General features: G+C 68.2%; 52 protein-coding genes and 2 tRNA genes (1 of these 54 only partly in view). 19 read left to right on the forward strand and 35 right to left on the reverse strand.

What is annotated here, in order from left to right; translation table 11 throughout:
- Window positions 1-654, reverse strand: partial view of a pyridoxamine 5'-phosphate oxidase family protein gene (locus tag DIZ26_RS23190; protein ID WP_232828536.1) — the 5' portion only. Its footprint begins 30 nt before the window's first position; the window shows 654 of its 684 coding nt (coding positions 1-654); it begins with the start codon at window positions 652-654; its stop codon lies beyond the left edge, outside the window.
- Between the two features lie 67 nt (window positions 655-721).
- Here DIZ26_RS23190 and pdxR point away from each other — a divergent pair, with 67 nt between their 5' ends.
- Together pdxR and DIZ26_RS23200 are read left to right on the forward strand one after the other, a co-directional pair.
- Entirely contained in the window at window positions 722-2,086 is a 1,365-nt protein-coding gene (gene pdxR, locus DIZ26_RS23195; RefSeq protein ID WP_112244936.1) for a MocR-like pyridoxine biosynthesis transcription factor PdxR, read from the forward strand.
- Window positions 2,087-2,174: 88 nt separating this feature from the next.
- Window positions 2,175-3,176, forward strand: a complete 1,002-nt coding sequence (locus DIZ26_RS23200) for a hypothetical protein (protein ID WP_157979790.1) — start codon at window positions 2,175-2,177, stop codon at window positions 3,174-3,176.
- Window positions 3,177-3,185: 9 nt separating this feature from the next.
- Here the strand turns inward: DIZ26_RS23200 and DIZ26_RS23205 are convergent, their stop codons facing one another.
- The 3 genes from DIZ26_RS23205 to arfA are packed head-to-tail and all read right to left on the reverse strand — an operon-like array spanning window position 3,186 to window position 7,644.
- Window positions 3,186-3,887: a glycoside hydrolase family 43 protein gene (locus DIZ26_RS23205; RefSeq protein ID WP_112244940.1), complete on the reverse strand. Its 702-nt coding sequence runs from the start codon at window positions 3,885-3,887 to the stop codon at window positions 3,186-3,188.
- 2 nt (window positions 3,888-3,889) lie between these two features.
- Window positions 3,890-6,118, reverse strand: a complete 2,229-nt coding sequence (locus DIZ26_RS23210; RefSeq protein WP_112244942.1) for a family 43 glycosylhydrolase — start codon at window positions 6,116-6,118, stop codon at window positions 3,890-3,892.
- Between the two features lie 26 nt (window positions 6,119-6,144).
- Window positions 6,145-7,644, reverse strand: coding sequence for an arabinosylfuranosidase ArfA (gene arfA / locus DIZ26_RS23215; protein WP_198676244.1), 1,500 nt, complete (start codon window positions 7,642-7,644; stop codon window positions 6,145-6,147).
- A 116-nt stretch (window positions 7,645-7,760) separates the two neighbouring features.
- Here arfA and DIZ26_RS23220 point away from each other — a divergent pair, with 116 nt between their 5' ends.
- Entirely contained in the window at window positions 7,761-8,762 is a 1,002-nt protein-coding gene (locus tag DIZ26_RS23220; RefSeq protein ID WP_112244945.1) for a LacI family DNA-binding transcriptional regulator, read from the forward strand.
- Here DIZ26_RS23220 and DIZ26_RS23225 read toward each other — a convergent pair.
- Both DIZ26_RS23225 and DIZ26_RS23230 read right to left on the reverse strand, forming a co-directional pair.
- Complete coding sequence (locus tag DIZ26_RS23225; protein WP_157979791.1) at window positions 8,759-10,435, reverse strand: M14 family zinc carboxypeptidase; 1,677 nt, start codon at window positions 10,433-10,435, stop codon at window positions 8,759-8,761. The two genes, DIZ26_RS23220 and DIZ26_RS23225, sit on opposite strands and share 4 nt — an antisense overlap.
- A gap of 108 nt (window positions 10,436-10,543) precedes the next feature.
- Window positions 10,544-11,701 (reverse strand): FAD-dependent oxidoreductase, encoded by a 1,158-nt coding sequence (locus DIZ26_RS23230; protein WP_112244949.1) that lies wholly within the window; start codon window positions 11,699-11,701, stop codon window positions 10,544-10,546.
- 105 nt (window positions 11,702-11,806) lie between these two features.
- Between DIZ26_RS23230 and DIZ26_RS23235 the strand changes: the two genes are divergently transcribed.
- The 3 genes from DIZ26_RS23235 to DIZ26_RS23245 all read left to right on the forward strand — a co-directional run bounded on the left by DIZ26_RS23235 (window position 11,807) and on the right by DIZ26_RS23245 (window position 14,085).
- On the forward strand, window positions 11,807-12,406 hold the full coding sequence (locus DIZ26_RS23235; RefSeq protein ID WP_112244951.1) for a TetR/AcrR family transcriptional regulator: 600 nt from the start codon (window positions 11,807-11,809) through the stop codon (window positions 12,404-12,406).
- A gap of 79 nt (window positions 12,407-12,485) precedes the next feature.
- Window positions 12,486-12,836 (forward strand): YciI family protein, encoded by a 351-nt coding sequence (locus tag DIZ26_RS23240; RefSeq protein WP_112244953.1) that lies wholly within the window; start codon window positions 12,486-12,488, stop codon window positions 12,834-12,836.
- Window position 12,837: 1 nt separating this feature from the next.
- Window positions 12,838-14,085, forward strand: coding sequence for an RNA polymerase sigma factor (locus DIZ26_RS23245; protein ID WP_112244955.1), 1,248 nt, complete (start codon window positions 12,838-12,840; stop codon window positions 14,083-14,085).
- Window positions 14,086-14,163: 78 nt separating this feature from the next.
- Here DIZ26_RS23245 and DIZ26_RS23250 read toward each other — a convergent pair whose 3' ends face one another.
- Together DIZ26_RS23250 and DIZ26_RS23255 are read right to left on the reverse strand one after the other, a co-directional pair.
- Window positions 14,164-14,904: a rhomboid family intramembrane serine protease gene (locus DIZ26_RS23250; RefSeq protein ID WP_112244957.1), complete on the reverse strand. Its 741-nt coding sequence runs from the start codon at window positions 14,902-14,904 to the stop codon at window positions 14,164-14,166.
- 60 nt (window positions 14,905-14,964) lie between these two features.
- Window positions 14,965-15,507: a peptidylprolyl isomerase gene (locus tag DIZ26_RS23255; protein ID WP_112244959.1), complete on the reverse strand. Its 543-nt coding sequence runs from the start codon at window positions 15,505-15,507 to the stop codon at window positions 14,965-14,967.
- A gap of 252 nt (window positions 15,508-15,759) precedes the next feature.
- Between DIZ26_RS23255 and DIZ26_RS23260 the strand changes: the two genes are divergently transcribed.
- Window positions 15,760-16,563, forward strand: a complete 804-nt coding sequence (locus tag DIZ26_RS23260; protein WP_112244961.1) for a DUF5324 family protein — start codon at window positions 15,760-15,762, stop codon at window positions 16,561-16,563.
- Between the two features lie 202 nt (window positions 16,564-16,765).
- On the opposite strand, the gene DIZ26_RS23265 is transcribed toward DIZ26_RS23260, so the two are convergent.
- Both DIZ26_RS23265 and DIZ26_RS23270 read right to left on the reverse strand, forming a co-directional pair.
- Window positions 16,766-17,101 (reverse strand): hypothetical protein, encoded by a 336-nt coding sequence (locus DIZ26_RS23265; RefSeq protein ID WP_112244963.1) that lies wholly within the window; start codon window positions 17,099-17,101, stop codon window positions 16,766-16,768.
- A gap of 111 nt (window positions 17,102-17,212) precedes the next feature.
- Window positions 17,213-17,692, reverse strand: coding sequence for a methylated-DNA--[protein]-cysteine S-methyltransferase (locus DIZ26_RS23270; RefSeq protein ID WP_112244965.1), 480 nt, complete (start codon window positions 17,690-17,692; stop codon window positions 17,213-17,215).
- 228 nt (window positions 17,693-17,920) lie between these two features.
- Here DIZ26_RS23270 and DIZ26_RS23275 point away from each other — a divergent pair, with 228 nt between their 5' ends.
- The 3 genes from DIZ26_RS23275 (at window position 17,921) to DIZ26_RS23285 (ending at window position 21,688) form a co-directional block, all read left to right on the forward strand.
- A complete protein-coding gene (locus DIZ26_RS23275) occupies window positions 17,921-18,718 on the forward strand; it encodes a DUF4328 domain-containing protein (protein ID WP_232828537.1) in 798 nt (265 codons plus the stop codon).
- Between the two features lie 232 nt (window positions 18,719-18,950).
- Window positions 18,951-20,888 (forward strand): DUF4328 domain-containing protein, encoded by a 1,938-nt coding sequence (locus DIZ26_RS23280; protein WP_112244967.1) that lies wholly within the window; start codon window positions 18,951-18,953, stop codon window positions 20,886-20,888.
- On the forward strand, window positions 20,885-21,688 hold the full coding sequence (locus DIZ26_RS23285) for a sugar phosphate isomerase/epimerase family protein (RefSeq protein ID WP_112244969.1): 804 nt from the start codon (window positions 20,885-20,887) through the stop codon (window positions 21,686-21,688). The genes DIZ26_RS23280 and DIZ26_RS23285 overlap by 4 nt, the downstream gene beginning before the upstream one ends.
- A 266-nt stretch (window positions 21,689-21,954) precedes the next feature.
- On the opposite strand, the gene DIZ26_RS23290 is transcribed toward DIZ26_RS23285, so the two are convergent.
- The 3 genes from DIZ26_RS23290 to DIZ26_RS23300 form a co-directional block, all read right to left on the reverse strand.
- On the reverse strand, window positions 21,955-22,992 hold the full coding sequence (locus DIZ26_RS23290) for an S-adenosylmethionine:tRNA ribosyltransferase-isomerase (RefSeq protein ID WP_112244971.1): 1,038 nt from the start codon (window positions 22,990-22,992) through the stop codon (window positions 21,955-21,957).
- Window positions 22,989-23,708: an SDR family NAD(P)-dependent oxidoreductase gene (locus tag DIZ26_RS23295; RefSeq protein ID WP_112245448.1), complete on the reverse strand. Its 720-nt coding sequence runs from the start codon at window positions 23,706-23,708 to the stop codon at window positions 22,989-22,991. Before DIZ26_RS23295 ends, DIZ26_RS23290 begins: the two co-directional genes overlap by 4 nt.
- Window positions 23,709-23,820: 112 nt before the next feature.
- Window positions 23,821-26,016 carry a discoidin domain-containing protein gene (locus DIZ26_RS23300; protein ID WP_112244973.1) on the reverse strand — a complete coding sequence of 732 codons (2,196 nt, stop codon included), beginning with the start codon at window positions 26,014-26,016 and terminating at the stop codon, window positions 23,821-23,823.
- Between the two features lie 176 nt (window positions 26,017-26,192).
- Between DIZ26_RS23300 and DIZ26_RS23305 the strand changes: the two genes are divergently transcribed.
- Both DIZ26_RS23305 and DIZ26_RS38630 read left to right on the forward strand, forming a co-directional pair.
- Window positions 26,193-28,406, forward strand: a complete 2,214-nt coding sequence (locus tag DIZ26_RS23305) for an outer membrane protein assembly factor BamB family protein (protein ID WP_232828538.1) — start codon at window positions 26,193-26,195, stop codon at window positions 28,404-28,406.
- On the forward strand, window positions 28,403-28,528 hold the full coding sequence (locus DIZ26_RS38630) for a hypothetical protein (RefSeq protein ID WP_269815402.1): 126 nt from the start codon (window positions 28,403-28,405) through the stop codon (window positions 28,526-28,528). The genes DIZ26_RS23305 and DIZ26_RS38630 overlap by 4 nt, the downstream gene beginning before the upstream one ends.
- A gap of 181 nt (window positions 28,529-28,709) precedes the next feature.
- On the opposite strand, the gene DIZ26_RS23310 is transcribed toward DIZ26_RS38630, so the two are convergent.
- The gene (locus DIZ26_RS23310; protein WP_112244975.1) at window positions 28,710-30,302 is read right to left on the reverse strand and encodes an FAD-binding oxidoreductase; all 1,593 of its coding nucleotides are present in this window, start codon (window positions 30,300-30,302) and stop codon (window positions 28,710-28,712) included.
- 117 nt (window positions 30,303-30,419) lie between these two features.
- Between DIZ26_RS23310 and DIZ26_RS23315 the strand changes: the two genes are divergently transcribed.
- Together DIZ26_RS23315 and DIZ26_RS23320 are read left to right on the forward strand one after the other, a co-directional pair.
- Entirely contained in the window at window positions 30,420-31,055 is a 636-nt protein-coding gene (locus DIZ26_RS23315; RefSeq protein WP_112244977.1) for a TetR/AcrR family transcriptional regulator, read from the forward strand.
- Window positions 31,052-32,605, forward strand: a complete 1,554-nt coding sequence (locus DIZ26_RS23320) for a glycerol-3-phosphate dehydrogenase/oxidase (RefSeq protein ID WP_112244979.1) — start codon at window positions 31,052-31,054, stop codon at window positions 32,603-32,605. The genes DIZ26_RS23315 and DIZ26_RS23320 overlap by 4 nt, the downstream gene beginning before the upstream one ends.
- Here the strand turns inward: DIZ26_RS23320 and DIZ26_RS23325 are convergent.
- The 4 genes from DIZ26_RS23325 to DIZ26_RS23340 form a co-directional block, all read right to left on the reverse strand.
- Window positions 32,586-33,896 (reverse strand): hypothetical protein, encoded by a 1,311-nt coding sequence (locus DIZ26_RS23325; RefSeq protein ID WP_112244981.1) that lies wholly within the window; start codon window positions 33,894-33,896, stop codon window positions 32,586-32,588. The two genes, DIZ26_RS23320 and DIZ26_RS23325, sit on opposite strands and share 20 nt — an antisense overlap.
- Before the next feature lie 112 nt (window positions 33,897-34,008).
- The gene (locus tag DIZ26_RS23330) at window positions 34,009-35,361 is read right to left on the reverse strand and encodes a DUF4328 domain-containing protein (RefSeq protein ID WP_157979792.1); all 1,353 of its coding nucleotides are present in this window, start codon (window positions 35,359-35,361) and stop codon (window positions 34,009-34,011) included.
- A gap of 108 nt (window positions 35,362-35,469) precedes the next feature.
- On the reverse strand, window positions 35,470-36,231 hold the full coding sequence (locus DIZ26_RS23335) for a protein phosphatase 2C domain-containing protein (RefSeq protein ID WP_112244985.1): 762 nt from the start codon (window positions 36,229-36,231) through the stop codon (window positions 35,470-35,472).
- 8 nt (window positions 36,232-36,239) lie between these two features.
- On the reverse strand, window positions 36,240-37,145 hold the full coding sequence (locus DIZ26_RS23340; RefSeq protein WP_232828539.1) for an NAD-dependent epimerase/dehydratase family protein: 906 nt from the start codon (window positions 37,143-37,145) through the stop codon (window positions 36,240-36,242).
- A gap of 105 nt (window positions 37,146-37,250) precedes the next feature.
- Here DIZ26_RS23340 and DIZ26_RS23345 point away from each other — a divergent pair, with 105 nt between their 5' ends.
- Window positions 37,251-37,862 carry a pentapeptide repeat-containing protein gene (locus tag DIZ26_RS23345; RefSeq protein ID WP_112244988.1) on the forward strand — a complete coding sequence of 204 codons (612 nt, stop codon included), beginning with the start codon at window positions 37,251-37,253 and terminating at the stop codon, window positions 37,860-37,862.
- Window positions 37,863-38,114: 252 nt separating this feature from the next.
- On the opposite strand, the gene DIZ26_RS23350 is transcribed toward DIZ26_RS23345, so the two are convergent.
- From DIZ26_RS23350 to DIZ26_RS23375, 6 genes are all read right to left on the reverse strand, one after another.
- Window positions 38,115-38,774: a VanZ family protein gene (locus DIZ26_RS23350; protein ID WP_112244990.1), complete on the reverse strand. Its 660-nt coding sequence runs from the start codon at window positions 38,772-38,774 to the stop codon at window positions 38,115-38,117.
- A gap of 291 nt (window positions 38,775-39,065) precedes the next feature.
- Window positions 39,066-39,539 (reverse strand): carboxymuconolactone decarboxylase family protein, encoded by a 474-nt coding sequence (locus DIZ26_RS23355; RefSeq protein ID WP_112244992.1) that lies wholly within the window; start codon window positions 39,537-39,539, stop codon window positions 39,066-39,068.
- Between the two features lie 68 nt (window positions 39,540-39,607).
- Window positions 39,608-40,237: a class I SAM-dependent methyltransferase gene (locus tag DIZ26_RS23360; RefSeq protein WP_112244994.1), complete on the reverse strand. Its 630-nt coding sequence runs from the start codon at window positions 40,235-40,237 to the stop codon at window positions 39,608-39,610.
- A gap of 23 nt (window positions 40,238-40,260) precedes the next feature.
- Window positions 40,261-41,004 (reverse strand): DinB family protein, encoded by a 744-nt coding sequence (locus DIZ26_RS23365; RefSeq protein WP_112244996.1) that lies wholly within the window; start codon window positions 41,002-41,004, stop codon window positions 40,261-40,263.
- Between the two features lie 100 nt (window positions 41,005-41,104).
- A complete protein-coding gene (locus DIZ26_RS23370) occupies window positions 41,105-41,680 on the reverse strand; it encodes a dihydrofolate reductase family protein (protein ID WP_198676245.1) in 576 nt (191 codons plus the stop codon).
- A 151-nt stretch (window positions 41,681-41,831) separates the two neighbouring features.
- On the reverse strand, window positions 41,832-42,347 hold the full coding sequence (locus DIZ26_RS23375; protein WP_157979793.1) for a GNAT family N-acetyltransferase: 516 nt from the start codon (window positions 42,345-42,347) through the stop codon (window positions 41,832-41,834).
- Between the two features lie 201 nt (window positions 42,348-42,548).
- On the opposite strand from DIZ26_RS23375, the gene DIZ26_RS23380 reads away from it, so the two are divergent.
- A complete protein-coding gene (locus tag DIZ26_RS23380) occupies window positions 42,549-42,980 on the forward strand; it encodes a hypothetical protein (protein ID WP_112245002.1) in 432 nt (143 codons plus the stop codon).
- Between the two features lie 180 nt (window positions 42,981-43,160).
- Here DIZ26_RS23380 and DIZ26_RS23385 read toward each other — a convergent pair.
- The 6 genes from DIZ26_RS23385 to gyrB all read right to left on the reverse strand — a co-directional run bounded on the left by DIZ26_RS23385 (window position 43,161) and on the right by gyrB (window position 49,310).
- Window positions 43,161-43,233: transfer RNA gene (locus DIZ26_RS23385), tRNA-Ala, on the reverse strand.
- An 8-nt stretch (window positions 43,234-43,241) separates the two neighbouring features.
- Window positions 43,242-43,373 carry a DLW-39 family protein gene (locus DIZ26_RS38380; RefSeq protein WP_232828540.1) on the reverse strand — a complete coding sequence of 44 codons (132 nt, stop codon included), beginning with the start codon at window positions 43,371-43,373 and terminating at the stop codon, window positions 43,242-43,244.
- A 33-nt stretch (window positions 43,374-43,406) separates the two neighbouring features.
- A tRNA-Ile gene (locus DIZ26_RS23390) sits at window positions 43,407-43,480 on the reverse strand.
- Between the two features lie 107 nt (window positions 43,481-43,587).
- Window positions 43,588-44,529, reverse strand: coding sequence for a DUF3566 domain-containing protein (locus tag DIZ26_RS23395; RefSeq protein WP_112245004.1), 942 nt, complete (start codon window positions 44,527-44,529; stop codon window positions 43,588-43,590).
- Window positions 44,529-47,180: a DNA gyrase subunit A gene (gene gyrA, locus DIZ26_RS23400; RefSeq protein WP_112245006.1), complete on the reverse strand. Its 2,652-nt coding sequence runs from the start codon at window positions 47,178-47,180 to the stop codon at window positions 44,529-44,531. Before gyrA ends, DIZ26_RS23395 begins: the two co-directional genes overlap by 1 nt.
- A gap of 90 nt (window positions 47,181-47,270) precedes the next feature.
- Window positions 47,271-49,310 (reverse strand): DNA topoisomerase (ATP-hydrolyzing) subunit B, encoded by a 2,040-nt coding sequence (gene gyrB / locus DIZ26_RS23405; protein WP_112245008.1) that lies wholly within the window; start codon window positions 49,308-49,310, stop codon window positions 47,271-47,273.
- Window positions 49,311-49,619: 309 nt separating this feature from the next.
- Between gyrB and DIZ26_RS23410 the strand changes: the two genes are divergently transcribed.
- The 3 genes from DIZ26_RS23410 to DIZ26_RS23420 are packed head-to-tail and all read left to right on the forward strand — an operon-like array spanning window position 49,620 to window position 51,402.
- Window positions 49,620-50,252, forward strand: a complete 633-nt coding sequence (locus tag DIZ26_RS23410; protein ID WP_112245450.1) for a hypothetical protein — start codon at window positions 49,620-49,622, stop codon at window positions 50,250-50,252.
- A complete protein-coding gene (locus DIZ26_RS23415; protein ID WP_112245010.1) occupies window positions 50,249-50,845 on the forward strand; it encodes a hypothetical protein in 597 nt (198 codons plus the stop codon). Before DIZ26_RS23410 ends, DIZ26_RS23415 begins: the two co-directional genes overlap by 4 nt.
- Window positions 50,842-51,402, forward strand: coding sequence for a hypothetical protein (locus DIZ26_RS23420; protein WP_112245012.1), 561 nt, complete (start codon window positions 50,842-50,844; stop codon window positions 51,400-51,402). The genes DIZ26_RS23415 and DIZ26_RS23420 overlap by 4 nt, the downstream gene beginning before the upstream one ends.
- Before the next feature lie 25 nt (window positions 51,403-51,427).
- On the opposite strand, the gene DIZ26_RS23425 is transcribed toward DIZ26_RS23420, so the two are convergent.
- The 5 genes from DIZ26_RS23425 to dnaN are packed head-to-tail and all read right to left on the reverse strand — an operon-like array spanning window position 51,428 to window position 56,762.
- A complete protein-coding gene (locus DIZ26_RS23425; RefSeq protein WP_112245014.1) occupies window positions 51,428-52,759 on the reverse strand; it encodes a hypothetical protein in 1,332 nt (443 codons plus the stop codon).
- Between the two features lie 57 nt (window positions 52,760-52,816).
- On the reverse strand, window positions 52,817-53,500 hold the full coding sequence (locus DIZ26_RS23430) for a DUF721 domain-containing protein (RefSeq protein WP_232828541.1): 684 nt from the start codon (window positions 53,498-53,500) through the stop codon (window positions 52,817-52,819).
- Window positions 53,493-54,632 carry a DNA replication/repair protein RecF gene (gene recF, locus DIZ26_RS23435; protein WP_112245016.1) on the reverse strand — a complete coding sequence of 380 codons (1,140 nt, stop codon included), beginning with the start codon at window positions 54,630-54,632 and terminating at the stop codon, window positions 53,493-53,495. The genes DIZ26_RS23430 and recF overlap by 8 nt, the downstream gene beginning before the upstream one ends.
- 31 nt (window positions 54,633-54,663) lie before the next feature.
- On the reverse strand, window positions 54,664-55,581 hold the full coding sequence (gene gnd / locus DIZ26_RS23440; RefSeq protein WP_112245018.1) for a phosphogluconate dehydrogenase (NAD(+)-dependent, decarboxylating): 918 nt from the start codon (window positions 55,579-55,581) through the stop codon (window positions 54,664-54,666).
- Window positions 55,582-55,616: 35 nt separating this feature from the next.
- Window positions 55,617-56,762: a DNA polymerase III subunit beta gene (gene dnaN / locus DIZ26_RS23445; RefSeq protein WP_112245020.1), complete on the reverse strand. Its 1,146-nt coding sequence runs from the start codon at window positions 56,760-56,762 to the stop codon at window positions 55,617-55,619.
- Between the last annotated feature and the right edge of the window lie 525 nt (window positions 56,763-57,287).

A 57,287-nucleotide genomic window follows, 5' to 3' on the forward strand; every position in this document is an offset into this window, starting at 1 on the left:
GGTGCGGATGTGTGCCGGGGTGAGCAGGTCGCAGTCGGAGTTGGTGACCGGCTCGCCGGCGACGGTGCGGAGGGGGATGACCCCGGTCCAGTACGGCAGGGTCAAGTCCTCGGGTTCGTCGTTCGCCTCGCCGGCGCGGGTCTTCACCGACGCCTCGGTGAGAGGGAGGGCGAGGACCGAGGTCTTGGCCAGCTCCTTGCGGTTCGGGGGACGAGTGGCGTGCGAGCGGCCGGGGACCAGATGGTCGACGATCACGTTCAGGCCGTGCAGCTTCTCGTCCGGGTCGGTGACAAGGCGCGGTACCCCGAAGATCACGGCCGAGCGGTAGTTCACCGAGTGGTGGAACGCGGACCGGGCCAGCACCAGGCCGTCCGCGTGGGTGACCGTCACGCAGATCGTCTGCTCGGGCGCGGCGACCACACTCCGCGCGGCGACCGAGCCGTGCAGATAAAGAGTCCCGTCGACACCACGATCCAGATCGATCCCGTACGCCGTGGGCAGCACCAGCGGGGCATCGCCGAGGATCACGCCGAGGTGGCAGAACATGCCTTCCCGCAGTACGGCGTGCAGGACCCCGCGGTCGGTGGCAGCGCGCTCCTTCGAGCGGCGCAAGGAGGTCCGGTCGGTCGGCTGGAGCGGCGTGGTGATGGTCATGGAACCAGCGTGGCCGGACAGTGGCATGCTGGCACGGTCCATTCCGGTTCGAATCAGGTAGTCCACTTTGGATAGCTCGCTGCCGCTCGTCCTCGACCGCTCCGGCGCCGGTCCGCTGCACCTGCAGTTGGCCGAGCAGTTCCGCGCGGCGATCCGGGACGGCCGGCTGCAGGCGGGGCACCGGTTGCCTTCCACCCGCGAACTGGCTCGCGACCTGGCGGTATCCCGGTCGGTGGCCCAGTCGGCGTACGACCAATTGCACGCGGAGGGATGGATCGAGGGCCGGACGGGAGCGGGCACCTACGTGGCGGACGTAGTACCGCTCCAGCCCGTTGAGCGGCGGCGAACGAAGGCCGCGCCGCCTACGCAGGAGAAGCTGTTGTCGCTGCGGGCGGGGATCCCGTTCATCGGTGGTTCCGCGGATGCGGGCTGGCGGCGGGCGTGGCGTGAGGTGTCTGCGCAGCTTCCGCCACCGGGGTACGAGGATCCGGCCGGGTTGCCCGCGTTGCGGGAGGCGGTCGCGGCGCATGTCCGTCGGGTGCGGGGGATCGCCTGCGGCGCCGAGAACGTGCTGATCACCAACGGGACGATCCACGGGCTGCGGCTGGTGCTCTCGGTCTGCCATCGGCCGGGCGAGCGGATCGCGATCGAGGACCCGGGATACGTGAACGCCGTCGTCGCGGCGCGCGACCAGCGCTTGGAGGTCGTCGACCTCGGTGTCGACGAGGACGGGCTGCTGGTTGGCGAACTCGGCGACGACCTCGCCGCGGCGTACGTGACGCCGTCCCACCAGTACCCGCTCGGCGGCCGGCTACCCGTTGCCCGACGCAACGAACTGATCCGGTGGGCACGACGCACCGGCGCGACGCTGATCGAGGACGACTACGACAGCGAGTTCCGGTACGACGTGGCGCCGCTGCCCGCGCTCGCCCAGCTCGACCTCGATCGGGTGGTGCACCTGGGCACCTTGTCGAAGATCCTCAGCCCGGCGCTCCGGCTTGGCTGGCTGGTCGCATCGACCGACGTGGTCGACGCGCTGGCGGCGTACCGGGAGAACTCGGGCGACTGGCCCGCCTGGCCCATGCAGGCAGCGTTCCTGGCGATGCTCCGTGACGGTTACCTCGACCAGGTGATCCGCCGGAACCGCCGCCTGTACGCCGAACGCCGAAACCACACCTGCGCCGTACTCGCCCCGTACGGCCGCGTGATCGGCCAGGACGCCGGGCTCCACATCACCCTCCTCCTCCCCGATTCGCTCGACGACCGCGAGGTAGCCGCCCGAGCTCGAGCCGCCGGCGTCGTCGTGGCCCCTCTCTCGGAGTACCGCCGCTCCCTCCCCGGCCCACCCGGCCTCGTCATCGGCTACGCCCGTCCGACCGACGACGACTTCCGGCGCGCACTCGCTCTGCTCGCCGGAATCCTCGGCCAGTAAGGGCTTCGACGCTGGTCGAAAGGGTGCCGCGGTAACAGGGCGCCCTGTCAGTGTGATGACGGCACTCGGCCGGACGAAGGAGAAACTGGTGTACGGAAGAGCTGGAATCGCGCTGCTCGCGCTCGGACTGCCGTTGGTAGTTTCGGGTCCGGATGCGTCGGCCGTATCGACAGCTTGCGCTGAACACGCGGTGGCGGAGGTGAGCGGGCGGACGGCGACGGACATCCGGGGAGTCGCACCGGGCGGTCGCTATCTGTCCGGGGCGGCGCAGGACGGCGAGGGGAACTACCACGCGGTCCGTTGGGACGACGGTGTGCCCACTGAACTTCCCATCCCCGCCGCGCAGTCATGGGCGGCTGACGTGAACGACGACGGCCAGTTGGTGATCGGTACCAGCGATGAGGACGGCACGAAGCCCTGGCGCTACCGCGATGGGCAGTTGGCAGCGCTGCCGATCCCAGCCGGTTACGCGGGCGCCACGGCTACCGCGATCGACAACTACCGTGGCAACATCCTCGGCACGGTCAGTGACGCGGACGGCTGGAACGTGCGCGGTGTGGTCTGGGATGCGGCCAATCATCCGCACGTGCTGTCGATCCCGGCCGGGTTCAACGAGGTCGCCGTGTCCGACATCGACGACGACGGCGTGGCTGTCGGGACCGTGCTCGACGTGGACATTCCGCACGCGCGGACCCGCTACCAGCTGGCGGCGTACTGGTTACCGGACGGCAATGTTCGGCTCTTCCCGCCTTCCTCCGCCACCGCGTGGACGACCGCCGCAGCGATTCGGCACGGAGTCGCCGCCGGGCAGGATGGTGACAGCGCCGCCACCTGGAAGGTTGGCACGAACGGTTCCAGTACTGCGATCGCCGGCGGGGACAAGGCTCAGGCGATCAACTCATCAGGGACGGTCGTGCTGGCGGGGAGCGGTCGGCCTCGCGTTTACCAGCCAGGCAAGGGCGAACGAGCGCTCAGTCTGCAAGACCCGGGCGGCGCGTCCGGCGGCAGCGTCGCCGGCCTCACCGACACCAACCAGGTCTACGGCACCGACAATCTCCACAACGACCCGGTCCGCTGGGACTGCAGTTAGGCAGAGCGCTCACCAAGGAGTGACCGGGTTGTTCTTCAGCGGTGGCTGGACGTACGGCGTGTGGCCTGACCAGGTGAGTTCGGACAGCCACATGGTGCGGCCGTGCGGATCGGTGCCGACCAAGGCGGGATCCCACGCGTGGTACACGAACCACCACCGGTCGGCGATCTGCAGCACCATGTTGTGACCGGGACCCGCTGCGTCCGCAGAACTGGTCAGGACGGGGTCGCCCGACTTGGTGCAGGGGCCGGCTGGGGTGGCGCAGCGGGCGTGGCCTACGGCGTACGTCCAGTAGAGCCAGCGCTGCCCGGACGGGTCCTGGAACGGGCTCGCGTCGATCGAGCCGCCCTGGCCGGCCTCGCAAATAAGTGGTCGACTCGATTTGTCGACATATGGACCTTTCGGGTCCGACGCAACCGCGACACCGATCGCCTGCCGGCCCGAGGCGGTGTCGGAAGTCGTGTAATACATGACGAATCGGTCCGCAGCATGGACGGCGACCTCGGGCGCCCAGACCATTCCCGGTGACGTCCACGCCGGCAGTTCGGGAAGGGCGTCGCCGACCTGGTCCCAGGAGACCAGGTCGGCCGACTTCAGCGTCTGGACATTGCCGAGCGGTCCGTTGGTGGCGAACGCGTAGTACGAACCGTCCACGGCGACCACCTGCGGGTCGGCGAAGTTGTCGCCGTAGACGGGATTCGTGAAAGCCACAGTCACTTGCTTTCGTAGAAGCGGAGGTAGTCGAAGGTGGCGATCGGTGGGGTCGAGCCGGTCTGGTCGCCGTGGGCGTAGAGACCGAGCTTCGGAGTGACGCCGGCCGGGAGTGCCCAGGAGGCGCCCCAGGTCCAGGTCTTGCCGTCGATGCTGGAGCCGGCGCGGTAGACGTGCTCGCCGGCGGCGTTGCGGTGATAGGCCAGTCGCATCCACATCGTCGGTGCCGGCCGGCCGATGGCGGCACCGCCGTAACTGGTCGCGCCGTCCGACGCCCGTGCCACCAACTCCCGGCCGAATTCGGTCTGCCGCGTCTTCCAGATCGACACGTCGCCGAACCGGGCGAAGTCGTCGTCGTTCAGATACGCGATCATCCCGGCCTGCTGGTAGTTGCGGATGTCGCCCTCGCCCAGCTCCAGGTGCAGCTTCGTCTCCGCGATCCAGCTGTCCCCGGCCGGCGTCTCGTGGAACAACAACCCGGCATTGTTGGCCGACCCGACCAGGTCGGTACTCTCCACCGGCCAAGACAACTTGCCGTCGGCAACTACTGCCTTACTGTCCGGCCGCACCCAGCTCCAGCCGGCACCCAGACCAGGCCCGTCGAACTCGTCCCCGGCCAGCAACTTCCCAGTCTCCGGTACTGCGGCCAGCTGTCGCACCGGCTGAGCCACAGCTCGCACCGTCAGGTTGTCCAGCTCCGCCGACCCCAGCCAACTCACCGGAGCCGATCGCACCTTCAACCCCGGTACGACGAGTTGCGCCTCGGCGTACAGGTCGCCCAGGCCGGCGTCGTTGACCCGGACGGTCACGGTGTTGCCCAGCACCTGCACGCTGAGCTTGTTCCACTGGCTGCGATCGAAGTCGGCAGGGAGCGTCGCGCTCGCACTACGACCACCAGCGAGCACCCGGATCTTGCTACCGCTCACAGTCGCGACCACAGAGCCGCCAAGCACTGTGGTGAAGCTGCTGCCCAGCTTCACGTCCGCCTCGACTCGCACCGATCCACCCGGCGCGGACTGGCGGGTGACGGCGACCCCACGGATCGCAGCGTCAGGTCCACCAAGCGAGTCACCAGGTTGCCTGGCTGCACCCCACAGTCCGGCCGCGGGATCTGTCGAGTCGATTCCTGCAGCAGACCCGGTGACCGGCGCGGGTTGCGGTGTGTCCGACGGTCCAAGGCCCGCGCGGGTCCGCGGCCAGCCGTCGATCCAGTCGATCCGGTCGATCAGCATCGGCCGGCGGTTGATCCCGAACGGGTCGGTCAGCCACGGCGTACCGCGGTCGATCGCGTGGTAGACGATGTGGTCCTGCCCGGCCGCGTCGGTGATGAACGCGTGGTGGCCGGGGCCGATCCACTTGTTGCCGTTCTGGGTGATCACCGTGGTGCCACCGACCCGGGACTCGTTCAGCGAGGCGCCGGTCGCGTCGACGAACGGCCCGCGCGGCGATCGCGACCGGCCCGCGAAGACGGAGTACCCGGTGGTCGGGCCCGCGCAGCAGTTCATCGACGAGCCCATCAGGTAGTACCAGCCGTCGCGGTAGACGGCGTACGAGCCCTCGTAGCGGTCGCCGACGGTCACCTGCGTCGGCGTACCGACCGAGTGCAGGCCGTCGGGGGACAGTTCGGTGACGGAGATGCCGCCGTAGAACCCGCCGGTGTAGAGGTACCGCTTGCCGTCGGCCGCGGTGAGCATCGCGGGGTCGATCGTGCCGAAGAAGCCACCGTTGCCGTCGGGCTTCGGGGCGACCACCGGCGCATCGGTCGCGGTCCACGGACCGGCCGGCGTCGGCGCGGTGGCCACGCCGATCGCCGGATCGCCGCCGGGGTTGGCCAGGGTGTCGGTGACGGTGAAGTACATGACGTACCTGCCACCGAAGTACCGGATGTCCGGTGCCCAGAAGAACGAGCCGGGGGCGGCCCAGGCGGGCTTGGTCGTGTCGGTGAAGACGGTGCCGAGGTACTCCCAGGAGCCGAAGTCCTTCGTCCTGGCCATGTGCATCAGCCCGAAGGGGCCGCCGGCAACGAGTGGGTCGGAGGTGGCGTAGGCGTACCAGTAGCCGTCGCGGCCCTGGATGATCGACGGGTCCGCGAAGGTGTCGGCGAACGACGACGAGATGGGGTTGAGGGTGGTCGTCGGCGAAGCCGGGTTCGGTGCGGCGACGGCCGCCGTAGTACCGGCGGTGATCGCGACGACGGCGAGTGCTGCGGCTAGGAATCGTCTCGGAGGCACGGGCGGGTCCTCTCTGCTGGTGGGCGTCAGTCAGTCGGTGCGAGCCTGATCAGGTGCCACGACGCGGGCGGCAGCGTGGCGGTGCAGATGCCGTTGGCAACATTTGTCTCGGCGACCTGGCGCGGGACCACGCGATCGGGATCATCGGCGGTGTTCACGGCAGTCCGGTCGTCGTCGTACAGCGCGAGGTGCTCGACGAGCCGATGCCCGTCGAACACCGGTACTTCGAAGTCGATCGCGTCCGTCTCGCTCCGGTTCACCACGAAGACGGCCACCTCACCGGTGCTCTCCTCGTACGTCGCGGTGCTCCACAACGCCGGCACCCGCCCGTACTGCGTGGTCTCCACCTCGGGGCCCCCCGCGATCTCGGTCCGCAGCACCTTGGAGCCGGCGTACTTCGCTGTCAGCGCGAACGGGTGGAAGATCGTCTGCCGCCAGGCACGGCCGTCGGGCTCGGTCCGGATCGGCGCGATCACGTTCACCAACTGGGCCAGGCAGGCGATCTTCACCCGGTCGGCGTGCCGGAGCAAGGTGATCAGCAGGCTGCCGACCACGATCGCGTCGTCGACGGTGTAGACGTCCTCGATCAGCGGGCTCACCTCGCGGATGCCGAGGCCGAGTTCGCCGGGGAAGTCCTGCTGGCGCCAGACGTTCCACTCGTCGAACGACAAAGTGATCGCCTTGTCGCTGCGCTTGAGCGCCTTCACGTGGTCGGCGGTGGCGACGACGGAATCGATGAACCGGTCCATCCCCTCCGCGCTGGCCAGGAAGCTGGTCTGGTCGCCGCCCTTCGGTTCGTAGTACGCGTGCAGGGAGATGTGGTCGACCAGGTCGTAGGTGCGCTCGAGCACGGTACGTTCCCAGTCGCCGAAGGTCGGCATCCCTGCGTTGCTGGAGCCGCAGGCGACCAGTTCCAGGTCCGGCTCGACCCGGCGCATCGCGTTCGCGGTCTCCTCGGCGAGCCGGGCGTACTCCTCGGCGGTCTTGTGGCCGATCTGCCAGGGGCCGTCCATCTCGTTGCCCAGGCACCAGACCTTGATGCCGTGCGGCTCCTTGCTGCCGTTGCGGACCCGCCGGTCCGGCAGCTCGGTGCCGCCCGGGAGGTTGCAGTACTCCAGCAACTGAACCGCTTCGGTGATCCCGCGGGTACCGAGGTTGACCGCCCAGATCGGCTCGACGCCCGCCTTGCGGGACCAGGCGACGAACTCGTCGGTGCCGAACTGGTTCGGCTCGATCGCCCGCCAGGCCAGGTCCAGCCGGCGCGGCCGCTCCTCCTTCGGGCCGACCCCGTCCTCCCACTGGTAGTTGGAGACGAAGTTGCCGCCCGGGTAGCGGACCGCGGTGACACCGAGTTCGCGGACCAGCGCGAGCACGTCCTCGCGGAAGCCGTCGGCGTCGGCGGCGGCGTGACCCGGTTCGTAGATGCCGGTGTAGACGCAGCGGCCCATGTGTTCGACGAACGAGCCGAACAGCCGCCGGTCGAGGGCTCCGACCACGAACGAGGGGTCGACCGCGAGACGAGGCACAAATCCTCCTGGATAGCCTTTACAACGATTAACCCGGAGTTTTTCAACGATTGACATCACCTGTAAAGAGCTCACATGACAGACTCAGGCGACAACCGGGTGTGAGGGGAGAACCGATGGCGACCAGGCTGAGCGATGTGGCCGCACGGGCCGGCGTCTCGGTGAAGACGGTGTCCAACGTCATCAACGACTACCCGCACATCACCGCGCGGACCCGGGCCAAGGTCGAGGCCGCGATCGCCGAACTCGACTACACCCCGAACGTCAGCGCCCGCTCGCTGCGCAAGGGCCGCTCCGACTTCATCGCGCTGGCCGTCCCGGAGATGGCCTCGCCGTACTTCGCGGAGCTCGGCGCCGCGATCAGCCGGGCCGCCAAGAAGCGGGGCATCACGGTGCTGATCGACCAGACCGAGGGCGAGGCCGCCGCCGAGAAGCTCGTCCTGGACGGGATGCGCGGGCAGTTGATCGACGGCATCATCTTCTCGCCGATCACCACCGCCCCGGCCCGGATCACCTCGGCCGACACCGCCAAACCGCTGGTGCTGCTGGGCGAGCGGCACCCCGGAGGCACCTTCGACCACGTCGCGGTCGACTCGGTGCAGGCCTCCTTCGACGCGACCATGCACCTGGTCTCGATCGGCCGGCGCCGGATCGCCGCGATCGGGGTCGGCGGCGGCGCGGGGACCGGATCCGTACGCCGTAAGGGATATCGCAAGGCGCTCAAGGCGGCCGGCCTGGAACTGGACCCGGCGCTGGAGGTGGGCGGCTCCGGCTACCACCGCGAGGACGGCGCCGCCTCGATGCGCGAACTGCTGGCCCTCCCCGAACCACCCGATGCCGTCTTCTGCTTCAACGACCTGATGGCGATCGGCGCACTCCGGGCGCTGACCGATGCCGGCCTGTCGGCACCTGAGGACGTCGCCGTGATCGGTTTCGACGACATCGAGGACGGCCGGTACCACTCGCCGTCGCTGTCCACGATCTCCGCCGACAAGGAATGGCTGGCCGAGAACGCGGTCGCGCTGCTGCTCGACCGGATCGCCGGCACCGGTGAGGCCGACCGCCGCGACCTCACCGTCCCGTACACGTTGACGATCCGGGAATCGACCGGCGGTTAGAAGACCGCCGCGCAGGTCGCCAGGTTCGCCGTGACACTGGCGCCACGGGCCACCGTCACCTGCCGGGTCTCGAGCACCTGACCGGTCGGCCGCTCACAGGTCAGCGTCCACGCCTCGGTCCCGCCTTGCTGTACGACGCTCGGCCGGGTCGACGGGTTCGTGTGCCAGGTGTAGGTGCCGCCTGCCGGCACGACCATCGTGGTGTCCAGCACGTCGGGCAGGCTGGTGCCGTTCCACGTCTTGGTGCTGAACGACTTCTTCAACCGCAGTACGGCGCCGGCCGGACCGGTTCCGGTGATGATCGAGTGCCTCGCGGGGTTGATGGCGCTCTCCGCCGCGAGCAGGAACGCGGCCCGGTTGCCCTTGCCCGCCGTACTGCCCGATCCGTAGTAGTAGTTGACCACGTTCGAGAACGCCGGGTGGAAGCTGTTCGCGCCGTGCTCGAACGTGAATCCGAGCCCACCGGTCGCGTAGTACGACCAGTCCTCCGTCGTGCCGGTGGTGTCGTACAACTCGTAGCTGAATTGGCTCGTGTACCCGTTCTGGGCGGCCATCTGGTCGCCGAGCGACTTGTAGATCGCCTCGTCCGGGGTGTTGCCGGCGCCCGCGTAGCCCGGCTCCCGGAGTACGAGGTTCGAGTAGGTGTGGTTGGTGATCAGGGTGGTCACCTGGTTCGCCGAGACAAGGGCCTGGATGTTGCGCGACTCCGGCTCGCTGAAGGCGCTCGCACCGCGGTACGTCTCGGAGGTCAGGCTGCTGGACGCACCGGGACCACCCCAGAAGCCGGAGTAGTTGCGGTTCAGGTCGGTGCCCTTCGACTGGTTCGCCGACTGTGCGCACTGGCCGCTGGTGGGGATCTGCCCGTCGGTGACGCGGCAGTTCTTCCGCTTCATCTCGTAGCCGAGGGTGCGGCTCAGGTTGAAGCCGTCGGGGTTCACCACCGGTACGAAGATCACCCGCGACTTCTCCAGGATGTTGGTGATCCGCGCGTCCACGCCGTCGTTCTTCAGCAGGTCGTAGGCGAACTCCATCGTCAGCTCGCCGGACGGCCATTCCCGCGCGTGATGGAGTCCGACCATCAGGAACACCGGCTTGCCGTTGCTGGTGTTGACGTCGTGGCTGACCTCGATCCCGCGGATCGTGCGGCCTTCGAGCGAGGTGTTCTTCAACGTGAACTGCTTGACCTTCGTCGGGTACTGCGTCGCCAGCGCCGCGAGCTCGTTGTTGTAGTCGGCGAGCTGCCGGTACGCCGTACGCCCGCTCGGCAAGGTCGCCTTGATCGCCTTGTTCTTGACGGCTTTCGCGTACGCCGCGTCGGCGGCCTCGCGCGCCTTGTCGGCGCCGACCAGGTCGTCCTCGATCACGGTCCAGCGGAATCCGGCGAGTTGCAGCAGCTGTCGGTCATGATTGCCATAGGCAACCAGGTCGACGAAGTTCTTGCCGGCCGACTCGGCCAGATCGAGGTCGAGGGTGTTCAGCCGCTTCTTGTCCGCGGCGGTCGGGGTGCTGACCCGCAGCAACTGGATCAGCTCGGCGTTCGCGTAGGCCTGGGCCTTGTGGTCGGGTGGTGCAGCAGCCTGGACCTGGCTGCCTGCCCCTGAGGCGGCACCGACGGCGAGCACCGCCGCTATCGCCAAGGGGATGAGTCGGTGCCATCGGGCGGGATGGGACACGGTGACCTCCAGTAGTGAGGCTATCGCAATGGGTAACTGGAGCGTAGGGCCCTTGCGATCCCCTTGGAAGCCGTTCGGCGATGTGTGCGGGGAAACAGTCGCGCTCGGTCAGCGGTGACCGAGTGCGGAGAGCTGCTCGGCGAGGGTCCTGCGGAAGCCGGGCAGGTAGGAGAGCAGGTGAAGACCCGCGTTGCGGGCGGGTCGCAGTACGGAAGGTGCTGTGGCCAGGCGGGTCAACCGGTGAGCGAGCGAGACGACGCGAACCGCCTCGGCGCGGTTCTCGGTCGCGTAGGCGTCCAGACCGTCCTCGTTGCCGGTGGTGAGAGCTTCGGCGAGCGCGTTGCCAAGCGTGACGGCGTCGCGGAGGCCGAGGTTCATGCCCTGACCGCCGGCGGGGCTGTGGGTGTGGGCGGCGTCGCCCGCCAGGACGATGCGCCGGTCGCGGTACCGGTCGGCCACCCGCTCGTGGATGCGGAAGCGCGATCCCCAGACCACCTCGGTCACCCGGGCCGTCGACTGCTGCGGGCCGCGTGCGTTGAGCAGCCGCTGCGCGTACGTCACGTCAGGGTGCTCCGGTGCGTCGTCGACCTCGGCGACCAGACGGAAGGAGCCGTCGGGCAGGGGAGCGGCGACGAGCATGCCGGGGCGCGAGAAGTACAGCAGTACTTCGTCCGGCGGCAGGCCGCCCTCGACGCGGACATCGGCGAGGGTGAAGTTCAGCGGCAAGACGTCGTCGCCGCCGGTGAAGCCCAGTCCGGCGAGATCGCGGATCCGGCTGTTCATCCCGTCCGCCGCCACGACGTACTGCGCTTGGATCACCTCGCCGCTCTCCAGCGTCACCTCGGCGCCGTCTTTTGTCTGGCGGACGCCCGACGCGACGTACGGGCGGTGGACCTTGCCGCCCAGCTCCTCGAGGCGCTCCAGCAGGACCTGCTCGGTGGTGCTCTGCGGAATCATCAGGACGTACGGGTACTCGGTCGGCAGGTGGTCGAAGCGGATCGGGACCAGGGTGCGGTCGCCGTCGGCGATGTTGAACTGCTCGACGGGGCGGCCGAGTTCAGTCAGGCGCTTCGAGACGCCGAGCTCCTCCAGCATCTCCAGCGTGCGCGGGTGAATGACCGAGGCGCGCGAGGTGTTCGCACCGGCCGCCTGCCGGTCCACGACAGTGACGTCACGACCGTGGGCGGCGAGCGAGGCCGCCACTGCCAGTCCGACCGGTCCGGCACCCACCACCAGCACCTCGGTCCGCTCCGGAATTCCGTTCATCTTTCCCACTCCTTCCAGGTCAACATCCGTTGGCCAACGCTTGTTGACTTCACTCTAGAACTGCTCCGCTTCCCAAGTCAACACTTGTTGACCTACGGTGGTCCCATGACGGAGAAGACGCAGGCTGAGGCCCTGGCGGACGCAGGGGGTGGGCGGCGGTCGGAGCGGAGTCGGGCGGCGATTCTGGCGGCGGCTCGGGAGCGGTTCGCGGCTGACGGGTACGAGCGGGCGACCATCCGGGCGATCGCGGCCGACGCGGCGATCGATCCGGCGATGGTGATGCGCTACTTCGGCAACAAGGAGAAGCTCTTCGCCGCGGCGGCCGAGTTCGACCTGCGGCTGCCCGACCTCAGCGCCCTCCCGCCCGACGAGGCCGGAGCGGCGCTGATCAACCACTTCCTCAACCGCTGGGAGGACGACGAGTCCCTCAAGGCCCTGCTTCGCGCCAGCGTCACCAACCCGGTCGCCGCCGACCGGATGCGCGAACTGTTCGCCGGCCAACTCGGCCCGATGATCGCTCGCCTGACCGACCCCGCCGACGCCGGCACCATCGCGACGCGAGCCGGCCTGGTCGCCACCCAGGCACTCGGCTTCGCCCTCTGCCGCTACGTCCTGGAACTCGAACCGATCGCAGCCCTCACTCGCACCGAAGCGGTCGCCTGGCTGAGCCCGACGATCACCCGCTACCTCACCGGCACGCCCTGAACTGACCGGCCACCTTGTCGATTACGGGCTCGCGCCGTTCGTCGGCCATGTGAACAGCCCATACGAAAGGACAACGACCATGGCTCGATATTTGCTGCTCATCCACGACAACGAGGCCGATTACGACGCCGCCTCCGCCGAGGTCCACCGGGCCCACGACGAGGGACACGAGGCGTTCGCCCGCGAGCACAAGGACGTCATCGTCGGCAGTGGCCACCTGCAACGGTCGTCGACCGCGACCGTCGTCCGGGAGGACGGCCAAGGCGGCTTCCTGCTGACCGATGGCCCGTACGCCGAGACGAAGGAAGCCCTGGGCGGCTACTACATCATCGACGTGGCGACTCTGGACGAGGCGCTGGCCGTCGCGAAGAAGCTGCCGTACTTCGGCAAGGTGGGCGACGCTGCCGTCGAAGTACGGCCGATGCACTGAGATGACAGACGACCCGGCCGTCGCCGAAGCGGTGGCGCTCGCGCACCGCAAGGAGTGGGCTTTCGTCCTCGCGGCGACGGCCCGGGTCACCCGCGATCTGGACCTGGCCGAGGAGTGTGTCCAGGACGCCTACGCCAAGGCGCTCACGGTTTGGTCGGCGACCGGGATTCCGGCGCGACCGGGCGCCTGGCTCACCACGACGGCACGCAACCGAGCGATCGACCTGATCCGGCGCGAGGCGTCCTTCCGCGCGGCGCTCCCACTGCTTGCCGACGAGGAGGTCGCGAACGGACCGTCGGACAGCGAAGACATCGCGGACGAACGGCTGCGGCTGATCTTCACCTGTTGCCATCCGGCGCTCGCACCCGAGGCACAGGTGGCGCTCACGCTCCGGCTGGTCTGCGGGCTCACGACCGCTGAGATCGCCCGGGCGTTCCTGGTCAGCGAATCCACGATGGCGGCGAGGATCACCCGGGCGAAGAAGAAGATCGCGGTGGCGCGGATCCCGTACCGGATCCCGGATGCCGTGGATCTGACCGAGCGCATCGGCACGGTGCTGACCGTGGTCGACCTGCTGTTCACCACCGGACACGTCGCCCCCAACGGCCCCGACCTGATGAACACCGAACTGATCTCCCGCGCCCTCGACCTGGGCCGGATGCTCACCGAACTCCTCCCCACCGACCCAGAGGTCACGGCGCTGTTGGCGCTGATGCTGCTCACCGACGCCCGTCGCGCGGCACGGCTCGATACCACCGGCAGGCCTGTTCTCTTGGCCGATCAGGACCGCGGCCGCTGGGATCAAGCGGCCATCCGGGAAGGGCAGGCCCTGGTACGCCGAGCCTTGCGACGCGGGCCGGCCGGGCAATTCGCCGTACGGGCAGCGATCGCCGCCGTCCACTCCGAGTCGCCGTCGTGGGAGACCACCGACTGGTCAGAGATCGTCGGCCTGTACGACGTACTGCTCGCCCGCCAGCCTTCTCCCGTGGCGGCGCTGAACCGCGCGGTGGCCAAGGGATTCGCGGCCGGACCCGAGGCTGGACTGGCCGCCCTCGAGGAACTGGCCACCGAGCCTCAGCTCGCAACTTATCCGTACGCCGCTGTCGCTCGCGGCGAGTTCCTGCGAAGGCTCGGGCGCGACCGGGAGGCGCGTTCCGCCTACGAGGAAGCACTTACCTTCACCGAGAACGCGGCCGAACGCGCGACGCTGCGGCAACGCCTCGCCGAGCTCAGCGAGGAACGCGGCTAGCCGCGACGACTCGGCTGGATGCGGTGGCAGCCCGGCTGGATGCGGTGGGAGCCCGGCCAGCCGCGGTGGCAGGCCTGGCTAGACGCGCGCTTTGTTCTGGCGGCGCTTGGTGTCCTGGAGGAAGAGCCAGGCGACCGCGGCGCCGACGACGAAGCCGCCGAGGTGTCCTTCCCAGGAGACGTTCGGGATGGCGAACGAGAGCACCGCGGTGACCGCGACGTACATCAGGATCCAGGTGATGTCGAGGCCGCGGGCCTTGCTGATCACCAGCAGTGCGCCGACCAGGCCGAGCACCGCGCCGGAGGCTCCGAGCGTCGCGCTGCCCGGGGCGCCAAGGATCCAGACCGCGACGCCACCGCCCAGCGCGGAGAGCAGGTACAGCACGGCGAACCGGAGCCGGCCGAGCATCTGCTCCAGTGGCGGGCCGAGCTGCCACAGCATGAAGAGGTTCGAGAAGATGTGGAAGATCTGCACGTGCGTGAACGCCGACGTCAGCAGTCGCCACGGCTCGGAATCGACCAGGACCGGGACCAGCACCAGGTCGCTGACGACGCGCGGGCTGCCGGTCCGGACGGCGATGAACACCAGCACGTTCAGCGCCAGCATGCTGATCGTGACGATCTGCGGGTTGCCGCGCTGGATGCCGCCCAGTGACGTCCGGGTGCGAGGCACCGAGCGGACGCCTTCGGTGAAGCAGGACGGGCATTGGAACCCGACGGATGCGCTGTTCATACAGGCCGGGCAGATCGGCCGGTCACAACGCTGGCATCGGACCCCGGCGGGCCGATCCGGGTGCCGGTAGCAGACGGTGTCGGTCACGCCGTGGTCCTTCGCACTAGTTCACCGGCCGGGCGCGGTAGCGGCCGGCCGGTGGCTGAATCAGACGGTCTTGCGCTCGATCTTGACGCTGTTGATCACGATCGGCTCGATCGGCCGGTCGCCCGGCGCGGTCTTCGCGGTCGCGATCGCGTCCACGACCTTCTTGGAGTCGTCGTCGACGACCTCGCCGAAGATGGTGTGCTTGCGGTTCAGGTGCGGGGTCGGGACCACGGTCACGAAGAACTGCGAGCCGTTGGTGCCCTTGCCGAACTGGATCCCCGCGTTCGCCATCGCCAGCAGGTACGGGCGGTCGAACTGGAGCTCCGGGTGGATCTCGTCGTCGAAGGAGTAGCCCGGCGAGCCGGTGCCGGTGCCGAGCGGGCAGCCGCCCTGGATCATGAACCCGTCGATCACCCGGTGGAAACCGAGGCCGTCGTAGAACCGCTCGTGGCTCGGCTGACCCGTCTGCGGGTCGGTCCACTCCTTGGTGCCCTCGGCCAGGCCGACGAAGTTCTGCACCGTCTTCGGGGCGTGATCGGGGAACAGCTTGATGACGACGTCGCCCTTCGTCGTCTGCAGCGTCGCGAACAGTTCTTCGGCCACGAGATACTCCTCATCGGTTACGGCTTACGCATCGATCCTGTCATGCGACGCCAACCGGACCCGCATCGAGGCGCCGGTCAGCGGTTTCCGCAGGACCAGGGGTGGGTCCGGGTCGGCCTGGAGCGTTTATCGCCTGGGTACGACGTACGATGCAGACGAAGCCGGAAATGTCCAGAGCCGTACCAGGTCGTCCATGTCGCCGATGGGCCAGTAAGTCAGGCGTCAGCGACGGGGCGCCGCCGAGGAGGAACCGTGGGTTTGTTGAAGTCCAAGGGCCGGGTCGAGTCCGCGAAGGACCGGGTCCGGCCGTTCGCCGAATCGGCATCGCAACGGGTCGCGCCGGCCGTGGGCACCGCACGGGAGAAGGTGTCGCCGTACGCCGAGAAGGCCGTCGAGCGCGGCGCCACCCTCGCGCATGCCGCGGTCGAGAAGGCGGGCCCGGTGATCGACGACGCCTTGAGCAAGGTCGGTCCGGCCACCGAGCACGCGGCCGAGAAGGCGCGTGAGCGGTTCAACGACGACGTCCTGCCGAAGGTGACCGCCGCACTGGCCACCCTGGCGGCCGCGGCCGAGCCGGTGATGGAGGAGACGTCTCGTCGGGGCAAGGCCACCAAGGCCGCGCTCAAGGGTGAGATCGACGTACCGAAGAAGAGCCACAAGCTGCGCAAGGTGGTGCTGTTCCTCGGCTTCGGGGCGCTCGCCGCCGCGGCGGTGAAGAAGCTCCTCACCCCGCCGGAGCCGGCCTGGCAGTCGACCCCGACCAGCGGCCGCGACTACAGCTCGGCCCCGGCCGGTACGACGACCCGTCCCGCCGCCGAGAAGCCGGCCGGCACCGCGCCGACCGCCGCGGAAGGCGCGGCCAACGTCGCCGCCGCCAACGGCAAGACCGATGCGCAGACCGACGCCAAGACCGAGAGCAGCACCGAGGACAAGGCCGAGGTGAAGGCCGACGAGGCCAAGACCGACGTCTCCGCCTCGAACGGTGCCGCGAAGAAGGCGACCGGAGCCCCGCGCCGGTCCACCGGCTCGAACAGCACCAAGCCGTCCGAGTCCTGAGCCTTACCGACCGCAACGGCGAAGGCCGCGACCCCCTCGGGGACTCGCGGCCTTCGTCATGTCAGGAACCTTCGGCTTCGATTGACCGAAGGCCTCGGTGGGTCCAGACCTCGTTGGTCGAGGCTCAGGTGGGTCGGAGAGCCGCGGCTGGTCTTGGGCTCGGTTGGCGAGAGCCTCGGCCGGTAGGGCTGGGGCGTTCGGCTCAGGTGGTGGTCTGGTCGGAGCTGGGGGTGTCCTCGTCTTCGGCTGGTGGGCGAGTGGTCGTGATTCGACCTGCGGAGAGCAGCTGGGTCGCGTAGCGGTGGGTTATGCAGGGGTAGGTGCCGCCGCATTCGCGGCAGACGGCGTCGTTGCGGTGCAGCCAGGGCACGACACCGAAGCGCTTGATCCAGGTCAGCGGCTCACGATCGGGAGCATGCAGCTGCATCGCCGACCGTGCGGCGTCCTGGATCTCGGGCGCCGACCACTCTTCGGCACTCTTGTCCATCAGATCGCTCAGGTCGGGGTTGGGCGATGAGTCGGACGGGGTCTGGGTCATCTCGTTCGTCTCCGGGGCAGGGGGTCGGAGCGGTGGGGGCAGTGCGTAGTACCGGCGCTACGCGTGGTGATGTTAGACCGCCGCGGGCTCACCGCGGACGAGAGCCTTTCACTAACCCCACAGTGTTTCGAAACTGACCCGGGCCTCGAGCTCGAGCAGGTGGCGCTTGCGCGGGATCCCACCGCCGAACCCGACCATCTTGCCGCCGGCGCCGACCACCCGGTGACACGGCACGACGACGGCGATCGGGTTCCGGTTGCAGGCCACGCCGACCGCGCGGGCGGCCCCGGCGTCGCCGACGATCTTGGCCACCTCGCCGTAGGTCTGCATCTCGCCGTACGGGATCCGGCGGAGCTGCTGCCAGACGGCGCGCTCGAACTCCGACCCGCCCGGCACCGACAGCGGAATCGAGAACTCGGTCAGCTCGCCCGCGAAGTACGCCTTGAGTTCTTCCTGCGCCAGCAGCAGCACCTTGTCGCGGACGATCCCGGGCTCGACCTCGGCCGTTCCCATCCGCAACCGGCACAACCCGACATCGTCCACGGCCAGGGACAGGTCACCGATGGGCGAATCGATCACGGACCAGCGCATGGGTCGTCCTTTCTGCCTCAACACCCATGATTCTCCGCCCCGGCACCGACAGTTTTCGCCGCCCGCGCCACGGGGAACCGGGGTGGACGCACTACCCGGCGCGCCATCGACACGCATGGTTCTCGCCCGGCTACGCCCGGTTGTGCTATTTCTGATTTCCCCGCCGCACAAGGGCGGACATCGCCCGGCCGCTCATCCCTGGCGCCGGGCCTGGCGACAGGGGTGCAGGTGACCGGTCCCTCGGCGTACGAGCCGAATCCGTACGACGTACCGGCGTACGGCGAGCGGGTGCCGGCCGGGGCGCAGCGGGTGCCGCAACCGCCGCCGATGGACCGCTGGTTCACCTCCGAGCAGGCGATGGGGCTCAGCGCCTCGATCCTGATCGGTGTCGACACGGTGGCGAGCTGGGCCTCCGCGTGGGCCGACTGGAACTCGTACGCCGTGCTGAAGGCGTACCCGGGTGACGAGGCGAAGCTGGCCGAGGCCGACCTGATCTCCGGCTCGACGGGCATCGTCTCGGCGCTGGCGCTGTTCGCGGCCGCCGTGGTGTTCATCGTCTGGCTCTGGCGGGTCCGGTGGAACGCGGAGATGTTCTGCCGCGGCGAGCACCGGCTGACCAGGGGCTGGGTGCTGGGCAGCTGGATCTGCCCGGTGGTGAACCTCTGGTACCCGAAGTGGGTGGTCGACGACATCGTCGCCGCCAGCGATCCGCGGACCTCGCCGCACACCGTCAGCCTGCGCACCGTCCCGGGCACCCGGCTGGTCTGGGCGTGGTGGATCACCTGGGTGGTCGGGCTGGTCCTCGGCAACGTGGCGCAGCGGAGCACGCTGGACGGCGTACCGCAGCTCGGTGAGGTGCGGACGAACGCCGTACTGTCCAGCATCTCTGCAGTTGCGACAACGGCCGCGGCGGTGCTTGCCATGATGTTGATCAAGCGCATCAACGACCTGCAGATCAGCCGCCCGTGGACGCCGTGGTGGGCCGCCGATCAGGCGCCACCGCCGTTCGGCGCGCCGGGTCGGTGAGGCCGGGCGGAGAAGCTGCCCGGTAAAGGAAACCCGTCACGGACGGTTCAATCGCTCGTTACAAGTGGTGATGGGCGTACGAAAAGAACTCGTTAAGTCGATACCCTCTGTGCTGGCACCGACTCCACACTCGTACTTACTTCGTGGTATCAATGTGGCTCGGTCACGCGGGGGCAGGATTCGATCGAAACGCCGAACAGACGGAGTTCCAGCAACGCGAGGGACGCAAGACGTGAGCCACCCGCAACCAGCAGTGCTGTCCGCTGCCGAAGAGCCCGAAGTGTGGCAATCGCACGCCGCCGAAGAGTTCCAACCGGTCGACAGGATCGGCCGGATCGCGATCGCGCTGCTCGGCGCGTCCACGGTGACGCACCTGCTCGCGACCTGGTCCGACTGGAACACCTACGGGGTGGTCCACACCTACCTGGGCGGCGGCCCGAACGTCGATGACGCGGATCTCAATCGCGCCGACGCCATCGCCAAGATCACCGCGTACCCGAACGTGCTCGTCTCCGTCGCCGCCGCCGTCGTCTTCGTGATCTGGCTGTGGCGCGCGCGGGTCAACTCCGAGGTGCTCTGCCAGGCCGACCACCGGCGCAGTCACGGCTGGGTGCTCGCGAGCTGGTTCTGCCCCGGACCGAACCTCTTCTATCCCAAGCAGATCGTCGACGACGTATGGCTCGCCAGCGATCCGAAGACGCCCGTGTACGCCGACGACCTGCGCCGGCTCAGGAAGCCTCTCCTCACCAAGGTGTGGTGGTGCACCTGGGTCGGCGCTCTCGCGTTCGACGTGGTGATCCGCCGGTTCCTGATGTGGATGGACGCCACCGTCGGCTCGCTGCGCGGCATCGCCCTGGCCGGTACGGCGTCGCTGATCCTGACCGCGGCCTCCGCGGTCGCGGCCACCTTCGTGATCCGCAAGATCAACGCGATGCAGACCAGCCGCGAGTGGGTGCCGTGGTGGGACCAGCGCGAGCCGAAGCTCACCGCCGTCCCGACGTACGCCGACGACGACACCTCCGAGCAGCCGGCCATCAGCGAGCCCATCGCGGTTCCGCCGGCCCTGCGGCTCGAGCGCCAGCCCGAGCCGGCCCTGCAGATGGCCGGCGGCGGTGCCGAGGAGGCCCCGAAGTGGAGCCCGTTCGCGCCGGTCGCGGAGAGCTGGCAGGAGCAGGCGTCGGCCAACCCGCACTACCGCCCGGTCGACGCGTGGGGTGACGACACCGGCACGCTGACCAGCCCGGTCGAAGAGGCCACCCCGTCGTACCAGCCGACCGCGGCCGGACTCGACAGCCCGAGCTGGGCCACGGCGACCTCCTCGCCGACCACCTCGAGCGACGACCTGCTGTCCGCGCCGGTGCCGAGCTGGCAGGCCGAGACGGTCGCGCCGCCCTCGCTGTCCCTGGTCGACACCTCGTACACCTCGACGTCGTACGGGACCAGCGAGCCGTCCTGGGCCAGCTCGTACGCCGAGCCGTACGCCTACGAGTCCTCGTCCTCCGACTACTACACGCCGTCGGAGCCGACCGCCGCCCCCGAGCCGGAGCCCGCGCCCGAGCCTGTTGCGCGCGCCGGTCGCCGGGCCGCTCGGGTCGCGGTGGACAGCCCTTCGACCATCGGGTACGGGCAGGACGACGACTACCTGACCCCGTCGAAGCCGCTGCCGACCGTCCCGTCGTACGGGCCGGAGCCGTCCTACTCACCGGAGCCCGCGTACACGCCGGAGACCAGCTACACCCCGGAGCCCGCCTACGCACCAGAGACGACCTACTCGGCGTACGAGGCCCCGGCTGCAAGCTACGAGTCGTACAGCACGGACTACTCGTCCACCTACGAGTACTCGACGCCGGAGACCAGCTACACCGCTCCGGAGACGAGCTACCAGCCGAGCGAGCCGCACACGCCGGCGTATGACAGCTACACCTCGTCGTACGACGCGTCGTACTCGCAGAGCTCCTACACGGACTACGGCACCGAGAGCTACGAGTCGTGCAGCCCGAACTACACCCCCGAGACGTACGGCGCTACGGACTACAGCACCCATACCCCGGAGCAGCCGGCAACCGAGCAGCAGCAGACGCCGTACTCCTACGAGCCGGCCCAGCCGCCGGCCACGGACGACTCCGAAACCACCGCTCCCCGGACCGTTCCCCGCCGCCGCTGGGTATGACCGACCTCGCCTTCTCCACTCTCGGGTGTGCGGGCGCATCGCTCGACCACGTCCTCGACCTCGCCCGACGCAACCGCATCGGCGGGCTGGAACTCCGGGCTGCTGAAGACGAGTTCACCAATGTCGGGCTGAGCCCGATCGAACGGCGTACGCTGCGCAACCGGATCGAGGACGCCGGACTGGAGATCCTCGCGGTCAGCAGCTACGTGCGGCTCTGCGCGGTCGAGGAGCAACCCCTCGAAGCGCATCTCGAACTCGCCGCCGACCTCGGCGCCCGCGGCGTCCGCGTCTTCCCCGGTGACGATCCGACCGGTGACGATCCGACCGGTGACGATCCCGCTCGTACGACGGACGGCCCGACCCCCGGCGAGCTGCGCGCCCTCGATCGCGTCACGACTGCGCCGAAGGACGTCCACATCTTCCTGGAGACCCACGACTCGCACTCGGCCGGCCGCAGGATGGCCGCCTTGTGCGCGCTGCTCGACGCCGAGTCGCCGGGACACAACACCAAGGTGATCTGGGACAGCGCGCACACCTGGAGCCACGGCGAGACCCCGGCCGAGGCGCTCGGACTCCTCCGGCCGTGGATCGACTTCGTCCAGATCAAGGACAGCGACTCCACCCAGGGCTTCAAGCCGGTCGCGATCGGCACCGGCGACTACCCGATCGGTGAGTTGATGCAGGCGTTGCACGGTACGCCGTACTGGCTTTCGCTCGAGTGGGAGCTGAAGTGGCATCACCACTTGCCCCCACTCGACGAGGCCCTGCCGGCCACCTGGAAGTGGATCACCACCGGCTGAAACTGCCTTGCGGGCCGGGCGGTTCAGAGTTGAATCATTTGGCCTAGGCCACAATTCGGATTCGGTCCGAGGCCTGTGCATGACATGGGGTACAGCTGAGTCGTCACAAGTGATGACGTCCCGACGGGGGACCGAACAGGTGAAGGACTCGACATGACGCATGCCCAGCTTTGCCCCGGAGCCGCGGTCCACTCGGTGAGGTGGTGGCTCCGGTGAGCCCGCGCGCGGTGGACAAACGTGCCCGCCCCGGGAACGAGCCCCCGGCGCTACCGGTCCCGGAGCAGCAGGGAGACGTCGCCGAACTCGTGCCAGAGGTAACTGCGCTCGAGGGCGGCGTCGTAGGCCCGCTGGACCACCTCGGCTCCGACAACGGACTCCAGTAGCAGCAGGTGCGACGCCTCCGGGGCGTGCATCCCGGTGATCAGCCCGTCGACCACGCGGGCCGGGTGATCCGGCCCCAGGACGAGGTCTGTCCGGCCGTGAGCGGCGGTCACTGAACCGTCCGCGCGGGCGGCCGACTCGATCGCCCGCACGGCCGTGGTTCCGACGGCGATCACGCGGCCGCCGTTCGCCTTCACCCAGTTCACCAGGCGAGCGGTGTGCTCCGGTACGTCGTACCGCTCGGGCAGGGGTGGTTCGTGGCTCTCCTGCGAGGAAACGCCGCAGTGCAAGAGGATCGGCGCGATCAGGACGCCGGCTGCCGCGAGATGGCTCACGAGTTCGAAGCTGAACGGCCTTGCCGCACTGGGCATCTCCGCGCTTCCGGGCTCGCGGGCGAACACGGTCTGGTAGAGCGGGAGCGGCCAGCGCTTGCCGACGTACTTGTACGTGATCGGCCGTCCGTGTCGGCCGAGGTAGCCAACCACGTCCTGCACCGGCGGTCTCGCGCGCCACAAGCGATTCTGCTCCGCCTGGTACGGCGCCAGCAGGGTGAGCACTCCTTCGGGCAGTTCGACGCGATCGCCGACAGCCCCGTCGAACAAGGGGGAATCGCCGTTGCGCAGCTCGACCACCCAGGTGCCGTCGTCGAGCGCTGTGGAGAAGTGCACGACCACCGGCGCAACCCCCGAGCCGCTGATCCAGGTGCCGTCCACTGCAGCGGGCAGCGTGCCGGAAGTGTTGACCAGCAGGAGATCTCCAGCCCGCAGGTGATCACCGAGCCGATCGAACCGCGTATGCGTGATGGCCGACCCCTCCGCGACCAGCAGCTTCACCTGATCCCTTGCCAGCCCGCGCGCTTCCGGCGGCTCGGCCGCGTTCAGCGCGTCGGGCAAGGTGAATCGGGTCTGTGGATGAACCTTCACGAGGCCACCGCCGGCGCGAATTCCGCCGCCCGGTAGCGCCCGCTGGCCGGCCGGGCATCCAGCAACTGGAGAAACGCCGGTACGACGGACGCCGGCTCGGGCCGGTCCGAGATGTCTTCGCCGGGGAACGCGGCCTGGTGCATCGCAGTACGAAGGTCGCCCGGGTCCACGGCGTACACGACGATGTCGAGGTGCTCGGCGGCCAGCACCCGGCTCGCGTGATCCAGTGCTGCCTTCGCCGAGCCGTAGCCGCCCCAGCCTTCGTACGCCTCGACCGCGGCGTCGGAGCTGATGTTGACCACGGTGCCGGCTGCGGCGGTGAGTTCGGGGATGAGCGCCTGGGTCAATGCGATCGGCGCGATCACGTCGACCTCGTAGACGCGACGGAGTTCGTCGAGGTCCGCAGCCGCCAACCGCTGGAGAGGGCTGGGGCCGAGGTAGCTCGCGTTGTTCACCAGCAGGTCGAGCCGGCCGAGTTCGCCGACGGCCTCGACCAGGTCGGCCCGGTGTTCGGCATCAGTGACGTCACCGGCGAGCGGTACTACGTCCGTCCGGTCGGCGAGTGCGTCGGCGGCGTCTTTGAGCGCGTCCGCGCTGCGTGCGTCGATGATCAACGCCCAGCCGCGGTCGGCGAGCCCGTGGGCCAGCGCCAGTCCCAGACCGGCGGAGGCGCCGGTGATCAGAGCAACAGGACGAGTCAGAGAGTGGGGAGTCATGCCCATCACTCTCATACCTCAAGCGAGCTTGAGGTCAAGACCCGTTGCCGGCCAACCGGCCGGAGGTCCGCACCCGCCCGTGCGAACCCCCGGTTATTCAGTACAGCAGAGATCAGTTGGCGTAGACCTCGTACTCAGAGAGTTGCCCGGCGGGCCAGCCGGTGTTCGCGGTGAAGGTGAGCCGGACGTACCGCGTGCTCACCGCGCTCGGCAGCGTGACGGTCGCGGTGTTTCCCGAGCCCGGATCGAAGGTGCGCCCGGAAGCCCCTGCCAGCTGGCCGTACGACGATCCGTCGGGGCTCCCCAGGACTGCGATCGTCTGCGTGCGCGTGCCCCACGCCGTACTGGGAGGAAGTTTCAGCACCAGCCGCTTCACGCTCTGACTACTTCCGAGGTCGACAGTGAGCGACTGCGGCCAACTGTTGTTGGCGCTCTCCCAATAGCTGTTGGCATTGCCGTCCACGGTGTTGCTCGCGACGTACGACTGCACCGAACTGGTCGCCGTCACCGGGCGCCCGGCGGCGAGGTTGCCCGTCGGCGGCGTGGTACTGCCGCCGCCCGGCTCCACCCAGGTACAGCCACTCCAGGTGGAATCCCAGCCACTGTTGCCACTCCCGCGATTCAGCGCGAACGAGCCGCTCGGATAGGCACAGTTGTAGACGCCCGCCCGTCCGATGCCACTCGCGCTGACATTGCTCACCGACGCAGAGCCAGTCGTCTCGGCCTGGAAGGCGAAAGTGCCGGCGCCCTCGATCGAGCCACCGTCCACCGTCACGTTCTGCACCGCGCGCCCGGCGCCGCCACCGTCGACGAACTGGTACGCGGACCACGGGCTGGCCACCAGCCGGTTGTTGGTGAACCGGACCGCCGCGTTGATCGCCGTGTCGTACGCGTCCACTCGGATCGCGCCGTGCGGATGGTTCTGGCCCCAGTTCGGGTTCATCGCGCCGGTGCGGACCAGCGTGTTGCCGGAGACCGTGATCGTGCCGGCCAGTGGGTAGAACGGCGAACCGAACGACTGGTTGGAGATCGCGATCCCACCGCCGAGGGCATTCGTGTCGGACACCAGGTTGTCCCGCACGGTCAGGTCGGTGCCGCCGTAGATCGCGATGCCGTTCGCCAGGGTCGGCTGCACGATCGTGTTGTTGGCAAAGGTGCTGCTGCGGTTCGCCGCGTGCAGCGACCACATCGCCAGCGCGTCGTCGCCGGTGTTGCGCAGGAAGTTGTTCCGTACCTGCACGTTGTACGCCGTACCGTTCAGGTTCAGCCCGTCGGCGGTCAGGTCGTAGAAGCGGTTGTTCTCGACCACCAGGTTGTCGTTGTTGCCGGTGAGCCAGAGACCGACCTTGAGATGTTGCAGCCACAGGCCGGAGACGATCGAATTCGGGCCGAGGCTGCCGTTGACGAAGTTGTCCGGCGACTCGTCGTGCCGCTCGGTCACCTCGCCGATCACCGCGAAGTCGTAGAGCTTCACGTTGCCGCCGCCGTTCGGGCGGTCGATCAGGTGGCTGCTCAGCAACGTCGAGTACCAGCGCCCGGCGCCGCGAATCGTCACGCCGTCGGGGTTGATCGTGCCGCCGACGCGGAACCGGCCGGCCGGGATCCACACGGTTCCACCGCTGCCCCGAGCGCTGTCGATCGCGCTCTGGATCGCGCCGGTGGAGTCGTTGCTGCCGTTCGGGTCGGCACCGCGATCGGTGATCGAGATCGAGCCGGCCGGCTGTCCGGCCGCGCCGGCGACGTTCTCGAACTCGACGTCGTCGATCGTGTACGGCCCGGCGGTGTTCTCACCGTCGACCTGGAGCCTGATCTTCGCGCCGGCACCGACGGTCTGGCCGAGTTGCAAGCGGGCGTGGTCGTAGAGCTTGTGCGTTCGTGACCCGGCGATCCAGCCCGTGTCGACAAAGCTGTATTTCGACGTCACCGCCAGGGACTGCGAGAGCTTCTGGCCGTTGACGTAGACCGACAGGGTGCCACTGCGACCATCCGGAACGGAGTACGCGACGTTGATCGCGTTGGTCGTGCCGGGCGCGCTGAACTCGACGTACTGGCCGGTGGCGAGCGTGACGGCCTGCCGGTTCGAGGCTTCGGCGGGGAGCGTGCCTTGCGCGTAGCTCGGGCCGAGCTTGCTGCCGTTGGTCGCGGCGTTCTCCGCTTCGAGGATCGTGAACGGCAAGGAGGCGCCGACGGCTTGGAGGGAGAGCGCTTGACGTGCTGGCGGCTGGACCGCCGTGGCTGACAAACCGGTACCGGCGAGGGCCGTACCGGTGGCGACCGCCAGAAACGCGGCCAAACGAGGGATAGCCATCGAACTGCACCTTCCTCGGGGCGGAGGACAATTCGCCACACCTTAAGGAAGGCGACAGCGGTTCGCAATAGTTCGACCGTATTCGCGCAAGTTATCAACAGGTGTTGATACCACTGTGGATAGAGGTCTGGTACGCCGCGCGGTCCTCGACCCGTGCTCCCCTTAACTTTGTCCCCATGCCGCTTCGCGACCGCTGGAACGACGTGATCCCGGACGCCGCGACCTTGGCGGACGACCTGGTCGCTCGCTACACCGCGTCCGACCGGAAGGCCTACCGGCCCCAGTACCTGGAGGCGGTCCTGGCCGCTCTGGATTCGCTGGAGCAACTCAGCACGGACCCCGTCGCCGTACGGCTCGCAGTGTGGTTCCATCGAGCCGTCCACAAGCCCAGCGGCCAACCCGCCGAGGATGCCGAGGCGTCCGCCGAGTTCGCCGAGGACAGCCTTCCGGCGTACGGCGTGAGCTCGGCCCGAGTCGCCGAGGTCGCCCGGCTTGTCCGGCTGACCGGCGCATCGAGTCCTGCCGCTCAAGACGCGAATGCCCAGGTCCTGCTCGATGCGGTCAACGCGAGCTACGCCGCTACGAACTACGCCACACACGCCTCCGAGCTGCGCCGCGACGCCTGGGACGGCAGCGACGCTGAGGGTGCCAGCGACGCCTGGGACGGCAGCGACGCTGAGGGTGCCAGGGACGCCGGGGATGCCAGCGACGCCCGGGATGCCGGCGACGCCGGGGATCGCAGTACGGCGATCAAGCAGCGACTCACCGCTGTGCGGGAGCTGCTCGATGGACCGATCTACCGGACCCAGCTCGGCCGGGAGCGGTTCGACTCGATGGCGCGCGCCAACCTGACCAGGGAGTTGGCCGTGCTGGACGGCGCGCTTCCGGCGCCCTGGAGAGGTTGGCAGCGAGCGGCCTTGATCGCGGCGGCCGTGTTCAGCCCGCTTCTCGCGGCCATGGCTGCCTACGGAGCGGCCCACTCCTCCTGGCGGTCTCCGAGTAGCTCCGATTCCGCGTGGTTCCCTGGCGTGCTCTGTGTGCTGGAGTTGTGCACGGTACCGCTCTTCATCCGGTTCGCACCTCGAGTCGGCCGCACGGCCAGAGTCGTCAGCGGCGCCGTGGTGGTCGCCGGTCTGGCCGCGTTGATCACCACCTGGGTGCTGGTGCCGGCCAAGACGCCCTCGACCGGTGTCGGCGATCGGGTTCCGCTGCTGATGATCTCGGCCGTCTTGCTACTCGTGGCAGGCCTTGCCGCGCTGGCCTCGTGCTGGCCGGTCGCCCGCCATCCCCGGCCGGAATTCAATCGGGGACAGCTGCTGTCCGTGGTGACGACGCTGGCCGTCATCGTCGGCGGGGTGGTCTTCGTCGCCGAGCCGATCCACCGTGCCTATCTGCTGGGCGCCAACGAACACCTGACCGGATCAGACGCCCCGGTCGGCATCCCTGCACGGTCCGAACTGACCGGCGGTATCGCCTGGGTCAGCCGGCCGATCTCGTACAGCGCCGACGCCGTCCGCAGATCCGTCAGTACCAAACACGGCATCGCCATCGCGAGCGAGACGGGTACTGTCGTGATGCTCGACCCGGCGACCGGCGAGCAACGCTGGCGCTACTCGCGATCCGACTCCGACGGCACACCCGAACTGGCTGCCACAGCCGACGGACAACTGCTGATCGCCAACTTCGACGATGTCGGCTACCTGGTTCTGGACGCCGCCACGGGAAAGCGGCAGGCTTGGCCAAGCGGGACCCGCGACCATGACCTCCTGTCCGCCGACCCCTTGCTGACCGGCGAGCAGGTCGGCAAGGGCTCGGACAAACTTCGCGGGGTGGACCTCGACGGCAACGACCGGTGGACCTTCGAGCCCGGCCGGTGCACGACCATCGACGCCATCGCAACAGCCGATACCGCGCTGGCCTTGCTCGACCGGCAGTGCGGTGAGCGGCACAACGAAACGACGGCTCTGGACCTGAAGACCGGTAAGAAGCTGTGGAGTCGCCCGAGCCCTTGGTTCGGTGAGCAACCGATGGCGGTTGGCGGTCTGATCGTCTGGACCGAGCGGGACGGGCGCTCCGAGGGCGAGATGCGCGGAACCCTGGTCGGGGTGGAACCGCGCACCGGCACGGTGAAGTGGCGATGGGAGGTGCCGTCGAACTGGGCTTGCGGCACCAGGGTGACGGTGGCTGGCGACAAACTGGTGCTGCTGGACTGTCCGGTTGCGGCCAAAGACACCCAGACAGTGGTCACAGTGCTCAACGCCGCGACCGGAGGGTCGTCTGGCAGCGGACTGCCCCGGTCAAAGCGGGTCAGCGGGTCGCCGTCACGACCGATGCCCGAGTGGCGATGGTCCCGGACCTGGAGGCGAAGGACCACTGTCTGCTGGACGTGATCGACGAGACGGGCTACCGCCAGGTCGCGCTACCGGCGGAGGTCATCTGCCGCGGCGGCGTCCAAGCAGTAGGAAACCAACTCCTCGCCGCAACCCACAAAGCACTCCTAGCCCTCCGCTAACCCCCGCTGACCCCGGGTGGGGGCGGCGCCCCGGGCTGACGTCGGGGCTGACCCAGACGGAGTGAGCAACGCCGGGGTGATCTCGGCGGGGCGAGCGACACCGGCCGATCTTCGCCGGACCCAGCGACGCCGGTGATCACTTCGGGTGCGGGGGCAGCGGTTTGCTGTGATCTCGGGTGGGTCAGGGTGTCGGGTTGGGCGCGGGTGGGATGAGGATGCCGGGGTTGAGGATGTTGTGCGGGTCGAGTACCTGCTTGACCGCCTGAAGGGCTTCGATGGCGAGCGGGCCGACCTCCTCGGCGTACGCGCTTCTGTGGTCCGTGCCGACACCATGGTGATGGCTGATCGTCCCACCCGCGGCGACGATCGCCGCGCTCGCAGCGGTTTTCGCCTGCTGCCATTGGGCGATCGGCTCGTCGGTCTGCGCGCAGATGACGGTGAAGTACAGCGAAGCGCCCGTCTCGTAGACGTGTGAGACATGGCAGAGCACGATCGGCGGCGTGCCGAGCTCGCTCAACGCGGCAACCAGCGCCTCGGTGACTCTTGCCTTGAGCGCCGGCAGCGTCGACCAGAAGCCCGCGGTCTCCAACGTCTCCACCAACGCACCCTCGTCCAACAAGGGATCACGCAGGTACGGCGCTCGGTACCGCCCTTCTCGCCAGATCTCGCCCGGCCCCTCGCCCAACGCCGCCCCACCGGCTCCGCTCAAGACAGCGCCCACCCCAGTACGCCGTACTTCGGTGTGCTCACCCTCGAAGCCGACGATCGCCAGTACGCCGCCCGACCCGCCGCCCAGGACGTCCGGGTCGGCGAGGTTGATTGCCGTCTCCGCCTCGTCCGAGAGCCGCAGCACGGTCGGCAGCGGTCCGTCCTGCGCGAGCCGGCGAATCGCGGTCAGGCCTTCGTCGAAGGAGCCGAACCGCCAGCCCTCGAAGACCCGCTCGACCGGGCGCGGCCTGATCCGCAGTACGACGCTGGTGATGATGCCGAGCGTGCCCTCGGAGCCGAGCACCAACTGCCGCAAGTCCGGTCCGGCCGCCGACATCGGCGCGCGACCGAGCCGGATCGTGCCGCGCGGCGTCGCCATTGTCAGACCGACCACCATCTGGTCGAAGCGTCCGTATCCAGCCGACGACTGACCGCTCGACCGGGTCGCCGCATAGCCGCCGATGCTCGCGCCTTCATAGGACTGCGGGAAGTGACCGAGGGTGTACCCGCGCTCCGCGAGCAACGCCTCCGCCGCCGTACCCCGAACGCCCGCCTCGATCGTCGCCGTACGGGACACCTCGTCGAGCTCCACCAGCCGATCGAGCCTGCGCAGGTCTACGGCGATGAACGCCGTCCCCTTCGGCGCCAACCCGCCGACCACAGACGTCCCACCGGCGTACGGAACCACCGCAACGCGGTGCTCAGAACAAGCCGTAAGCAGAGCCTGTACGTCGTCATGTGATCCCGGATAGACCACAGCAGCGGGCATGTCCGCGGTATCACCGGCTCGATGCCGCAGCAGATCAGTCGTCGAGTACCCGCGCGTGTGCCCCCAGCGCGTACCCAGATCCGTCTTCACAAACTCACCACCAAGCAACTCGACCAAAAGCTCACTCACCTCTTTTGTGAGCCCGGACCGATCAGCAGGTGCGGTGGTGGCGCCCGGGCGGCGGACGCCCAGGTGCTTGAGGGCTTGCAGGGCGGCGGGTGGGAGGGTTACCGGGTGTGCGGGATCGCCCCAGCGGCCGGGGGTGAGTTGCACCACCGGCAGGTCGGATTCGGTCATCGCGGACTCCCCATGGCTCGGCTCGGGCGGTAGCGTCTCGCGGGAGCAGGACCCCTGACTCCGGCTCCCGCGAGACCGTTCCCCGACACCAAAGTCGCTGATACACTTTGGCGTGTGATGTCTCAGCGTATCAGCGACACCGACAACGAATCCACCGGCTCGACCGCATCGAGCCGGCCCGCGCCCGCGAATGCCATCGGCGAGGAGCGGATCCTCGACGCGGCGTACGAGCTGCTGCTGGCGATCGGGATGCGGCGGATGACGATGGCCGACATCGCCCGGCACGCCGAGGTCTCCCGCGCCACGCTGTATCGCCGCTGGCCGAACGTGCAGGCCGTGGTGGCCGCGCTGATGACGCGCGAGTGGACCACCGCGCTGGTCTCGGCCTTCCAGCCCGACGCCGTGGACGGGCGATCGCGCCTGGTCGAGGGTGTGGTCGAGGTGGTCGCGAAGACCCGGACCCACCCGCTGATGCGCAAGATCATCGAGCTGGATCCCGAGTTCCTCACGCCGTATCTGCTGGAGCGCCGCGGCAGCAGCACGGTCGCCCATCTGGCTCTGGTCGAGGCGGGCATCCGGGCCGGTCAGGAGGACGGTTCGATCCGGGACGGCGATCCCGACTGGCTGTCGCGGCAGATCATCCTGGTCTCGCTGGCGTCGGCCGTGTCCGGTCCGGTGCTCGCCGAAGCGGCGGAGTACCCGAAGCTCGACGAGGAGCTGCGCGTGATGCTGACCAGGTACTTGGTGCCATGATTGCCGTTGGCAACGCCAGCCTGAACGCGGCCCGCCGTACCCGCGAGCTCGACTGGCTGGACACCACCCGCCAGGTCGACGTGCTGGTCATCGGCGGTGGCGTGACCGGTGCCGGGGTTGCCCTCGACGCCGCCGCGCGCGGGTTGTCAGTTGCCTTGGTGGAGAAGCACGACCTGGCTTTCGGGACCAGCCGGTGGAGTTCGAAGCTCGTGCACGGCGGCCTGCGGTACCTGGTCTCCGGGCACGTCGGCATCGCGTACGAGAGCGCCGTCGAGCGCGGCATCCTGATGAAGACGACCGCTCCGCATCTCGTCCATCCGGTCCCGCAGGTGGCACCTTGGTTGCCGCAGGCAAGGTTCATGCAGGCAGCGATGCTGCGTGGCGCCTTCCTCGGCGGCGATGTGCTGCGCACGTTCGCCCATACCAGCGACGACTACCTGCCGCATTCGCGCCGGGTCAGCTCGGCCGAGCTCCTCCGTTACGCCCCGACCTTGCGCCCGGACGGCCTCCGTGGCGGCTTCCTCACCTGGGACGGGCAGCTGTACGACGATGCGCGGCTGGTCGTCGCGATCGCGCGCACCGCCGCGCAGTACGGCGCTCGGGTGCTGACCCGCTGCGCTGCCGAACAGGTCACCGGGCGCGGTGCGGTCGTGGTCGACCAGTTGTCCGGGCGACGGATCGACGTCGACGCCTCGCTGGTGATCAACGCGACCGGCATCTGGGCCGATCAAGTTGCCTCAGGCATCAAACTTCGCCCGAGCCGCGGAGCGCATCTGGTATTGCCGCAGTCGGCTTTCGGCGGTCTGTCCGCGGTGCTGACTGTGCCGGTGCCGGGGGAGTTGCGTCGCGTGGTGATGGCGATTCCGGCGCCGGACGGGCGGGTCTACGTCGGGTTGACCGACGAGGAGGCGCCGGGCCCGGTGAGCGACGTACCGGTGGCGACGGACGCGGAGATCGACTACCTGCTCGGCACCATCAGTTCGGCCGTCCAGGTCCCGCTGACCAGAGCGGACCTGCTCGGCACGTACGCCGGACTGCGGCCGCTGCTCGACACCGGTCATCACCGCGGCGAGGACAAGACCGCGGACATCTCCCGGCGGCACGCGGTCATCACCGGCACCGACGGGCTCGTCACGATCGTGGGTGGCAAGCTCACGACGTACCGGCGGATGGCGCAGGACGCACTCGACGCCGGGCTGGCCGGCGGCCGGCTCACGACTGGGCGGCCGTGTCTGACGCATCGGATCCCGCTGGTCGGCGCGGCCGATCGGGTGCAGCTCGCGGCAGTGCGTGCCCCTGCGCGCTTCGTCCAGCGGTACGGCGTGGAGGCTACTGAGGTGATCGCTTGCGAGCCTTCGCTGCTGGAGCCCGTCGCGCCGGGGCTGGCCACGACGCACGCGGAGCTCCGCTTCGCAGTACGGCATGAAGGCGCGCTCACCGCGGACGACCTACTCGACCGGCGTACCCGGCTCGGCTTGTCGGCGGCAGACCGAGCTCTCGCCCTGCCCGCCGCCGAGGCTGCGCTCCAGCTCAGCGCACCGTCAGGCTGAACGCGTTCGTCGCGATCCAGTTGATCTTGAGCCCGCCGTACGTCGAACTCGGCACCAGGAACCGGAAGGTCTGCTTCCCGCGCGCGGTCGGCTTGTAGGAGTAGGTGCCGTCGCCCGACCGGATCGCCAGGCTGCTGTGGGTCACCCACGCCGTGCCGTTCCACCGCTGGATGATGCCGGTGACATTGGTGTACGGCCGGACGCCGATCACTGCGGTCGTCTTCTGCCCCAGCGTCATCGTCGCCGGACTGAACATCGCCCGCATCAACTTGTACGGCGCCACCGCAGCCACCGGCGGCGTCACCGCGCTGTAGCCAGCCACCCAGTTGACCTCGGGATCGGATCCCGCGAGCACCGCGGCCTCGTAGTCGTTGTACGCGACCGTGCGGTACTCCCGGGCGCCGATCGAAGTTTCCCGGAACACCTTCGGAGTGCCCCCGGGCCAGATGACAGCGCCGCCCGAAGTCGATCTCCACCCGGCCGTGGAACTGTTCCGCGTCTGCAGATCAACGGCGTTCTGGACCGAGACCTTGTATGGAGCGCCGGCCACTCCGTTCGTGCACTTGCCGGGGCGGATCGCGTCGCTCGTGAACGGGACCCGGATGTCGTCGCCGTACGGCGTCGAGACCGGCACCTTCTGGCTGACCGCGAAATTGACCACTGCCAGCCCTTGGTCCTGGCTGCTGCCCCACTCTGTGTCGGCGTAGGTCCCGACCCGGAACGGCGGCTTCTGGTACGGCAGCGTGGTGCTTCCGTGTTGCCCGTTCACGGCCGGCAGCTTCGTCCAGGTGCAGCCGTTGGTGCCGGTGATCCGAATGCGGGCCGCCGTCGGCGTCACGTCCAGCGGATCGTTCGGAGTGCTGTCGGGCGACCCGGTAGACGACGCGAACGTCCAGCTGACGGTGATCGCACCGCCGGCAGCCGCTTTCGCCGGCCAGTCGAGGCTGGGGTACGGCGCCAGGGTGTCGAAGTGAGTCGTCTGCGCGACCAACTCCTTGGAGGTGGCGTCGCGAACCTCGACCACCACATCGGTCGAAGCAGCCTGCAGTTGGTTCTTCGCGATGACGACCTGGCCGGCCAATGTCTGGTCGGCCAGAACCCGCTCGGCGGTGAACGGGGTCTTGCTGACGACCTGGAGCGGCCCGTCGTGAGCCGGCCAGCTGATCCGGATGTTGGTGTGCGTTGCGTCGGTCCAGCCGATCTGCGCGACACCGACGGCCTGGGCAGCCGGACCGCTGAGAGTTGCCGCGACCAGCGCAACGGGCAGGACGGCAAGAGCTGACTTACGCATGAGAACCCCGTACGGCGGAAGGTCGGCGATCGCTGATCGTCGCCGAATTCGGCCGCAAACGTACCGCATCAACTACATTCCCGGCCGAGATTTGCAGCTTCCGGCAATTCGCCTAGTGGGAAGGCGGTTCGAAGCTTCCGGACTGCTGTTGCTCGCTGCCGTAGGACGGAAAGCGCGGAGCCGACTGAGTCGTGAACCCGGGCAGCGGCCGCGGCGCGTACTGCGGCGGTCCCGGCGGCAGGTAGCTCGGCTGTTGCGGCACCGATTGGCTCGACTGACCTGACGGCACCGGGGGAGTTGGGGAGATGCGGGCGTCGGCCTGGGACTGTTGCCAGCCGGTGACGCGGAACATGAGCAAGGAGCTCGTGACCGCTGCGGCGATCAGGAGAAGCGTGGCGACGGTGAAGCCGATGTTGACGCCGAGGGCCACCCGGACCATGAACGTCTGCATGTCGTAGATGTCGACATAGCCGTCGGTCGCCTCGGCGGCCTGGGCCTGGTCGACCAGCCGGACCAGCCAGACGATGAAACTGATGCCCGCGAACCCGCCTCCGCCCACGAGGATCACCCAGAAGGCGGTCCACGAAGCCCACCAGCTGTACAGCAACGACTTCACCTGGCCGGACCTTGCGACGCCTGGTTCATTCGGTGGCTCGCTGGCGGTGACGACGTCCTGGACGATCTGCAGCGGATACCAGAACTGGACGATCGGGCAGATCCAGCCACCGACGGTCCACCCTTGCGCGTGCCGGTGCGCGCCACTGCGTGAGTTGTAGCCGCCTTGGTAGCTGGAGGCGAAGTCGGGCTTGAGGATCTCCGTGTTCTCCCGCGCCTGCCAGAGCCAGATCAGGAAGGCGATCCCGGTCCCGAGAAAGAGGTAGTTGACGAGGTCGAGCAGCGGTCCGGTGTGTGCGATCCGCTCGACGCCGCGCTGGTACTCGTCCTCAGACACCAACAGATAGATGAACCGCTTGACGCCCGAATACGACCGCCACAGCACGATCGACTGGACCACCGCCGCCACCGAGGTGAGCCCCATCAACAACACACTCACCTGCGCCGTCCGCCGCAACGCCCGGTACTTCGGCCCCGACTGCACGATCGGATACGCCCCCGGATACGGCCCGAACTGCGCCCCGCCCTGCGGCCCCGCATACCCGGCGGGTCCCGGATACGGCACTCCCCCCTGCACTCCCGCCGGCACCGGATAAGGCGCTCCGCCCTGAGGACCCGCCGGTCCCGGATACGGCGCTCCGCCCTGCGCTCCTGCCGGTCCCGAGTACGGTGTCCCGCCTTGTGCGCCTGGATACCCGCCCGGACCGACGTACTGCGGCGCCCCGCCCCGCGAGCCGCCGTACTCCTGCGACCCCGCAGGGCGAGCGGCTTGCTGCATCGGCCCCGCGGGCGGCGCTGGGGTCGGGTACGGCGGCGGCGGCCCGTCGTACGGGCCTTGATTGTGACTCATCGTTCCCCCACCTCCCCGGTCCCCTTGTTCAACAAGTTATCGCAGCGTGGGGAGCGTTCCGGAGTTGTCCACAGGCCAATTGCTGCAGATTCGGCCGTCCTCGAAGGATCAGCCCACCCGGCAGAACACCGCCGTCGCATCATCATGCCGCTTGCCCCAAAAGCTCCCCACCGACGCCATCCGGTCGTACTCGCGAACCCGCGCGATCAACCCCAACGGCCCGTCCGTCTCCAGCACCTCGATCAACTCGTCCCAGCTGTGCCCGTACCGCTCCGAGTACCGCGACGCACCATCGGTCAGCACCGCGACCACCTCGACCACCGCGCGTTCCGTAGTACCGACAATCGCCTCGTACGCCGCCTTGGGTGCCGTACTCGCCACCCAGAACCCGCCGGGCTGGTTCCGCATCCGCCGAATCGCTTCGAACGTGTACTCCGGCAGCAGGTCGACCCGGTTGTCCGCCACCACCGTGAGCCGGCGATCCGGCGACCGCAGCACGATCGGGGAGTCCGCCAGCACCAGATGGTCCACCTGATCCGCACCGACCCGGAGCATCGACACCGTCGTGGACGGGCTGTCCGGGTTCGTGAGGTCGCAGGTGCCGGCGTGCTCCGCGCAGACGGCAGCGATCGCATCGGCCAGCAGATCCGCCAGTGGCGCCGTCGATCTCCCCAGCAATGGCAGAACCAACTGTCCACCGAGCCGCTCGACCAGCCACGCGACGTCGTGCCGGCACCCCGAAGCGAGTTCAGGCGGCGCCGTCGCCCCGTCGAGCACGACCACGAAGTCCGGCCCGGTCAGGACCAGGTCCTCGTTGACGGACGGTGGCAACCGATCCGGTGCCGGCTGGCAGGCTGAGCGGATCTCCACCCAGCCATTCAACCCCGAGCGGCCCAGGTGTCCTTCAGCGACTGGTCCAGGCTGATCGCGGGCGACCAGCCGAGGTGCTTCTGGATCAGCGTGGTGTCGGCCTGCTGCCACGGCACGTCCTCGGCAGCCGAGCCTGCGTGGTCCGGGTGCACGACGCCTTCGGTGATCTGCGTAGAAGTCCCGCTGAACTCAACCAGCCGCTGCACGACGTCCCTGGCCAGCACAGCCCGCCCGGAGCCGACATTGAACACCGGCGGCAGCCTGTCCTCCGCTGTCGCCACTGCGACCACTGCCTCGGCGACGTCCCGTACGTCGATGTAGTCCCGCCAGGCGTCGAGCGACCCTAGTTGCAGGGTGGCGGTGGTGCCCAACTGGCGCACGACCCGGCCGAGCAACGTACTGGCCGGCGAACCAGGCCCGCTGATGTTGAACGAGCGCAGCACGACCGCGTCGGCCCCGTGGCGCTGCGCACGCAGTACGAGCTCCGAGCCGGCCAACTTGGTGATCCCGTACGCCGCGCCCGGCCGGAGCTCCGCCTCCTCGTCCTGGCTGGTGCCCCGCGGCGCGCCGCCGTACTCCGCCGCCGAGCCGAGCTGGACGAAGCGGGCGTTGGTCGCGTGGTGCCGGGCCGACTCGAGCAGCGCCTGGACCGCGACCACGTTTCCCCTGGTCAGGGCCACGATGTCGCCTTGGGTCGCGGCTGCGGCGTTGATGATCACGGTCGGCTTGTACATCGCGAGCTGGGTGTCGAGGGCGTAGTGGTGATCGAAGGCCAGATCGAACCGCCGATGCGGTTCACCACTGCTCCTGGTGAACCCCCGGTGCTCGATCCCGCGCTCGGCCAGCAATGCGCAGATCCGGCCCCCGAGGAAGCCGCCCGCGCCGAAAACCATCACCCGTTCTGATCCGGTCACCCCTCCATCGTGCCTGCCGTGTTCGGCGATCAGCTGAAATTTGTCCGTCGGGGTCGTCACAATGCATGGACCGGGTTGACTTGCCGAATCGAAGGATGGTGGCCGATGGCCGACCGCACGCACGGACGTCAGACACCCGCCACCGAGTCCACGATCAGGGACTGGGACGACGCCGATCCGTCCGGACAGACCTACACCCGGGTGTTGTTCATCGACTCGGACCTGACCGAGATCAGCAACGCCGGCGGGGTGTTCGAGGAGTGCGTCTTCCGCGGCGTGCGGTTCAACGCGTCCAGTCACACGGACGCGGCGTTCGTGAACTGCACCTTCGTCCGCTGTTCGTTCTTCGACACTACGTTCACCCGGTGCAAGCTGATGGGCAGCAGGTTCGACGACTGTACCTACAGCCTGATGAAGGTGACCGGCGGCGACTGGTCCTTCGCCAGCCTCCCCGGCGCCGACCTGCGGGGAGCCGAGCTGTCCGGCGTGAAACTGCGCGAAGCAGACCTGACGGGCCTTCGCGCCGGCAAGTCCGTACTACGGAATCTCGACCTCTCCGGTGCTTCGATGCAGCGGGCCGACTTCTCCGGCTGCGACCTGCGCGGCTCGGACCTGTCCACCCTCGACCCCCTCACGGTCGAACTCAAAGGCGCGATCGTCGACCTCCCCCAAGCCATGGTCATCACCACCTCCCTAGGCCTCGAAGTCCGCCCCTGACCTGTGGATATCTTCCGTCCCGAACCGCCGGCGGCCACGTCTCAGCCCGGCCGTGGAGGACCGATTCATCCCCGGCATGACATCGATCTCACAAGGCTGCGCTGCGCCGCTGCACCCGGCGGATATCTGCATCCGCGTGCGCCTTCATCCCCCGCTTCATCCACACCCTGTGGAAAACTATGCGGACATTTCCCAGCTCGCCGCTCATTGTTGACCCGTCCGCCCTGGACCCAGCCGTGAGGCGAGTGTTTGTCAGCGCAGCCGGGCGAGTGGGCGTGGACGGCCGGCTTTTGAGATCAGGGGACGGCCGACAGGCGTAGTACGGAGTAGTGAGGGGACCAGTTCGCCTCGGCGGTGGCGGGCTGGGCTTCGGGAGACGAGGACGGCGCCGTGCTCCACGACGTACGCCGGGCTGGTCAGTGTCCTCGTTCGGGTCGCCACCTGCACCGCTGCCGCTAGGCCGACTCCGGCGAAGGCGCCGAGGGTGTTCGCGATCAGGTCGTGCAATTGGCAGGATCGGCCGAGCGGTGGGATCAGTGCTTGCACCGCCTCGACCGTCGCGGACAGCCCGATGCCGGCCGCGATCCCGTCAGTGGGTCGCCCGCTGGTCAATGTGAGCATGCCGGCGGCGGGGATGAACAGCAGGACGTTCAGCAAGCCCTGCATCGAGGTGAGGCCGCCTGTGGTCGTCAGGTGCGTCCCACAGACGCCGACGCCCGCCAGCCGATGCGCTGTCGGACTGAGCGTCGCCGCCAGCACCAGCGCGAACGACGCCGGCATCAGCAGCGACGCCAGTCGTGGCACGATCCCGGCCGGCCGGCGGGCCGCCGAGAGCGCGACCGGCAGCGTCATCGCGGTGAGGAAGAGCCAGGTGTCCAGCAGGTACGGGATTCCGCGATAGGTCTCGAGCACGTGTCCGGAGCCTCCGTCGTCGACCGGCCGACGCGTGGCCCGCTAGGTCCGCGCGTCGACTCGCCGTCAGTGATCGCCCGATGTCGCTTCCTCAACAGACGATCAGGCGTCCGCTCCACTGCCCGCTAGGCCGGTCCGGACATCTGCACGCACCCGCAAACAAACAGCGCGTACCCCGTGACAATCCGTACCCGAACCGTCACCTCACATAGGTGCTCATAGCAACAACTTCGTGGCCTCCAGCAACAACCTCACGCGTTGAGCCACCAGGCGGGAGGAACTGAGATCCGGTCAGCCGAACATGCCCGGCTGGTAGTCGCCGGCGGGCTGCTGGATGATGACGTTCAGCCGGTTGAAGGCGTTGATGATGGCGATCGTCGACACCAGGGCAGCTAGTTCCTCCTCGTTGAAGTGCTTGGCTGCGTTGGCCCACGCTTCGTCCGTCACTCCGCCGGCCGCGTCCGCGATCCGCGTGCCCTGCTCGGCCAACTCCAGCGCCGCGCGCTCGGCCTCGGTGAAGACGGTCGCCTCTCGCCAGGCCGCGACCAGGTTGAGGCGCTGCTGGGTCTCACCAGCCGCCGCGGCGTCCTTGGTGTGCATATCGGTGCAGAAGCCGCAGCCGTTGATCTGGCTGGCTCGAAGTCGCACCAGCTCCTGGGTGGCCTCCGGCAGCGTCGATTCCGCGGCGACGCGGCCCGCGGACGCGAGGTACTTCAGCGTCTTGCCCATGGCCGGGTCTGCGAAGAGGTTCAAACGGGCATCCATGATGGACTCCTCGATCGTCGTCGATGTGTACACACCTCCGACGAAACTGCCCGCCAGATTGTGAGGCGCTAGCGCGCGACGAGGACTCCGCCCAGCTTGCTCTCGGCCGAGCTGAGCGTCAGCTGCGCCTCGACGGTGAACCCCGCATCGCCAAGCCAGGCAGCCATCCGGGCCGGCTGGCGCAGGTGAACGTGGAGGTTCATCGGGTGCCCGCCGTACCCCGATGTCTTCAGCCGCGTCTCGTCGCCCACGTGAAACCCGATCAGCAACGGGCACCCGGGCCGCAGTACGCGCCGGAACTGCTCAAGGACCAGACCCAGTTGGTGATCGGGGATGTGGATCAGCGAATACCATGCGACCAACCCCGCCAGCGATTCATCAGCGAGGTCGAGCTCGGTCATCGACCCGACCTCGAACCGTACGCCGGGATGCTCTCGCCGGGCCACCTCGATCATCGCGGGCGACAGGTCGATCCCGAGAACGTCGCCTGCCGCCCTCCTTAGATACCCGGCGATCCGCCCTGAACCACAGCCGACATCGCCGATCAGCCCACGGCCCCCGACCTCCCGGACGAACGCGTCCAGCATCGCCCGCTCGTACGGCGTCTGCTCGAGCAGGTCCCGCACGATCTCGGCATAGCTGTCGGCGACCGTGTCGTACGACGTCCGGGTCTCCACCAGCCAGTCTTCAGAGCTCATGGACCGGCACGCTAGCTGAGCGCTCAGACACTCTCGATCGCGTCGAGGTCGCGTACGGCGTACCGGTGGTGCTCCCACTCCTCCTCGAGGATCACGTGCACGCAGGTGAGAGTGCTCTCGGGATACTCCGGCGACCACGGATTGCGGTGTACCGCGGCCAACTCGTCCGCCGTGACCTTGGCGAGGAAGTCGCGGACCAGCGCGACGCGACCAGCCCGAGCTTCCAGCACTTCGCCGTACGACGGTTTGCTGGTCACGAAGATCGACATGTCCAGCCCGTCCTCGTCGCCACTCCCGAGCCCGAGCGGGTGGAACGGCTGCTCGAGTTCGAGGACCGAGCGGCCCAGCCACGCGTCTGTCGCGAGGACCAGATGCCGCAGAGTCTGCGCGAACGACCATTCGCCATCCACCGACACGTCCACAGTGCCTTCGGGCATCGCCGCGACCCGCTCCAGCGTTGCCGCCCAGGTCCGCTCGAGCACGGCCCACGCCTTCTGCAACCCCTCGGGATCACCGGCCCGCCGCTCACTTCGACCGGGAAACCGGCGATCAAGCTCAGCCTCCACGAACGGCACGACATCGACCCCGTTGACCTTGAGAACTCCCTCGCCCTCGGTCAGCCACGGCGCGTCGATGTCCGCCGCGTCCACCAGCACCCCACGCATCACCACCCGCGAAAGATCGCTCCCCACGAACCGGGCGCCCCGCAGATCCACCTCGACGAACTCCGCCCCGCGCAACTCGTCATCCCGCCCAAATTTCGCCATCCCCTCTCTTTCCACGCCACCCAACCCGCTGTCAAGCACCCGGCCCGCGCCCGCCGAGGTTCGGGTTGTTCACCGCTGTGGGGAAGTCTGTGGACAGGCGCTAGCTGCGGACGCGGTAGGTGGACATCACGTAGCCGCTGGAGGAGGTGGTGCTGTTGACCGTTTCGAGTTGGATGGGTGGCAGGTTGTCGAGCAGCTTCTTCTGACCCGCGGCTGGGGCGATGGTCGGGACGACGACGAGTTGGAGTTCGTCGACGAGGCCGGCGGCGAGCAGGGTGTGGGTGATCGAGATGCTGCCGTGGATCCCGATGTCGCCACCCGGCTGCGACTTCAGGTCCTTCACGAACTCGACCAGGTCGCCCTCGATCACGCTCGCGTTGGCCCACTCGCTCTCGAGCGGTGTCGACGTCGCGACGTACTTCGGAGCCGCGTTGATGAACGACGCGAACGGCTCCACGTCGCTGCTCGGCCAGAACCCGACCCACTCGTCGTACGTCCGCCGCCCGAGAATGATCGCGTCCTGGCCGGCGATGAGTTCGCTACCCCTGGCGTCCACCTCGTCATCCCACCCGGCCAGAAACCGATCGGCCGCCTCAGCCACCCCATCGAGCGACACGAAATAGGCCGCCACAACCTTCCTCTGCCCCTGCCCGTTGTTCCCGTCGTTCTCCGACACGATGCGCTCCTTGAAAGTCGATTGATCCCCGCTCACCCTTGCGTCGGACACCCCGACCCCACATCGACACCCCACGGCAACTTTCCCCCCACCGGCCGGAGGCGGCCCGTCGGCGTACCGGCGCGGGGGAAGGTCGCGAGCTCGTGCCGGGTTATGGCAGGTGTACGAAGCCGATGTAGTCCGCTCCAGCTGGGCCGGGACGCGAAGTTCCGTCGCGGGTCCAGCCGTGTCGCTCGTAGAAGCGGAGGGCACGAGTGTTCCGCTCCCAGACATCCACCTCGCCTACAGCATCACCCTGGCGTGCGATGGAGACGAAGCGTCCCATCAGGGCGCTACCAACGCCACTCGACCACCGGCCTGGCTCGACAAAGATCCCGACGAGCCTGACGCGCCTCTCGTGAGGTGCATTCGTCGGAAACACTCCGCTGCCATCCACGGTGAGCACACCGACGACGTCATCGCCCAAGACTGCTACCAAGACAGCCAGTCGCGAGTCCACCACCATCTTGCGCCAGGTCTCCCGGTACTCCGCGTCAGGTACCGCCGGGACTTCATAGCCACCTGCCGCGTAGTACACCGCCCTCGACCGAGCATGCAGCTCCGCAAGCGCATCCCCGTCGCCCGGCGCTGCCTCCCGAACGCGAACGACCTGAGCCGGATCCGTCACGAGACACGAGGCTACGACCCCACCACGACGAGAAGCGCCATTTCCGCGGATGGAAGCTCCAGAGCCGCGGACCGTACGTTCCAGGACTCGCGTCGTGAGCGGTGCCGCCAGGTCCATGCTGTGCGGGGTCATTGGGGGTCAGACTGAAAGCGGAAGGTCGGCGGTTCGAGACCGGCACCCGGCAACAGGAGACTGACTCCAATGGCTGAGCATCAGATCGACCCGTACGACCAGCAGACTCTCGACCTCCTCGCTGCCGCCGGCGTCGAGGAAGCACTGGTGGAGCGAGTGCGCCGTACAGCAAAGGAAGCCGCAGCCTGGAAGGCGCAGACCACCGACCAGGTGGAAATCCCAGCGGAAATGAGAATTCGGCCGCCGCTCTGTCTCCACGACACCGGAAGCACCCAGTACTGGAGCTGGCCGTTCCAAATCGGCGAGTGGCGTTATCGGGTCATCAACAAGGAGAAGCGCGGGTCGCGCTACGCCTACGACGTGCACACCTGGCGCGACGCTGGATGGGTATTCATCGTCCAGGTCGACGCCGGCTCCCCTGACGAGGGCGGATTCCTGGATGCCCTCAAGGTCGCCAACAAGATCCTCTTCGGCGGCCTCAGAAGAGAAGACAGGCCATGATTGACCGACCGCGCTCAGCAGCAGACCCGCGCGCGCACCCACCGCGGAGGAGCGGCAGTTCGGGTGGGTGGGAGCGCCCAGAGCTGGGAGTGACGGAGGAGCGATCGGCGGCGGGTGCGTGGGGGACTTGCGGCGTACGAACAGAAAGCCGGTTCCTGGGGGAACCGGCTTTTGTTGGGGTGGAGACGAGGGGACTCGAACCCCTAACCCCTGCCTTGCAAAGGCAGTGCTCTGCCAGTTGAGCTACGCCCCCGTGGGGGATCAGTGCCCGGGGGTGACCGGGTCTACGGCCTCGGCCCAGAGGTCCTGCTCGGCGCGGGCCTGCTGGGACTTCCTGTAGACGAAGTATCCACCGACGCTGGCCAGCAGAACCAGCAGAACCTTCTTCAGCACCGGGGACTCCTTGGATCGATGTCGATCTGGGGGTGGGCCTAACAGGATTTGAACCTGTGACCTCTGCCTTATCAGGGCAGCGCTCTAACCAACTGAGCTATAGGCCCGCAACTGCGGGGGAAGAACCTCGGAGAGATTACCGCACTGATCGCCTCTCTCCCAAACCGGTTCCGCCCGGGCGCTCAAGAAGCCCGGACGGAACGGCGGGAAGGACTCAGTCCTCGGAGGCCAGCGTCACTTCGAGGCCGCCCAGCAGGGTGGCCGCGATGTTGTAGAGGAACGATCCGAGGGTGGCCAGCGCGGTGATGATCAGCACATCGGCACAGGCCAGCAGGGTGGTGAATCCCATCACCTTGCCGGTGTTGATGTAGTCCTCGATCCGGAACGGCTCGGCCGACGGGGTGCCGAGAACCTCCGACACCGTGTTGTTGATGTTGTCGAAGACGCCGGCCGCGCCGATCGCCGACCAGACGATGAACACCGCGACCCAGGTGACGATGCCGAACGCGATCGAGAGCAGGAACGCCGTCTTCATCACCGACCACGGGTCGACCCGGGACAGCCGGAGCCGCGCCTTCCGGGTCTGCGGCCGGCTCGACACCTTCGCGGCCGTTTCCGGCTTGCTGCGGTCGGTGGTGGCTGCGTCCTTGACCGCGGCCGCCTTCTCGAGCACGGCCTGCTTCGCCGCGTTCACCTTGTCACCGAACGTTTCCGCCGGGGCCGACGGCGTCGAGACCTTGCCGGTCTGCCCGTACTGCGGGGTCGCCGGCTGGCCGCTGCGCAGAGGGCTCTCGCCGACTCGCGGCTCGGGACGACCGGGCGTGCTCGGGTTCAGCGGCGGTCGCACCGGGGAAGCCTGCGTCGCTGCGCCGGCGGAACCGACTGCCGACGACGGCCGGACCGGCGGTTGCTGCGGCGGACGCGCGGGACTACCGGCCGGCTGGCCCGATGGCTGGGTCTGGCGGGGCGGCTGCTGGGTCGGCGTACCGGACCGCTGGCCGTTGCCTGACGGCGTACGGCCGTTGGAGGCGGGTGTGGCCGGTGGGGTCGCCTGGCTCTTCCCGTTGCCGCCCTGACCGGTTCGGCCCGGTGGCGTCGCGGGTTTGGAGCTGTCAGCCGCCCCATCAGGCCATGTCGGCCTCGCGCGGTTGGTCATCAGGTGCCCTCCTGGCCGGCTTCGTCGCCTTCGACGGTAGCCGCGCCCTCGATGTCCGTCGAATGCTGCTCATCATTCTGGACGCTCTCGGGGGCCGTTTCGGTTGGCGCACCATCCACATCCTGGACAGCGACCTCGCCGTCTTCGACGGTTTCAGCCTCTTCCTCACTCACGGTGAGGTCGGTATTACGGGCGATCGCGACCACAGCATCAGATTCCCCGACTCCGGCGAACTTCACACCCATCGTGTCGCGGCCCTTCACCGGAACGCTGTCCACCCGGCTGCGGACGACCTGGCCGCTGTTCTTGATCGCGAGCACCTGGTCGGAGTCGACGACGATCAGCGCGCCGACCAGCGAACCACGCTCGTCGTTCAGCTTGACCGCCTTGATGCCCAGCCCGCCACGACCCTGCTGCCGGTACTCCGATACGCGCGAACGCTTCGCGTAGCCGGCGTCGGTGACGGTGAAGACGTACTGCGCGTCCTCCTCCGAGCCGGCCCGGATGACGGCCATCGAGAGCAGCTCGTCGCCGTCGCGGAACTTCATCCCGGTGACGCCGGAGGTCGCGCGACCCATCGGCCGCAGTTGCTCGTCGTTCGCGGTGAAGCGGATCGACTGGCCCTTCTTGGAGACCAGCATCAGGTCGTCCTCGGCCGACCCGACCTCGGCGCCGATCAGTTCGTCGTCCTCGTCGCGGAAGTTCACCGCGATGATGCCGCTCTGCCGGGCCGAGTCGTAGTCGGTCAGCGCCGTCTTCTTCACCAGGCCGCGCTTGGTGGCGAGCAACAGGTACGGCTCCTGCTGGTAGTCGCGCAGGGTCAGAACCTGGGCGATCTCCTCGTCCGGCTGGAACGAGAGCAGGCCGGCGACGTGCGAGCCCTTGGCGTCGCGCGCCGACTCGGGCAGCTGCCACACCTTGGCCCGGTAGACCCGGCCCTTGGTGGTGAAGAACAGCATCCAGTGGTGGTTCGTGGTGGCGAAGAAGTGCCCGATCTCGTCCTCGGCCCGCATCGTCGCGCCGCGGACGCCCTTGCCGCCCCGGTTCTGGGTGCGGTAGAGGTCGGTCTTGGTGCGCTTGGCGTACCCGCCGCGGGTGATCGTGACGACCACTTCCTCGTCCGGCACCAGGTCCTGCACGGACAGGTCGCCGTCGGCCGCGATGATCTCCGTACGCCGGTCGTCGCCGTACCGCTCGACGATCTCGGCCAGCTCGTCGCGGACGATGGTCCGCTGCCGGACCGGGTCGGCCAGGATGTCCTCGAGGTCGGCGATGACGGCCTCGAGCTCGAGCAGCCGGTCGACGATCTTCTGCCGCTCCAGGGCGGCCAGCCGGCGCAGCTGCATGTCCAGGATCGCCTGGGCCTGGATCTCGTCGATCTCCAGCAGCGACATCAGGCCGCCGCGGGCCTCCTCGACGTCCGGGCTGCGCCGGATCAGCGCGATGACCTCGTCGAGGGCGTCCAGCGCCTTGACCAGGCCGCGGTAGATGTGAGCCTGCTTCTCGGCCTCACGCAGTCGGTACTTGGTCCGCCGCTGAATGACCTCGATCTGGTGGTCGATCCAGTGCGTGATGAACAGGTCGAGGCTCAGTGTGCGCGGTACGCCGTCGACGAGCGCGAGCATGTTGCAGCCGAAGGTGTCCTGCAACTGCGTGTGCTTGTAGAGGTTGTTCAGTACGACGCGGGGCTGGGCGTCGCGCTTCAGCACGATCACCAGGCGCTGGCCGGTTCGCGACGAGGTGTCGTCGCGGATGTCGGCGATGCCGGTCATCTTCCCGGTGTTGACCAGCTCGGCGATCTTCTGCGCGAGGTTGTCGGGGTTGACCATGTACGGCAGCTGGGTGACGACGAGGCTGGTCCGGCCCTTCGCGTCCTCCTCGATGTCCACCACCGCTCGCATGGTGACCGAGCCGCGACCGGTCCGATAGGCGTCGTCGATGCCCTTGTAGCCGACGATCAGCGCGCCGTTCGGGAAGTCCGGGCCCTTGATGTTCTCCATGCACGCCGCCAGGACTTCTTCCTGGGTGGCGTCCGGGTGCTCCAGCGCCCACTGGGCCGCGGCCGCGACCTCGCGCAGGTTGTGCGGCGGGATCTGCGTCGCCATGCCGACCGCGATTCCGGCCGAGCCGTTCACCAGCAGGTTGGGGAAGCGGCTGGGCAGGATCACCGGTTCCTGCGAGCGGCCGTCGTAGTTGGGGCGGAAGTCGACCGTGTCCTGGTCGATGTCGCGCACCATCTCCATCGCCAGCGGCGCCAGCCGGCACTCGGTGTACCGCATCGCTGCGGCCGGGTCGTTACCCGGCGAACCGAAGTTGCCCTGGCCCTGGATCATCGGCGCACGCATCACCCACGGCTGCGCCAGCCGGACCAGGGTGTCGTAGATCGCCGAGTCGCCGTGCGGGTGGTACTGACCCATCACGTCACCGACGACGCGCGAGCACTTGGAGAAGCCCCGGTCCGGCCGGTAGCCGCCGTCGTACATCGCGTAAAGGATGCGGCGGTGCACCGGCTTGAGGCCGTCGCGTACCTCGGGCAGCGCGCGGCCGACGATGACGGCCATCGCGTAGTCGAGGTACGACTGCTGCATCTCCGTCTGCAGATCGAGGGGCTCGATCCGGTCGTGTCCTGGCGAAATGGGGGTCTCGGTCATCTGATGCTCGTCCCGTTCATGTCAGACGTCGTACGTCGGTGAGTCGGCGCTGGAGTGGCAGCGGCCCCGCGAGAGGCAGGGCCGCCGCACTCAGATGTCAAGGAACCGAACGTCCTTGGCGTTGCGCTGGATGAAGTTCCGGCGAGCCTCGATGTCGTCGCCCATCAGGGTCGCGAAGGTCTCGTCGGCGCGGGCGGCGTCGTCCAGGGTGATCTGCAGCAGCACCCGGTTGGCCGGGTCCATCGTGGTCTCCCACAGCTCCTGCGCGTTCATCTCACCCAGACCCTTGTAGCGCTGGGTGCCGTTCTCCTTCGGCAGCTTCTTGCCCGCCTCGGCGCCGGCGGCCATCAGGCCGTCCTTCTCGCGCTCGGTGTAGGCGAGTTCGTGCGCGCTGTTGCTCCAGCGGATCTTGTACAGCGGCGGCTGGGCGGCGTACACGTGACCGCGCTCGATCAGCGGCCGCATGAAGCGGAACAGCAGCGTGAGCAGCAGGGTCCGGATGTGCTGGCCGTCGACGTCGGCGTCGGCCATGATCACGATCTTGTGGTACCGGAGCTTCTCTTCGTCGAAGTCCTCGTGGATACCGGTGCCCAGGGCGGAGATGATCGCCTGGACCTCGTTGTTCTGCAGGACCTTGTCGATCCGGGCCTTCTCGACGTTCAGGATCTTGCCCCGGATCGGCAGGATGGCCTGGAACTTCGGATCGCGGCCACCCTTCGCGGAGCCACCGGCCGAGTCACCCTCGACGATGTAGACCTCGCACTCCTCGGGGTTCGTCGACTGGCAGTCGGACAGCTTGCCCGGCAGACCGCCGCCGCCGAGCAGCCCCTTGCGGTTGCGGGCCAGGTCGCGCGCCTTGCGGGCGGCGATCCGGGCGCTCGCGGCCGCGGTGGCCTTGCGGATGATCTCGCGGCCCTCGGCCGGGTTCTGCTCGAACCAGGCGCCGAGCCGGTCGTTGACGACCCGCTGGACGAAACCCTTGACCTCGGTGTTGCCGAGCTTGGTCTTCGTCTGGCCCTCGAACTGCGGTTCGGCCAGCTTGACCGAGATGATCGCGGTCAGGCCCTCGCGGATGTCGTCACCGGTGAGCCTGTCCTCTTTCTTCTTGATCATCCCCTGGTCCTCGCCGAACGAGTTGACCAGCGAGGTGAGCGCGGACCGGAAGCCCTCTTCGTGCGTCCCGCCCTCGTGGGTGTTGATCGCGTTCGCGAAGGTGTGCACGGACTCCTGGAACGAGCCGCTCCACTGCATCGCGACCTCGAGGCTGAGCGAGTCCTCACCAGTGGCCGCCTCGAAGGCGATCACGTCGCGGTGCACGGTCTCGCGGATGCCGGTCAGGTACTTCACGTAGTCGATCAGGCCGTCGTCGTACTTGAACGACTGCTCGACCGGGTTGCCGTCCTCGGTGTGGTCGGGGCGCTCGTCGCGGATGACCAGCTCGAGGCCCTTGTTCAGGAAGGCGTACTCGCGGAAGCGGGTGGACAGCGTCTCGTACGAGTAGACGGTCGTCTCGAAGACGTCCGGGCTCGGCCAGAAGGTGATCGTGGTGCCGGTGCTGTCCGACGTACCGACCTCGGCCAGGTCGGCGTCCGGGACGCCGATCGTGAACGACTGGGTGTACGCCTTGCCGCCGGTGCTGACGTCGACCTGCAGGCGGCTGGACAGCGCGTTCACGACGGAGACGCCGACGCCGTGCAGTCCACCGGACACCTTGTAGCCGCCGCCACCGAACTTGCCGCCGGCGTGCAGAACAGTCAGTACTACGGTGACGGCCGGCTTGCCCTCGGACTCGACGATGCCGACCGGGATGCCACGGCCGTTGTCGACGACCCGGACACCACCGTCGGCCAGCAGAGTGACGACGATCTTGTCGCAGAATCCGGCCAGCGCCTCGTCCACCGCGTTGTCGACGACCTCGTAGACAAGGTGGTGCAGACCGCGCTCACCGGTGGACCCGATGTACATACCGGGGCGCTTGCGGACCGCGTCGAGACCCTCGAGGACCTGGATCGCGCTGGCGTCGTACTCGCGGTCGACGGCCGATCTGGTGATCTCGGTGAGCGGAGCTTCTTCGATGCCGGTGCTGTCTGCGGACGTTGTTTCGTCGATCTCGGTCGGCTCGTCGATCACCGGCTGTTGTCCTCCTCGGACCCCACCTGCGCGGGGCATCGAATCACAGTACGAGCCGCCGTACTGTGGGATCAGCACCGGCGGCTACTTCAACAGGCCCATCCTACCCGTCGACCGAAGCAGAACCTGCCACCAGGCGGACGAAACTCGGGTCAGGGCGTGTTTTCGGACTCCCGGCCATGTCCCCCCACGCAGGGTGGGGGCTTCGAAAGCGCTCACGGCATTCAGTGGCTTCTGATCGGATCGCCCCTGACGGTCTCGGTGCCGAGACCCGGCACCCCGCACCCACCGGCGCTTAGGATCATGGCCGTGGAAAGTCTGGACGACGTCATCGACGCCATGATCGCCGATCGGGTGATCCACCGTCACCGCCGCAAATGGCTGATCGCGATCGCCGCGGTCCTCGTCCTGGCGCTGGTCATCTTCGTGACCGGCGGCTGGAAAGAGAAGAAAGGCCGCAAGGTCGACACCCTCAAGGCACCGGTCACGCTGACTGCCGGCCGGTACGAGTTCGGCTTCACCTCGGCGGAGATCATCCGTACTCCGAAGACGACGTACGATCCGGCCAAGTCCCGCCTCGTGGTCAGCTTCGACCTGAAGAACGTGGACACCGAGAAGCACGAGACCCAGTCGCTGTCCGGCGACCTGCTGCAACTGGTGCCCGGCCACGGCGCGGATCTCATCGACAGCAACGGCGCCACCTGCCGTGATCAGCTGAACTACAAACTCGTCTACGGCCTGCCTGCCGTTCCCTGTACGGCGGAGTTCAAGGTGCCGAACGATTTCAAGGAGTCCGTCGTCGAGATCGGCGTGCTCGGCGAGAAGTGGGAATCCGACAACGCCCTGCTGGGGTTGTCCGACAAGCCCTACTGGCACAACGAGGAGGCGACCGCCGTCGTCCAGCTCGAGACGACGATCAAGACGGAGAAGAAGGACAAGTGAAGCTCTACCGTCCCGCCACCGTCCTCGTCGGCGTCCTGTTCGTGCTGCTCGGCGGACTGACCCGGCTGGTGGACACCGACCAGGTCTACGAGGACTCCACCCGGGTGACCGCCCACGGCACCATCGGCCAGAAGATCCAGTACGGCGACTCGGCCGTCACCGTGACCAGGATGCGGTTCGCCAAGACCTTCCTCGCCGACGAGAACGACGACAAACCGATCGAGACCGACGGGATCTTCGTCGCCGTCGAATACGAGGCGTACCGCGGTACGAAGGACCCCGGCAGCAACGACGTCACGTTGACCGCGGACGACGGCAACATCTACGAGTCGGTCGCCGAGAACGCATCGAGTGGCATCACCTTCCCGCAGCCCGGTTTCACCGAGTCCGGTGCCTTCGTCTTCGAGGTCAATACCAACGACCTCAAGGGACTGACCTTCAAACTGCGCACTTCGCAGTTCTTCACCGGCGTACCGGCACGCGACATCGCCGTCGACCTGGCCGTCCCCAGCGACGAGGTCGCCAAGCAGTTGGTGGACAAGGCGGCCGATCAGTACGTCATGCCCGAGCGCTCGACCAGGGTGGACTCATGAAGCTCTCGACCCGCGCCTACCGCTGGACCGGCCAGATCTCCTTGCTGCTCACGCTTCTGGGCATCGCCGCCTACCTGACGGTGAGCAACTACCTCGGCGACGCCGAGCGGGTCTTCAGGGAGGGCGCGGTCACCGAAGTCGTCGGCCACGGGCCGGTCGAGGTCGCCAAGGTTCGCTGGCAGCTCGACTCGATGCAGGCCTACACGAGGCTCGTCGACGAGGACAAGAAAGAGATCACCATGGATCACCCGGCCGGTTCGGTGATCATCTTGGTGAAGGCGTCCGTGACACCGCTCAACGGCCTCAAGATGAACGACGGCTTCAGCTGCGAGGCGAAACTGCGGGACGACCGCGGCAATGTCTGGGAGCACACCAGCGTCTTCGGCCTGGACCTGCCCACCTACTGCGGTGACGACGACCGGCCGATCAAGCGGAACCAGACCGGCCAGATCGCCCAGGTGTACGTCGTACCGGCGTCCGCCGTGCCGCATCTGGTCGGTATCCAGGTGGAGGACGCCGACTACGAGGTACTGCGGCGGGTCCTGCTGACCTGGTGAGCGCTGCGGCTGACCTGGTGAGCGCTCAGGCCTGGACCGGCTGAGGTTCGTGCTGCGCCTGCTCGGCCTTCTTGGCGGCCGCCTCCGCACGGCGCTCCGCCCCGACCGAGATGCACAGGTCGAAGGCGGCCGCCAGCAACGCGATCTGCAAGGTGTCGAAGACCAGGTCCCGGATCCCGGTGGTGATGTCGGTCGTCATCATGCCCCAGTGCAAGCCGTGGACGCCGACCAGGCGTTCCATCCCGAGCAGCACCCAGTCGCGGGCGAGCTTCCAGAGCGTGTAGACGAAACACACGACGCCGAGGAAGACCGGGCCGACGCGGACGAGCAGGCGGAAGGCGTTCAGCGTCGGGTAGAACTTCTCCCGGAGCCCGCCCAGCACCAGGTTCGGTGCCTGATTGGTCCACGCGACCAGGCGGCCCTGCGGCTTGACCTCCGCGGCGTGACCGCCGAGCCGGCGCTCCAGCCGGGTACCGCGGAAGACACCACCGCCGGACAGCACCCGGTGACCGAAGACCACGGTGGTGATCGCCAGCCAGGTCAGCGGTTCGCCGACGCCCTCCTTGAACAGCGGCCAGAGGGTGTCCCAGAAAATGCCCCAGAGGAACTCGATGCCGGCCGGAATCGGGATGTGGATGCCGGCGAACCAGTCCTTCATCCCAGTCCACCAGTCCACCGAGAAGTACCAGAAGTTGCGGTCGCCGAACCAGTCCTTGAAATCCTCGACGGCGAACGGCGTGACGACGACCGTCAGCAGCAGGAAGAAGGCTTCGGCCCAGACCTGGGCGAACTTGACCGGCCGGCTGGGCCAGCGGTCGTCGACCGCCTCGACGACCCGGCGGATCACCAGCAAGGTCACGATGGCCGGCAGGTAGCTCTTCCAGTGCCCGCTGCCGAGCTGGAAGAACTGCGAGCCGGGCTGGGTACCGCGGATGATCTGGTTGTACGTGCCGAGTGTGCCGATCCGCTCGTCCAGGAACCCCCAGGCCGACCAGACCGCGACCAGCGGAAGCAGGGTGAGGGCCAGCAGTTCCATCAGGTTCTGCTGCGTCGGGTCAGAGGTCTCTTCGGCCTTGTTGCTGGCCGCATCGCGCCAGCGGTAGAGCGAGGTCGCGCAGGTCCGGATCATGCCCACGGTGGCAGCGATCTGGACCAGTACGCCGGCCGAGAAGACGCCGACGCCGAGACTCGAGTGCTGGTGTTCGGCCAGCCAGACCGCCGCGTCGGTGGAGGCCATGAAGCCGATGTAGCCGGCCAGGAACCAGGTCACCAAGGGCAGCAGGTTGCGCCACCAGAGCCGGAAGGCATCGGTGATCAGCTGGACCATTTCGCGAAGGCCGTCCACGATCGTGCGCATCGCGCCCGATCCTAGGGGAGCCGTGGGTCCTCGCCACAAGCGGAGCGGGTACCCGGCTCAGCCGTAGGTGTCACGGGGGCCGCGGCCGCCACGCACCGTGCGCGGACCCTTACGCCAGCTGGGTGTGTTGGGGCCTTCGACCTTGACCCTGGTGACCGTGCCGTCGCCGAGTTCGGCGTTCAGCCGGCGGACCAGGTCGGGGGCGAGCAGCCGGACCTGGGTCGCCCAGGCGGTCGAGTCGGTACGGACGGTAACCTCGGTGTCGGTGTAGCTCTCCGGCTTGCAGTGCGAGGCCATCTCGGGGCCGACGATCGACGGCCAGCGGGCCATCACCCCGTGGACGGCGACGTCGACCTCCCAGCCCTGGTCGCGCATCAGCCGGCCGAGCGTGTTCGTCAGCAGCTGCGGATCGCGGTCGTCCGGGCGTGAACCACTGACCTGCGAGCCGTAGCCGGGCCGACGCCGGCGTACCTTCTTCACCGGCTTGACCGGGCTCATCCCTTTGAGCCGGCCGGCCAGTGCCTTCGCCAGGTCGAGGCCCTGCTTGTCGTGCTCCGGTTTTGCCGTCTCGGCGTCCTGTCCGACCTCGCTCTCGAAGCCGCTCTCAGAGGAATTCCGGGGTTCTGAGCCACTTCTGGCGGGTTCGGTACGGGCTTGGGGCTCGGGTCGCTCGGGCAGCGGCTGCATCCCGAACCCGCCACGCGGGTCCGCATCAGGACGGAGGTCGCCGCCGTCAGGCACGGAGTACGGTCCCGTCGCCCACGTCGAAGCGGGCGCCACTCAGCTCGAGCGGCACATCGGCCCCGACGGCAGCGGTCACCAGCACCTGCTCGGCGGGCGCGACCAGTTCGGCGAGGCGATCGCGGCGCGAGGTGTCGAGCTCGGCGAACACGTCGTCCAGGATCAGCACCGGCTCACCCCCGTCCGCCTTGAGCAGTTCGTACGACGCCAGTCGCAGCGCGAGCGCGAACGACCAGGACTCACCGTGACTCGCGTACCCCTTCGCAGGCAAGTCGCCGAGCCCGAACAGGACATCGTCGCGGTGCGGCCCAACCAGCGAAACGCCACGATCGAGCTCGTCCTGGCGACGCTGGTGCACCTCCTCGAGCAGTACTGCGGCCAGCTGCTCGCGACTCGTCACTCCGGGCTCGAGCGGGACCGACGACTTGTACTCCAGCCGGGCGTCTCCCTTGCCTCGGGCAACGGCATCGTAGGCGCTGGACACCAATGGACGAAGGGATTCCAGCAACTCCAGCCTGGTCGCGAGCAACTCCGAGCCGGCGCGGGCGAGGTTCGAGTCCCACACTTCGAGGGTCCGCAACTGTGCCTCGGCGGCACTCGACCGGTTCTGCCTGCGGGCCTGCTGGGCACTGCGCAGCAGCGAGTTGCGTTGCTTGAGAACGCGGTCGTAATCCTGCCGGACGCCGGCCATCCGGGGTGTCCGAAGCGTGAGCAACTCGTCCAGGAAGCGGCGGCGCTCGGACGGGTCACCCTTCACCAGGGCGAGATCCTCGGGCGCGAACAGCACGGTCCGGAGCAATCCGAGCACCTCGCGCGGCCGTGGTACCGGCGAGCGGTTCACCCGGGCCCGATTTGCCCTCCCAGGATTGATTTCCAGCTCGACGACCAGGTCGCGGTCGTGATCGCTGTGGATCTCGGTCCGCACGATCGCCCGGGCGGCACCGGCTCGCACGAGTGGCGCGTCGTTCGCCACCCGGTGCGAACCGAGCGTCGCGGTGTAGTGGATCGCCTCGACCAGGTTGGTCTTCCCCTGACCGTTCGGCCCGACGAAAGCCGTCACGCCCGGGGTGAGCTGAACCTCCACCTGCGGATAGGACCGGAAGTCGAGCAGGCCAAGAGCGGTGACAAACACCGGAATTCCTCTGTAGGACGGATTCTGAGGCTCAGTGCTTGATCGGCGGAGTCGCGTACGACGGGTCCTCGGCACCCTTGACCGCGTGGCCACCGAACTGGTTGCGCATCGCCGCGATCGCCTTCATCGCGGGGGAGTCGTCCTGCCGCGACGCGAACCGGGCGAACAACGACGCGGCGATGGCCGGCACCGGTACGGCGTGGTCGATCGCGGCCTCCACGGTCCAGCGACCCTCACCCGAGTCGTCGGCGTACCCGCGGATCTTGTCCAGGTGGGTGTCTTCCTTCAGCGCGTTAACCATCAGGTCGAGCAGCCAGGACCGGATCACGGTGCCTTCGCGCCAGGAATCGAATGTCTCGGGCACGTTCTGCACGATCTCGGCGGCTTCGAGCAGCTCGAAACCTTCGGCGTACGCCTGCATGATCGCGTACTCGATGCCGTTGTGGACCATCTTCGCGAAGTGGCCGGCGCCGACCTTACCGGCGTGCACGAAACCGAACTCGCCCTCGGGCTTGAGCGCGGTGAAGATCGGCATCAGGGTGGCGATGATGTCGTCGTCGCCACCGCACATCAGCGCGTAGCCGTTCTCCAGACCCCAGACGCCGCCGGACACACCGCAGTCGACGAACTTGATGCCCTTGTGCGACAGCAGTTCGGACCGGCGGATGTCATCGGTCCAGCGGCTGTTGCCGCCGTCGATCACGATGTCGCCCTCGGACAGCAGCTCCGCCAGCTCGGTCAGCACCGGGTCGATGGCCTGCACCGGCACCATCACCCAGACGATCTTCGGCTGGTCCGTCGCCGTCAGCTTGCCGACCATGTCGGCAAGGTCGGTGGCATCGGAGATGTCCTGATTGTGGTCGAAACCGACAACGGTCAGGCCTGCGCCGCGAATCCGCTCGCGCATGTTGCCGCCCATCCGGCCGAGACCGACAAGGCCGAGCTCCATCGTGAATCCCCTTGTTCTGTTGGCGTCGCGGTGTGTCAGCTGTTCAGGCGGACCGGCATCAGCACGTACCGGAACTCACTGATCGGTTCGCCGTCGAAGTCCTTCACGCCGGTCAGTTCGGCCGGCTTCGTCGCCTGCGTGAAGGCCAGGTGCGCGACCGAGGTGCCGATCGCGTTCAGACCGTCCAGCAGGTACGTCGGGTTGAAACCCACGGTAACCGGCTCGCCAACTACGCGCGCCTCGATCGATTCCGACGCCTGCGCCTCGTCGCCGCTGCCGGCGTCGAGCGTGACGGTGTCCTCGGAGAACGTCAGCCGGACCGGCGCGTTCCGCTCGGCGACCAGGGCGACCCGCTTGACCGCCTCGACCAGGGTCGCGGTGTCGATCCGGACCCGGGTCGCGATCGCCGCGTCGGTCGGGATGATGCCGCGAACCTTCGGGAACTCGCCGTCGAGCAACCGGGTGGTCGCGCGGCGGTTGCCACCGGAGACCTGGCCTTCGAAGCCGACGATGCCGTCACCGGTTCCAGGAGCGGCCAGGGAGACGATGATGTCGGTCCCGGTCATCGCTTTCGCGGTTTCGGACAGCACTCTGGCCGGGATAAGGGCTGCTGCAGAGGCATCTGGGGATTGCGGGCTCCATTCGAGCTCGCGGATCGCCAACCGGTAGCGGTCCGTCGCGAGCAGCGAGATCGTGGAGCCCTCGATCTCGACCCGTACGCCGGTGAGCACGGGCAGGGTGTCTTCACGGCCGGCCGCAGTGACCACCTGGGCGACTGCCTGAGCGAAAACGTCACTGCGAACGGTGCCGCTGGCGGCTGGAAGGTCCGGCAGAGCCGGATATTCCTCTGTGGGAAGCGTTTGGAGCGTGAACCGCGAAGTGCCGCAGGTGACCTGGGCCTTCGCTCCGTCCACGGCGATGTCCACGGGCTGATTCGGCAGGCTCTTGGAGATGTCCGCGACCAGCCGGCCGGAGATCAGGCACTTGCCCGTGTCTGCGACCTGGGCCGGAACGGTCACCCGCACGGAGGTCTCGTAGTCGAATCCGGACAGGGTGATCTGCCCTTCCTCGGCCTCGACGAGGAGTCCGGCGAGGATCGGAATGCTGGGACGACTGGGCAAACTGCGCGCGGCCCAGGCCACCGACTCGGCCAGTACGTCGCGCTCGACGCGAAACTTCACCGCTGGGTGCCTCCTGATTCGGCTGTGTGCCAGGCAGATCCTGCCACGGACGGGTGTGATGTGCGCCAACAGGGCTTGACGTGGCGGTTCGGGCGGGTCGCGGGTCCCCGCCACCGGGGCCCGCGGGACCACTCTGACAGGTCGTTCCGACAGTGCTCCGGAAGGAGCCGAAAGTCGAGTTTTCCCCAGGTTCGGCCGCAGCACCCTTTTGTGGACTGGGACCCCCTTACAGATTCCATAGGGTTCTTCGCACCGGTGGATAGTGTGGAAAAGCCGCGAGTTCGCAGGTCAGAGGCCGATAGTGGCTGGGGACGAGGTGTGGACGAACTCGGGCGGTTCTCGGGACGGCTGGTGACGACGGATTTGTTCCACACAGCGAATCCACAGGCGAGACGAGAGTGTCCACCGAGATACCCACAGTTATCCACAGGACTGTCCCCAGCCTGTGTGGTTGCTGTGACCGCGTCGTAGCGCTCGGCGTACACGCTCCCGGCCCCGTCTTCATTCCCGGGCCGGGCCTCGACG

Origin of the sequence: Kribbella monticola, from assembly GCF_003261635.1 — a bacterium.
Lineage (GTDB): Bacteria > Actinomycetota > Actinomycetes > Propionibacteriales > Kribbellaceae > Kribbella > Kribbella monticola.

Bases quoted from the DNA above. Each gene is read 5' to 3' on its own strand.
- DIZ26_RS23220 (WP_112244945.1), top strand. From the start codon at position 7,761: ATGGCGACCAGGCTGAGCGATGTGGCCGCACGGGCCGGCGTCTCGGTG.
- DIZ26_RS23230 (WP_112244949.1), bottom strand. From the start codon at position 11,701: ATGAACGGAATTCCGGAGCGGACCGAGGTGCTGGTGGTGGGTGCCGGA.
- DIZ26_RS23235 (WP_112244951.1), top strand. From the start codon at position 11,807: ATGACGGAGAAGACGCAGGCTGAGGCCCTGGCGGACGCAGGGGGTGGG.
- DIZ26_RS23240 (WP_112244953.1), top strand. From the start codon at position 12,486: ATGGCTCGATATTTGCTGCTCATCCACGACAACGAGGCCGATTACGAC.
- DIZ26_RS23245 (WP_112244955.1), top strand. From the start codon at position 12,838: ATGACAGACGACCCGGCCGTCGCCGAAGCGGTGGCGCTCGCGCACCGC.
- DIZ26_RS23265 (WP_112244963.1), bottom strand. From the start codon at position 17,101: ATGACCCAGACCCCGTCCGACTCATCGCCCAACCCCGACCTGAGCGAT.
- DIZ26_RS23270 (WP_112244965.1), bottom strand. From the start codon at position 17,692: ATGCGCTGGTCCGTGATCGATTCGCCCATCGGTGACCTGTCCCTGGCC.
- DIZ26_RS23285 (WP_112244969.1), top strand. From the start codon at position 20,885: ATGACCGACCTCGCCTTCTCCACTCTCGGGTGTGCGGGCGCATCGCTC.
- DIZ26_RS23295 (WP_112245448.1), bottom strand. From the start codon at position 23,708: ATGACTCCCCACTCTCTGACTCGTCCTGTTGCTCTGATCACCGGCGCC.
- DIZ26_RS23300 (WP_112244973.1), bottom strand. From the start codon at position 26,016: ATGGCTATCCCTCGTTTGGCCGCGTTTCTGGCGGTCGCCACCGGTACG.
- DIZ26_RS23305 (WP_232828538.1), top strand. From the start codon at position 26,193: ATGCCGCTTCGCGACCGCTGGAACGACGTGATCCCGGACGCCGCGACC.
- DIZ26_RS23310 (WP_112244975.1), bottom strand. From the start codon at position 30,302: ATGACCGAATCCGACCTGCCGGTGGTGCAACTCACCCCCGGCCGCTGG.
- DIZ26_RS23315 (WP_112244977.1), top strand. From the start codon at position 30,420: ATGTCTCAGCGTATCAGCGACACCGACAACGAATCCACCGGCTCGACC.
- DIZ26_RS23320 (WP_112244979.1), top strand. From the start codon at position 31,052: ATGATTGCCGTTGGCAACGCCAGCCTGAACGCGGCCCGCCGTACCCGC.
- DIZ26_RS23325 (WP_112244981.1), bottom strand. From the start codon at position 33,896: ATGCGTAAGTCAGCTCTTGCCGTCCTGCCCGTTGCGCTGGTCGCGGCA.
- DIZ26_RS23330 (WP_157979792.1), bottom strand. From the start codon at position 35,361: ATGAGTCACAATCAAGGCCCGTACGACGGGCCGCCGCCGCCGTACCCG.
- DIZ26_RS23345 (WP_112244988.1), top strand. From the start codon at position 37,251: ATGGCCGACCGCACGCACGGACGTCAGACACCCGCCACCGAGTCCACG.
- DIZ26_RS23355 (WP_112244992.1), bottom strand. From the start codon at position 39,539: ATGGATGCCCGTTTGAACCTCTTCGCAGACCCGGCCATGGGCAAGACG.
- DIZ26_RS23360 (WP_112244994.1), bottom strand. From the start codon at position 40,237: ATGAGCTCTGAAGACTGGCTGGTGGAGACCCGGACGTCGTACGACACG.
- DIZ26_RS23365 (WP_112244996.1), bottom strand. From the start codon at position 41,004: ATGGCGAAATTTGGGCGGGATGACGAGTTGCGCGGGGCGGAGTTCGTC.
- DIZ26_RS23380 (WP_112245002.1), top strand. From the start codon at position 42,549: ATGGCTGAGCATCAGATCGACCCGTACGACCAGCAGACTCTCGACCTC.
- DIZ26_RS23395 (WP_112245004.1), bottom strand. From the start codon at position 44,529: ATGACCAACCGCGCGAGGCCGACATGGCCTGATGGGGCGGCTGACAGC.
- gyrA (WP_112245006.1), bottom strand. From the start codon at position 47,180: ATGACCGAGACCCCCATTTCGCCAGGACACGACCGGATCGAGCCCCTC.
- DIZ26_RS23420 (WP_112245012.1), top strand. From the start codon at position 50,842: ATGAAGCTCTCGACCCGCGCCTACCGCTGGACCGGCCAGATCTCCTTG.
- DIZ26_RS23425 (WP_112245014.1), bottom strand. From the start codon at position 52,759: ATGCGCACGATCGTGGACGGCCTTCGCGAAATGGTCCAGCTGATCACC.
- gnd (WP_112245018.1), bottom strand. From the start codon at position 55,581: ATGGAGCTCGGCCTTGTCGGTCTCGGCCGGATGGGCGGCAACATGCGC.